Genomic DNA, 56,685 nt, shown 5'->3' with positions numbered 1-56,685 from the left:
CGGGCGTCCCCGAGCACCACGAGCGCCCGTAAACATCTGACCTCGTGTCAGTAAACTCCCCCCGAACGGCGGCCGTACGCCGGTCGGCGCAGCACGGATCGGGCCGCCGACGACGCCCGGAGCCGGAATGCTTCGACGGCGTACAGCCGTCTCCCGGGCGGCCCGAGCCGCCCGCCGGGCGTGGCTAGACTGCGGCCGAGATGTGGACGGAAAGCTGGGACGATCCGCTTCTACCTGGGGGGATCTGTGTTCATTCGACTGCTGGGGCCGGTGGAACTGCGGGCCGCCGACGGTCGCGCCGTCGAGCCGGCCGGCGCCAAGCGGTGCGCCGTCCTGGCCCTGCTGGCGCTCGAACTCGGCCGCATCGTCCCGGTCGAGCGGCTCTTCGAGCTGCTCTGGGGCGAGGCCCCGCCCGCCCAGGCCCGGGCGGCGCTGCAGGGGCACATCGCCGCGCTGCGCAAGCAGATCGCCGACTCCCCCTTCACCCTGCTGACCCGCGCGCCCGGCTACCGCCTCGACGGCCCGGCCGAGCTGGTGGACGCGCTGCTCTTCGAACGGCTCACCGCCCGCGCCGCCGGGGAGTGCGCGCCGGAGGGCGACGAGCCCGCCGCCAAGCTGCTGCGCGAGGCCCTCGACCTCTGGCACGGCGCCGCGGCCCTGGCCAACCTGCCCGGGACCGATCTGCGGCACGCCGTCGCCGACCGGCTCGACCGGCACCGCACCCGCGCCCTGGAGTGCTGGGCCGAGCGCCTCCTGCGGCTCGGCCGGGGCGCCGACGCCGTTCCCGAACTCGAACACGCCACCGAGGCCGACGGCCTCTACGAGCCGCTCGCCGCCCTGCTGGTCCGCTGCCTGCACCAGGCCGGCCGGTTCGCCGACGCGCTCACCGCCTACCACCGCGCCCGGCGCCGGCTCGCCGAGGAGCTGGGCGTCCCGCCGGGCCGGGCGCTGCAGTCGGCCGTGGACGACATGCTCGCCGCCGACCCGACCCCGGCTCCGGCCGACGCCGCACCGCCCGCACCTGCGGCGCCGCCCGCACCTCGCCCCTCGGCTCCCCGCCCGGGCGCGAGCCAACTCCCGCGCCGGGCAGCGGGGTTCGTCGGCCGGGCGGCCGAGCAGCGCTGGCTGGACGCCGAGTGCGGCGGGCAGCGCCGCAGCGGCAGCCTGGCCGTCGTGGTCGGCCCGGCGGGCGCGGGCAAGACCGCGACCGTGGTGCAGTGGGCGCACGCCGCGGCCGACGCCTTCCCCGACGGCCAGCTCTTCGCCGACCTGAACGGCTTCGGTCCGGGCCACCGCACCGACCCGGCCGACGTCCTGGGCCGGTTCCTGCGCGCCCTGGGCGTCGAGGAGCGCGAGCTGCCGGAGGACCGCTTCGCCCGGGCCGCGCTCTACCGGGCGCTGACCCGCGGGCGCCGGCTGCTGGTCGTGCTGGACAACGCCGGTGACGCCGAGGACGTGGCCGACCTGCTGCCCGGCGGACCCGACTGCGCCACCGTGATCACCAGCCGCAGCTCGCTGGAGGACGTGGTGGTCACCGAGGGCGCCGCCCTGCTGCGGCTCGGCGCGCTGCCGGCCGAGGACGCGCTGGGCCTGCTGGAGCACCTGCTCACCCGGGCCCGGGTGCGGGCCGAACCGGAGGCCGCCGCCACGGTCGCCGAGCTCTGCGACCGCCTGCCGCTCGCGCTGCGGATCGCCGCCGCCCGGCTGGCCGCCCAGCCCGGCTGGGCGGTCTCCGACCTCGTGCCCGAACTCGCCGACGAGCGCACCCGGTTGCAGACCCTGGACACCCAGGGCACGATCAGCGTGCGCAGCGCGCTGGGCCTGACGGTCCGCCGGCTCTCGGCCACGGCCGTCCAGCTGCTCGCCCTGCTCGCCGCGCACCCGGGCCCGGAGGCCGACGCACACGCGGCCGCGGCCCTGCTGCGCACCGACACCGCCGAGGCCCGGCGGGCCCTCGGCTCGCTGGCCGCCCACCACCTGCTCACCGAGGACACCCCGGGCCGCTACCGCCGGCACGATCTGATCCGGCTCTACGGCGCCGAACTCCTCGACGAGCGGCCGGAGTCGGACCGCGCCGACGCCACCCGGGCGCTGGTCGACCACTTCCTGGCGGCCGCCGCGCACGGCGCCGGCCTGCTCCAGCCCGGCCTGGACTCCTTCGGCCCGCCGGCGGTGCCCGGCCCCGCCCGGCCGCGGCTGCCCGACGTGCGCTCCGCGCTGGACTGGTTCCGCGCCGAGGAGCCCACCATCCGCGGCCTGGTCACCTCGGCGGCCGACCTCGGCGACCACCAGCGCGCCTGGCGGCTGGCCTACCTGGCCAACTGCCTCTACTACGGCGCCGGCCGCCGGACGGACCGGCTGGCCTGCCTGCGCGCGGGGCTGAGGTCGGCACTGCTGACCGGTGATCCGGCCGCCGTCGCCTCGATGGAGGCCTCGACGGCCCGCGCCCTGAGCGGCATCGGGCGGGCGGAGGAGGCCCACCGGCTGGCCCTCGCGGCCGTCGCCCGCACCGAGGGCACCGGCGGCAGCGTCCATGTGCACGCCGTCACGGTGCTCGCGGTCGCCAGCGCGGCCCGCGGCGAGCACGCCGAGGCGGTCCGGCTGGGCGAGCGGGCGATCGCCCTGGCCGACGCGCACGGCCTCGCCGAGCACGCGCCGTTCGCGCTCAGCAACACCGCCGCCCTGCACGGCTTCGCGGGGGACGCCGGGCAGGCCCTGCGCCGCGCCCGGGAGGCCCGGGCGCTGCTCGCCGAGCACCCGCAGGCGACGTACCACCTGTCCGCCATGGTGAACGAGGCGCACGCGCTCCAGCAACTCCGCCGCCCGGCCGAGGCCGAACGGGCCTGGCGGGAGACCACGGAGCGCTGTCGCGCCGCGGGCGCCGTCCATCTGCAGGCCGTGGCGGAGCGCCACTACGCCGACTTCCTGCTCGACGCCGACCGGCCGGTGGAGGCCACCCCGCACCTGCGCTCCGCGCTCTGCCTGTACGAGCGACTCGGCGACGCCGGCCTCGTCCGGCAGTTGGAGCGCCGACTGGCCGCGCTGAGCGGCGCCGTCACCGTGGCGCCGTCCGTCCGGAGGGCGTTAGCGACCGCGTCCGGCCCGTGCCGGCGCCGGGCGGGCGAGCGCGGGAGCCCCTGCGGCGCGAGCCCTCACCGAGCGGAGGCCGGAGGCCACCGGCGTCTGACGACGGTGCGACGGGCGTGCCTGCCCGGGGCGTACCGGTCGGCCACGGGCCGCGCGGGTTCCGGCGGGCAGCCGGGACCGCGCCCGCGCTCCGGCGGCGAGGCGTAGCACCGCTCCGGTCGATCGCGCGCGGCGGGATCGACCGGGCAGGGCCTAACCGGCCGGGTGCCCGCCCGGGGCGTCCGCCCCCTGGCCCCCGTCCAGTTCGGCGATCAGTTCCTGGACGCCGTCCTCGCCGAACCGGTGCATCAGCAGCGCCGCCCACTCCACCGCCTCGGCCCGCTCCAGCGGTGTCCAGCGCGCGGCGGACGGGTGCTCGTCCACCACCAGGGCCTCGGCGACCAGACGCAGTCCGCCCGGCACCGCCGGCAGCCGCGAACCGTCCAGCCCGCGCAGGGCCAGCCGCCGGGCCGCCTGCGCGAACTCCCGGCCGCCGCCCGGCGGCGCCGGCAGCCCCTCGCCGCCCCCGGCCTCGCCCGTCGGCGCCTCCACCTGGGGCTCCGCGGCCAGCCAGGAGGCGATCAGCTCCCGGATCTCCGGCTCGTCCGCCATCTCCACCATGCCCGCAAGCATGCCAGCGGCACGCTCGGTCATCATCACCGTCATGTGCACGAGAACGGCTGCCACCCCGTGCGGCGTTCACCCGCGCCCACGGCTACGCCCCCACCGAGCCGTCGATCGCCTCGCGCAGGAAGTCGGCGTGCCCGTTGTGCCGGGCGTACTCGTGGATCAGGTGCAGCATCACCAGCCGCAGCGACACGTCCGCGCCCCACTTCGGCATGTGACCCGTGACGTCCAGCGACGGCGCCTCCCGCTCGATCCGTCGGGCGTGCTCGACCTCCGCCGCCCAGGCCGCGAACGCCTCGCCGCGGTCGGCGTCGCCCGCGTCGTACGCGACCTGGAAGTCCCCCTCCGGGGACCAGACGAGCGGGACGTCCTCCTTGCCGATCACCCGGCGGAACCACGTCCGCTCCACCTCGGCCATGTGCCGCACCAGCCCGAGCAGGCTCAGCGTGGACGGCGGGCTCGACCGCAGCTTCAACTGCTCCTCGGTCAGCCCCTCGCACTTCAACGCCAGGGTCGCCCGGTGGAAGTCCAGGAAGGCGCGCAGCATCTCGCGCTCGCCCCCGGTCAACGGCGGTGCGATGCGTTCGGTGGTCATCTCGGTCTCCCCGGGTGGCTGGGCACTGGCGCCCCCTGCGGGCACCACCCCCATCCAGGCCCATGCCGCCCTCGCTGTCCAGCCGATTTCCCGGAACCGCCCGGGAGTCCCGCACCCGGGAACCGGGCGCCGGCGCGGCCCCGCCGCCCCCACGCCCGTCAACACCACGTCACCCGCCGTACCCCCCAGGCCTCATTCGTCACGGAGTGCGTTCGGACACGCACCGGTTTGGGTACGTACCCCGCGCGCCCGAGGGCCGGGCGGCAACGCGCGAGAAGGCCGAGCAGCCGATGGACCAGAACCGCATTCCCGCGACCGTGCGACGGACGTACGGCGCCGACGACCTGAGTCAGGCCCCCAGCTTCGCGGGCGGATTCATCAACTTCGGTGACTGGAGCGGCATCGACACCGACGCACCCACCCCCGAGGACCGGATCCGCAGCCAGGAGGCGCTGTACCGGCGGGTGCTGCGCACCTTCCCCGCTCCCACCGAGCGGCTGCGGCTGGCCGAGGTGGGCTGCGGGCGGGGCCTCGGTGCGGCGCTCGCGCTGTGCGAGTTCCGCTTCGCCGCGGTGACGGGCGTCGACATCCACCCGGACCAGATCGAGCGCGCCCGCGCGGTCAACGCCAAGGCGCTGGCGACGTTCCCGGACCGGCTCGCGTACGGTCTGGGCGCGGCCGACGACCTCCCCTTCCCGGACGCCGCCCTGGACGGCCTCTACTCGGTCGAGGCGGCCCAGCACTTCCGCGAGCTGACCGGCTTCGCCCGCGAGTCGGCCCGGGTGCTTCGCCCCGGCGGCCGGCTGGCCGTGACCACCTTCTTCAGCTCCGGCCCGGAGGTCGCGGAGCGGCTGAGCATCCTGCTCGGCAGCTTCGCCGAGGGCCTCGACGTCGCCCACCCGCTCGCCGCCTTCACCACCGACCTCACGGCCGCCGGCTTCACCGACGTCGCCACCGGGTCGATCGGCACCGACGTCTGGCCGGGCCTGGACCGCTACCTGAAGGACACCGTCCCGCCCGGCCACTGGAGCCGCAACTTCCTCGCCGCCTGGCAGAGCGGCCTGCTCGACTACCACCTCGTCACCGCCACCCGGGCCTGAGCCCGACCGCTACCCGAGGGCGTACGCCTCGTACCGGACGGCCTCGGCGGTGCGGGCGGCCGAGGCCACGGCCAGGGTGCGGTTCAGCCAGCGGTAGCGTTCGTCCCCGGTCTCGAAGCGGCAGAAGAGGCGGAAGTAGTAGTCCTCCGGGTCCACCTCCTCCCCTGCGGCCAGCCTGCGGAGGACTTCGGGCGGGCCGTGGCGGACGCCGCTGGTGGCGAGGTAGAGGTGCGCGCCGTCGTGGGTGCGCAGGGTGTAGCGGGTGTCGATGCTGGCCATGCCGTCGGGGTGCAGGACCTGCCAGTCCGCGCCGCCCGGCAGGATCACCCCGGACAGCCTGGGCCCCTCGAACGTCCCGCCGACGACGTTGATCACCCGGCGGCGGCCCCAGTGCGAGTCGCCCAGGTCGAGGACCGGGTCCAGCCGCACCTCGAAGGCGGCGAGGCTCTCCAGCTTCACCGCACGCTCCACGAGGCGCGCTCGTTGAGCAGGGCCGGATCGAAGCCGGCGGTGCGCTTGTAGGCGGCGGCGATCTCCGTGCGCTCCGCGAGCGGGACGACCCGCTCGATGTCGTCGAAGCCGTCGGGAGCCCGCTCGTGGGCGAGCCGCATGACGACCTCGGGCCCCTGGCGCCGGTTGGCGAGCTGGAGGGCGGTGGTGGCGGGTCTGCGGATCTCCTCGTAGGCGGCGGTGGAGCCGGTGGTGGCGAGCGAGTGGGCGAGCACCCGGGCGTCGATGATCGCCTGGGAGGCCCCGTTGGAGCCGATCGGGTACATGGCGTGCGCGGCGTCGCCCAGCAGGACGACGCCGTCCCCCCGCCAGGACGGGAGCGGCTCGCGGTCCACCATCGGGTACTCGAAGGCGGCCTCGGCTCCCGCGATGACGGCCGGGACGTCCAGCCAGTCGAACGTCCAGTCGGCGAAGTGCGCCACGACCGTGGCGAGGTCGGCGGGGCGGTTCCAGTTCCCCCGCTCGGGCGGTTCGCCCTCCAGCGGCCGTTCGGCGATCCAGTTGACCAGTCGGCCGTCCCCGATCGGGTAGGCGACGAACTTCTGCGTGCCGTCCCCGGCCATGATCATGGACCGGCCGGTCAGGAACGGCTCGCCGTAGGTCGTGCCCCGCCACAGCACCAGCCCGTTCCACGGCGGTGCGCCCTCGCCGGGGAACAGCGCGGCCCGGACGGCCGAGTGGATCCCGTCGGCGCCGACGAGCAGGTCGCCGTCGTGGTCCAGCCCCGGGATCCGGCTTCCGGCCCGGACGGCCGCCGTGCCGAGGCGCTCGCGGACGGCGTCCAGCAGCAGCAGCTGCAGCCTGCCCCGGTGCACCGAGTACTGCGGCCACCGGTACCCGGCGTCGAGCCCGCGCGGTTCCGACCAGATCGCCTGCCCGTACCGGTTGTAGTAGGCGAGCTCGGCGGTGGGGACGCCGATCGCGGCCAGCCGGTCGGCCAGGCCGAGCTCGGTCAACTCCCGGACGGCGTGCGGGAGGAGGTTGATCCCGACGCCGAGCGGGCGGATCTCCTCGGCGGCCTCGTGGACGACGACCTCGTCGAATCCGGCCGCGTGCAGGCTGAGCGCGGTGGCGAGCCCGCCGATGCCGGCTCCCGCGATGGTGATCTGCACAGAACCCTCCCTCCAGTGATTGTTATGGCCGTAACGATCTCGCACCGGGCCGCCCTGCGCAAGACTCCGCCGCCCGTGCGCGAGACTCTGTCCCGTGGACCGACCAGATCTCAGATACGCCGCCTACGCTCGCGACCGACTCGCGGACATGCCGCCACCGGCCGACCCGGCGGCCTTCGCGCTCGCCCACCAGCTGCTGCACCTGTCGTACCTGGTGGTCGCCGACCTGGAGAGCCACATCCACCGCCCGCGCGGCTGGACGCTCCCGGGCTTCCGGCTGATGTTCAAGCTCTGGCTGCTCGGCCCCACCCAGCCCGCCAGGCTCGCCGAGATCTCGGCGATGTCCCGCTCGGCGGTCACCAACGCCGTCAACACCCTCGAACGGGACGGCCTGGTCGAACGCCGCCCGCTGCCGGACGACCGCCGCGCGATCGCGGTCGCCCTGACCGCCGAGGGGGAGAGCGCCGTCCGGGAGGCCTTCGCCGAGCAGACCCGCCGCGAGCAGGAGTGGTTCGCCCCGCTCGACGCCGAGCAGCGGGCCACCCTGACCGACCTGCTCACCCGCGTCCTCGCCGCGCGCCCCGAGGACGCCGGCTGACGTCCGGCAGCCACCCCGGGGCCACCCACCACCGCCGGCCCGCCCCACGGACGGCGGTGGGCGGCCCGCGCCTTCGAGGACTCGACGCGATCTGGGCGGTGCGCCACACTCGTGCCCTGGCAGCACACGCGTTCCCATCGCACCCACCCGACGCACAGGGCACCACGCACCACCGCAGCACGCGCCGAGTCCGGAACCGCACATCGGAGAACACACGGTGACCACGAGTCAGCAGTTGGAGATCGTCCTCTCGTCCGGCAGATCCGGCACCGGGCCGGCCACCTGGGGCCAGCAGGCCATCTGGGACGCCGTGAGCCGGCTGCCGCCGGCCGACGCACCGCGCTACAACATCACCGCGTCCGCCCCGCTGGACCCGGGCCTGCCGGTACCGGTCGTCCTCGGCGCCCTGGAGGGCCTGCTCCGGCTGCACGACTCGCTGCACACCCGGCTCGTCCTGGACGACCGCGGGCGGCTGCGGCAGATAGTCGACCCGACCGGGCGGCTGACCGTGCACACCCGCCACTGCGACGGCGACCGGACCGACCCGGCGAAGATCGGTGCCGCCCTGCACGACGAGTTGGCGGCGCTGCCGTTCGACTGCGCCGAGCAGTGGCCGATCCGCGTCGGCCTGGTCGAGTCGGACGGGCTGGTCCGGCACATGGCGCTCGTCCTCTCGCACACGGCGCTGGACGGCGCGGGCATGGGCCTGCTGGTGATGGACCTCACCGAGCTGGCCCAGGGCGGGTCCGTCGAGTCGATCAGCACCCTCCGGGGCTCCCAACAGCCGCTCGAAGAGGCGGAGTTCCAGAACTCCCCGCGTGGCCTGCGGCGCGACGTGAACGCCCGCGCCCATGTGGTGCGCAAGCTGCGGCTGGGCCCGCCCCGGCTCTTCCCGCCGGTCCCGGACGACGAGCCGAAGCCGTTCCCGAACGCCGTGCTCAGCTCCCCGGCGCTGCTCCGGGCGGTGGACCAGGTCGCGGCCGGCCACCGGGCGAGCAGTTCCTCGGTCCTCCTCGCGGCGGTGGCGGTGATGACCGCGCGGCTCTCCGGATCGCCGGACGCGGTGCTCCAGGTCATCGTCAACAACCGCTTCCTGCCCGGGCTGGCGTCCGCGGTGAGTGTGGTGGCGGGCGACGGCCTGTTCCACCTGCCGGCCGCCGACGGGGAGTTCGGCGACGCCGTCCGCCGCACCCATGCCGCCTCGATCGCCACCTACCGGCACGCCTACTACGACAAGCGCCTGATGGACGAGGAGATCGCCCGGCTGACCGCCGAGCACGGCCCGCTCGCCGACCGCTCCTGCATCTTCAACGACACCCGCGACCTGCTCCCAGTGGCGATCGCCGAGCCCGGGACCGACACCGGGGCCGCTACCGGGGCCGACGCGGACACCGGGACAGGCCCGGGCGCCACCGGCACCACCCTCACCTGGCCGGTCGAGTTCGCCCCCCGCCCCGGCCTCACCTTCGCCCTGGACGCCCTCCAGACCCCGGACGCGCTCCAGCTCGCGATGACGGCGGACGGCTCGGTGCTCCCCCGCCCCGCGATGGAACGGTTCCTCTACGGTGTCGAGGCCCTGATCCTCGCCGAGGCGCGGACCCTCGCGGCGCCCACGCCCTGAGCGCCCGGTCCTGAGCGCCCAGACCCTGAGCGCCCGGGCATCCGGGGGCCGGCCCGGCCGACCGCTCCACGCGGCCGGCCGGGCCGGGCGTCAGTGCCGCTGGTCGTGGATCGCGTTGGTCTCCTGGATCTTCTTCCAGGACTTCGGCTCCTGCGGCCGCGCCTTGGCGCTCGGCGCCAGTGCCGACGCACCCGCCCCGGCCACCGGCGCCGCCGGCACGCCCGCCGAGGAGAGCGCCGGCTTCGAGGCGGTGAACAGCCAGGTGTTGAAGAGGTCCCCGAGCGGCTTGCCGGAGATCCGCTCGGCGTACGCCTGGAACTGCGGGATGCTGGCGTTGCCGAAGCGCCGCTCGGCCGGCCAGCCCTTCAGGATCCGGAAGAACGCCTCGTCGCCGACGGCGTTGCGCAGCGCCTGGACGGCCACCGCGCCGCGGTCGTAGACGGCCCCGGCGAACTGGTGGTCCGGGCCCGGGTCGCCCGGCTTGATCGTCCAGAAGGCGTTGTCGGCCGGGTAGTAGGAGTAGATGTAGTCGGCGAGCTCCTGCGCGGTGCCCTCGTTCTCGGACTCGGACCAGAGCCACTGCGCGTAGCGGGCGAAGCCCTCGTTGAGCCAGATGTCGCTCCAGCGCTGGACGGAGACGCTGTCGCCGTACCACTGGTGGGCCAGCTCGTGCACCACGGTGGAGGTGTTGGAGCCGCGGGAGAACTGCGCCGGGCTGTAGAAGATCTGGGTCTGCGTCTCCAGGGCGTAGCCGGTGGGCACGTTGGGCACGTAGCCGCCGATCGAGTCGAACGGGTAGGCGCCGAAGTAGCCGCTCAGCCAGTCGACCAGCTCACCGGTGCGCTCGACGCTGGCCCGGGCCGCGCCGTCGTTGGCGCCGAGGTCCTTGCTGTAGGCGGTGACGACGGGCAGCCCGCCCGGGGTGGTGTCGGTCCTGATGTCGAACCTGCCGATCGCCAGCGTGGCCAGATACGTCGCCTGCGGCTTGCTCTGGCGCCAGTTGTAGCGGGTCCAGCCGGCCCGGGAGCTCTGCCCGGTGAGGATGCCGTTGCTGATCGCCTGGGTGCCGTCGGGCACCAGCACGGAGACGTCGAAGGTCGCCTTGTCGGTGGGGTGGTCGTTGCTCGGGTACCACCAGGCGGCGCTCTCCGGCTCGTTGGCGGCGACGCCGCCGTCGGGGGTGCGCAGCCAGGCGGAGTAGCCGCCGCGCTCCACCTCGCCGGGCTTGTCGGCGTAGCGGACGACGACGGTCACCGGGCTGCCCTTGGCGAGCGGCCGGGCGGGGGTGATCTCCAGCTCCGACTCGCCGGTACTGGCGAACGCGGCGGTGCGGCCGTTGACCAGGACCTCCTTGACGCCGAGCACGAAGTCCAGGTTGAACCGGGTGAGGTCCTGGGTCGTGGTGGCGAGGATGGTGGCGGTGCCTTCCAGTTCGTCGGTCGCGGGCTGGTATTTGAGGCGGATGTCGTAGTGCGAGACGTTGTATCCGCCGTTGCCGGCGTACGGGTAGTAGGTGTCGCCGATGCCGGCCGCGCCGGGGCCGCCCTGGGCGGCGGAGGCGGGAACGGTCAGCAGCAGCGCGAGCGCGCCGGCGGCGGCAGAGACGATCAGCCTCTTGCGCACGGTGGTCCTCCGGGGTCACTGGGACAGTGGGTCGGATCGATCCCTGTCCCGGTGAGCCCGGGCCCACTCCTGCGGGATGAAATGTTCATGAGAAGAAATGAGCCGACATGGTGCCGCCGCGCACCCGTCACCCGCCGCCGCACCCCTCACCCGCCGCCGCGCCCGCGCAGGGCCGGGGCCGGGGCCGGCCTCCTCACGCCCCCAGCGCCACCGGCGCCCGCACCAGCGAGCCGTACTCCGTCCACGAGCCGTCGTAGTTCTTGACGTGCGGGTACCCGAGCAGCTCGGTCAGCGCGAACCAGGTGTACGCCGAGCGCTCCCCGATCCGGCAGTACGCGATCACCTCGCGCTCCTGCGCCACGCCCTGGTCGCCGTAGAGCGCGCGTAGCTCCTCGGCGGACCGGAAGGTGCCGTCGTCGTTGGCCGCCTGTGACCAGGGGATGTTCACCGCGCCGGGGATGTGCCCGGGCACCTGCGCCTGCTCCTGCGGCAGGTGCGGCGGGGCCAGCGCCTCGCCCCGGTACTCGGCCGGCGAGCGGACGTCCACCAGGACGGCGTCCGAGCCGGGCTTGGCGAACACCTCGGCCTTGGCCAGCACCTCGTCGCGCAGGGCCCGCACCTCGGGGTGTTCGGGCCCGCTCAGCCGCAAGGCGCTGTGCTGGTAGTCCATCACCTCCTGGCTGAGCTCGCGCTCCTCCAGCTCCCACTTCTTCCGCCCGCCGTCCAGCAGCCGCACCGGCCCGAAGCCGCGCAGCCGCAGCAGCCAGTAGGCGTAGGCGGCGAACCAGTTGTTGTTGCCGCCGTACAGCACCACGGTGGTGTCGTCCTCCACCCCGGCCGCGCGCAGCAGGTGCTGCATGCCCTCGCGGTCGGCGTAGTCGCGGCCCACCCGGCTGTGCAGGTCGGTGGTCCAGTTCCAGCCGACCGCCCCCGGGATGTGCCCCTGCTCGTACGCCGTGGTGTCCTCGTCCACCTCGACGACGCGGATCGTGCCGTCGTCGAGGTGCTGGGCGAGCCATTCGGTGGGGACCAGCGCCTCGGGGTGTGCGTAGCCGTTGCCGGTCATCGCCGCCCTCCTTCACTCGGACTCTTCGAACCTACGTCCGACCGCAGGCCCCGGCCACCCCCGGCCCCTCTCGGCTTCCCCGCCGTCGGCCCGCTACGCGGCTCCCCCGGGCGGCTGCACCAGGTAGTACAGGTTGAGCACGTCCCCCTCGACCTGCTTGGTCTCCACCGCGCCGAACCCTGCCTCGGCCAGCATCCGGCGGGCGGTCTGCTCGCCCCAGACCGTGCCCAGACCGGCGCCGCCCTCACCGAGCGAGACCGTCATGCAGTAGAAGGTCGACAGTGCGTACAGCGCCGGGGCCAGCGGGTGGTCGACGTTCTCCTCCAGCCGGCTGCTGGCGGCGATGTCGCCCATCAGGAAGAGGCCGTCCGGCCGCAGCGCGCCGGCGACGGCGGCCAGCGTCTCGGCGGGCCGGGCCAGGTCGTGGATCACGTCGAAGGCGGTGACCAGGTCGTAGGAGCCGGTGAGCGCGGCGGAGTCGGCGACCTCGAAGCGGGCGTTGGCCAGGCCCAGCTCGGCGGCTTCCGCCCGCGCCGCGGCGATGCCGCCCTCCGAGATGTCGACGCCGGTGCACCGGCTCGCCGGGAAGGCCCGGGCGATCAGGTTGACCACGTGGCCCTGCCCGGTGCCGATGTCGAGCGTGTCGATCCCGGTGCGCAGCCGCTCGGTCAGCCCGGGGGCGAGTGGCAGGATGCCCTCCAGCAGGGCCAGGTCGTAGACCCGCGACGACTCCTCGGCCTGCAACTCCTGGAACCGCGGGTAGGCCGAGTACGGCACCCCGCCGCCCTTGCGGAAGGCCTCGACGACCTGCTGCTCGACCTCGCCCATCAGCCCGAGGTACTGCATCAGCCCGGCCATGTTGTCCGGTCCGGCCGCCCTGGTGAGGGAGGCCGCGTGCTCCGGTGGCAGCGTGTAGGCGGCGTGCTCCGGGTCGTAGTCGACGATCCCGCCGACCACCATGCTGCCCAGCCACTCCCGGACGTAGCGCTCGTTCAGCCCGGCGGCGCGGGCGATCTCCTCGCTGGTCGACGGGGCGAGCCCGGCCATGGTGTCGAAAAGCTCGGTCTGGTGGCCGATGCTGGCCATGAATCCCAGGCAGGCGTCGTTCAGCAGCTGCAGGGTGCGACCCGCGAACTCCTCTTGTTTCACCGGGTCGGGTGCCGATGCGGACATCGTTCCTCCTCCGCGGTCGGAGCGGACGAAAACCCTCCCCCCGTCACGCTACGCCGCCCGCCCCGCCGAGGACGATCGGCGGCCCTGCGGATCCGCGCGGGCAGCCCGGCGAACCGTGCCGGGCCGCTCCACGCTCCACCGGAGTCGGCCGGCTCAGGAGAAGATGACGGACCGCAGCTTGAGCCGGTTGCCGAGCTTCGTGCCCGGGTTCATCACGCGGAAGACGTCGCCGTTGCAGTCGAAGTCGAGGAAGACGGTGGCGGTCGAGGTGGTGAAGTTCTCGGGCGCGAAGGCCGGATCCTTCTCGGTCGCTCCGAGGAGGTTGATGCACTCGCCGCTCGCCGGGTCGGCCAGCCCGGCCGGGATGCCGGGCCCGACCTTGTACAGGAAGTCGCCGGTGGCGGCACCCGCGGAGGTCGGCACGGCGAGGACGAGGGCCAGCGCGCTGGCGGCGGCGAGGACGGTGTTGCGGATACGCATGGGGGTGGGCCCTTTCAGGGCGGTACGCAGAGGTACCTGGGGAATTGATGCGCTATCACCCTAGAGGCCACAAAATCGCAGAAACGGTTCTCCCAATCCACTCTTTCGGGTGGTTTGAGAGGTAAGGCCGCTACTTTCCCCACCGCGCCTCCATCCTCACCCCGGTGGCGCGGTGAAGTAGTACCCGGAGTCGATCAGCACCGGCAGGTACGTCTTCAGCGCGGCCACCGTCTGCGACCGGTCCCCGCCGCCGTCGTGGTTGAGCACGATCGCGCCCGGACGGACGTCCTTCAGGATCCGGTCGGTGATCACGGCGGTGCCCGGCCTGGCCCAGTCGCGCGGATCCACCGACCAGGCCATGTTCCGCATCCCGAGGTCGGCGGCGATCTTGAACGACTCCGTCGACCAGTCACCCCCCGGCGCGCGGAACCAGGTCGGCGGCTTCCCGGTGGCCTTGTTCAGCAGGTCCGAGGTGCGCTCCAGCTCGTCCTTGATCTTGGCGTCGGAGAGGCTCCGCAGGTCGGGGTGGGTCCAGGTGTGGTTGGCGATGTGGTGACCGCGAGCGGCGATCTCCCGGACCAGGTCGGGGTACTGGACGGCGTTCTCGCCGATCAGGAAGAAGGTGGCCCGGATCCGGTACTGCTCCAGCAGGGCCAGCACGGTCGGGGTGTGCCGCGGGTCCGGGCCGTCGTCGATGGTGAGGGCCACCACCTTCCGCTCGGCGTCGAGTTCGTACACCGGTTTGCTCTCGGCGGCCGACAGCTTCCGGGGCGCGGCCACCGGCGAGACGGAGGCCGTGGGAGCGGGGGCGGACGGCGTGGGGGACGGGGCCACGGACGGCGGCGCCGAGGAAGCCGAAGGAGACGAAGGAACCGAGGGGGCGGAGGCGGGAGCGGCGGCGGGTCCGTCCGACGCCGCACCGGCCGCCTCGGCGCCCTGCGTGGCACTCCCGCCGTCGACGTCCTGCGATCCCCGGCAGCCGGCGACCCCGAGCAGCGACATCCCGGCCGCGACCAGCAGCAATCTACGCGAAGTATGACGATCAGACAGCATGATCAATGCTTCCCCCGTGAACCGTCGCGCCTCCCACCGGCAACCCCGACGGCCCCCAGCGTCACTCCGACGGCCCAGATCCACCCCGGCCCGGTGGACCGGGCGACCACCACCCCGACCGGACCGCTACGCTGACCTCCCCAGTGTGATGATCTGTCTTCAGAGGACGTGGCCATGACGACAAGTCAGGACTTCTCCGACCAGCCCCAGGACGACGCCGTCGAGCTGAGCGAGTGGGAGCGCTTCGGCGTCGACACCAGCGCTCCGCACTCCGCGCGCGTGTACGACTACTGGCTGGGCGGGAAGACCAACTTCCCGCCGGACCGCGCCATGGGACAGGCCATCGAGCAGGCCGTCCCCAGCGTGAAGGCGATGGCCAAGGAGAACCGGGCCTTTCAGGGCCGCGCCGTCCGCTACCTGGCCCGGGAGCAGGGCATCCACCAGTTCCTCGACCTCGGTACCGGCATCCCCACCTCGCCCAACACCCACGAGATCGCCGAGGCGGTCAGCCCGGGCACCCGCGTGGTCTACGTCGACAACGACCCGATCGTGCTGGCCCACGCCCGCGCGCTGATGGTCTCCACCCCGGCCAGCCGCACCACCTACATCCACGCCGACCTCGGCAAGCCCACCGAGCTGCTCGGCGACCCGGCGCTCACCTCCACGCTGGACCTCGACCGGCCGGTCGGCCTGCTGATGATCGCCGTCCTGATGCTGGTCGCGGACGAGGACGACCCGTGGGCCAAGGTCGCCGCGCTGCGCGACGCGCTGCCCAGCGGAAGCTGCCTCGCGCTCACCCACCCCACCCAGGACTTCGACCCGGAGAGCGTCGCCAAGGTCGCCGAGGCGGCCCGGGCGGGCGGGATGACCCTCGTCCCGCGCACCCGCGAGGAGGTGGCCCGGTTCTTCGACGGCTGGGAGCTGATCGAGCCCGGCGTCGCCCCCGTGATGGCCTGGCGCCCGGACGGCGAGCCGCCGGCCGACCCGACCGCGGCCTACTACTGGGGCGGCGTCGCCCGGAAGCCGTAGCCCCACCGGTACCCCCGGGGCGGCGCGGTCCCGCCCGCCGCCCCGGGGGTCCCACCGCGAGGTCGCGCTACTTCAGCAGCCGCGAGAGCCGCCGGTCCGCGAGCGGCTTGCCGCCGGTCTGGCAGGTCGGGCAGTACTGCAGCGAGGAGTCGGCGAACGACACCTCGCGCACGGTGTCCCCGCAGACCGGGCACGGCTGCCCGGTCCGGCCGTGCACCCGCAGGCCGAGCTTCTTCTCCGCCTTCAGCTCCCCCGCCGCCAGCCCGCGCGAACGCTCCACCGCCTCGCGCAGGGTGGTGCCCAGTGCCTCGTACAACTGGGCCGTCTCGGCCTCCGTCAGGCTCGACGCCAGCTTGTACGGCGACATCCGCGCCGCGTGCAGCACCTCGTCCGAGTAGGCGTTGCCGACCCCGGCCAGCACGCTCTGGTCCCGCAGCACACCCTTCAGCCGGCGTCGCTCACCGTGCAGCAGGGCGGTGAAGTCCGCCAGGGTGAAGTCCGGGTCCAGCGGGTCCGGGCCGAGCCTGGCGACACCGGGGACGTCGGCCGGGTCCGCCACCACGTACACCGCGAGCCCCTTCTTGGTGCCCGCCTCGGTGAGGTCGAAGCCGTCCCCGGCGGGCCCGTCCAGCCGCACCCGCAGGGCCAGCGGGTTCTTGCCGCCCGGGCGCGGGGGCTCGGCCGGCAGGCTGTCCTTCCAGCGGAGCCAGCCGGCCCGGGCCAGGTGGACGACCAGGTGCAGACCGCCGGCCTCGATGTCGAGGAACTTCCCGTGCCGGGTGACCGGGCCGACCGTCCGCCCCTCCAGCGCCGTCACCGGCGGGTCGTAGGTCTTGAGGGCGCTGATGGCCACCGGCTGCACCCGGGCGATCACCCGCCCGGTCAGCCGCTCGGACAGGAAGGCGCTGAGGGCCTCGACCTCGGGCAGTTCCGGCATGCGCCCAGTCTCGCGCAGACCCCCGACAGCCGCCCGCCGGTCCGGCCGCCCCCGCCTTCCGGCCGTTCGGTTCGACGGCCGTCGTTGCCCCGCGGCGGCCGGTGGGCGCAGGCTGGAGGTGCCCGCGCACCACCGGAGAGCCCACCCGAGGAGGTCCGGCCCCGTCATGAGCACGCTCGAGGAGCAGATCGACATCGATGCCCCGGTGCTGGCGGCCTGGGAGCAGTTGCACCGGGTCCACGACTACCCGCGGTTCGTGGGCGGGGTGCGCAGCGCCTACCCGCACGGCAGCAACCTCGCCCACCTCGGGGTGGAGGTCGACGGCACCGAGCGGGACGTCGAGACCGAGATCACCGACCGGGGCCGGGGCCGGGTGATGGCCTGGCGGACGCTGGACGGCCTGCAGCTGCACGGCGCGTTCGCGCTGCTGCCGCTCGACGGGGGCCACACCCGGCTGCAGATCCGCGTCGAGTACGACCCGGAGGCGGTGCAGCAGGTGTTCGGCGGGCCGCGCGGCTTTGCCCAGGCCGGGGCGATCGAGCGGGTGGTCCGCGCCGACCTGGAGCTCTTCCGGGAGATCGTGGAGGCCCGGACGGCCGCCGCGTAGGGCCGGGGCCACCCGGGCCCGGCCCGTAAGAAGCGGATAAGCCCAGCTCAGAGCCGGTCGTGAGGATCTTCACAGGAGCCCTTCGCCCCGGTCGTCCAGCATTCAACCTGTGGCAGACTCGGATGCCATGAGTACCGGCCCGGCCCCCAGGACGCTTCGCGCGGCGATCTTCGCCGCGCTGGTCGTGCTGCTCGCCGGGCTCGGCCAGGTGCTGGTCACCGGGCGCCCGCTGCCGTTCGGCACGCTGGCCGTGGCCGGCGGCGCCGTCTTCGCGGTGGCCTTCGCCCTCGCGGGATCCGAGCGCGGCTACCCGGCGATCGCGGCGGTGTTCCTGCCGCTGGAGCTGGGCCTGAGCGCGCTGTTCGACCTCGCCCAGAGCACCTGCCCCACGCTCCCGCCCGGCTCCGCCCGGGGCTTCGAGCCGCTGCTGTGCGGCGGCGGCTCGCTCGGCGGGGTCCTGCTGGGCCACGGGGTCTCCCACTCCGCAGCCCTGGTGGCGCTCCTGGTGCTGCACTCCGTGATCGCCCTGGCCGCCGCCTTCTGGCTGCGTCGCGCCGACGCCGCGCTGAACGGCCTCGCCCGCTCCGCGCGGGTGCTCGGCGACTTCGCGCAGCGCTTCCTGACCGCCGCCGGCCGCTGGCTGCTGCTGCTCGCCGCGCCCGTCCCGGCCCGCCCGGTGGTGCGGATGCCCTTCCCCCGCGCCAGCCGGGTCCGCGTCCCCGTCGAGGACGTCCTGCTCAGCCCCGCCGTCCGCCGCGGGCCTCCGGTGCCCGCCCCGGCCTGCTGAGAACCCCCTCCCCCGCTTTCTCCGCCGGTCGTTCCCGCCGCGCGCCCCTGCGCGCCCGCCCGTCCCACCGACCGAGAGCACAGGACGACACCCACCATGAGCAAGAAGCCCCAGCGCCCGTCCGGCACGTCCGCCAAGACCACGCCTGGCAAGACCACCGGGAACGCCGCCCGGCGCGCCGCCACCGACCGGATGCGCGAGGAGCGCGAGCGGACGCAGCGGTCGGCGCGGATCCGCCGCCGGACCGTCGTCGGCGCCGCCTCCGCCGCCGTGCTCGCCCTGGCGGCGGGCGTGGCCTTCGCCGTCGGCGGCTCCTCCGGCTCCGGTGACACCGCCGCCGCCGGACCGCTGGTCACCCCCGCCAACGCCGGCGGCGCCGACGGCACCGTGATCACCTACGGCAAGGCCGACGCCCCGCACACCCTGGAGATCTACGAGGACTTCCGCTGCCCGTACTGCGAGCAGTTGGAGACCACCAACGGCACGACCATCCAGCAGCTCGCCGACGACGGCACGTACAAGATCGAGTACCACCTGGCGACCTTCCTGGACCAGGGCCTGGGCGGCAAGGGCTCGCGCACCGCGCTGGCCGCCGCCGGCGCGGCGCTCAACGAGGGCGTGGACAAGTTCAAGCAGTTCCACGACGTGCTGTACGCCAACCAGCCCGACGAGCGCAACGACGGCTTCGCCGACGTGAACCGGCTGCTCGACCTGGCCGGCCAGGTCCCCGGGCTGAAGACCGACGCCTTCGTCAAGGCCGTCCAGGACGGCACCTACACCCCGTGGGCCAACCAGGTGAACAAGGCCTTCGACAAGAGCGGCGTCACCGGCACCCCGACGGTGAAGCTGGACGGCACCAAGCTCGACGTCTTCACGAACGGCGCGCCCGTCACGCCCGAGCGGTTCACCGCGATGGTCAAGCAGGTGACCGGATGACGGCCCCCGGCGCCGTCGCCGCGCCCGCTCGCGGCCACGGCGCGAGCGGGCCGTTCGCCCTCCTGCTGCTGATCGGCGGGGCGATCGGGATCTTCGCCTCGGCCGTCCTCACGCTGGACAAGATCCGGCTGCTGGAGGACCCGTCGTACGTCCCCAACTGCAACATCAACCCGATCATCAGCTGCGGCTCGATCATGCGCAGCGACCAGGCCGAGGCCTTCGGCTTCCCCAACTCGCTGCTGGGCCTGGTCGGCTTCGCCGTGGTGATCGCGATCGGTGCGGGCCTGCTCGCCGGGGCGACGTACCGGCGCTGGTTCTGGCTCGGCCTCCAGGCCGGGACGGTCTTCGGGATCGGCTTCGTGACCTGGTTGGCGTACCAGGCGCTGTACCGGATCGGGGCGCTCTGCCCGTACTGCATGGTGGTCTGGGCGGCCATGATCCCGCTGTTCTGGTACACCACCCTGCACAATCTGCGCACCGGCGTGATCCCGACCCCGCGCGCCCTGCGCCCGGTGGTGCGCGAGGCCGCCCGCTACCACTGGGTGGTGCCGGCGCTCTGGTACGCGGTGATCGCGCTGCTGATCCTCAACCGGTTCTGGTACTACTGGAGCACCCTGGTCTGAGCCTCCCGTCGGCTCCGGGCCCGCCGTGACCCGGAGCCGGCGACCACCCCACCGCCCTCACCCTGCGCGGACCCCGCCCCTTCCCCGACGGCGCCGTACTGCTGCGCCACGACCGGACCGGGGAGGGGCGGGCGGGCACCCCCGGCGCGGGTCAGGCGCCGACGGGTTCGAACTCGTAGGCCGCCACCTCGGCCAGCAGGGCCGCACGGCGGTCCTCGTCCAGGAAGGAGGCGCGGAAGGAGTTGGCGGCGAGCAGGCGCAGCGTCTCCGGGGCGAGGGCGAGCGCCGCCTCGACGGCGCGGAAGTTGTCGTCGACGTAGCCGCCGAAGTACGCGGGGTCGTCGGAGTTGACGGTGACCAGCAGGCCGGCCGCGAGCATGGCGCGCAGCGGGTGGTCGGCCAGGGTGTCGATGCAGCGCAGACGCACGTTGGAGAGCGGGCAGAGGGTCAGCGGAACCTGCTCGCGGACCAGGCGGTCGACGAGCGCCGGGTCCTCCAGGCAGCGCAGGCCGTGGTCGATCCGCTCGACGCCCAGCACGTCCAGGGCCTCGGTGATGTACGCCGCCGGACCCTCCTCCCCCGCGTGGGCGACCCGGTGCAGCCCGGCCTCGGCGGCGCGCCGGTAGACCTCGCGGAACTTGGCCGGCGGGTGGCCGACCTCCGCCGAGTCGAGCCCGATCCCGGTGATCCGGCCGAAGTACGGCCGGGCGGCCTCGAAGGTCTCCAGCGCGGACTCGGCGGACTCGTCCCGCAGGAAGCACATGATCAGGCGGGTGCTGATCCCGTACCGCTCCTCGCTGCGCTCCAGCGCCCGCCCGAGGCCCTCCACCACCACGCCCAGCGGCACCCCGCGCGCCGTGTGCGCCTGCGGGTCGAAGAAGATCTCGGCGTGCCGCACCCCCTGCTCGGCGGCCCGGGCCAGGTACGCGTCCGCGAGGTCCGCGAAGTCGTCCTCGGTGCGCAGCACCGCCATCAGCGCGTAGTAGAGGTCCAGGAACGACTGCAGGTCACTGAAGGAGTACGCCCGGCGCAGCTCCTCGGTGTCGGCGTACGGGAGCGTGACACCGTTGCGCCCGGCGAGCGCGAAGGCCAGCTCGGGCTCCAGGGTGCCTTCGATGTGCAGGTGCAGTTCGGCCTTGGGGAGCGGCATGGGTGATCGATCCGAGCTCTGGGAGGGGAATGAAAGGGCGTCCGGATAGTCATCGTACGATCCGACCCACCCCCGCCTCGCCGGAGGGCTCGCCGCGCCCCACCCGCGGCGGCGGGGCCGCACGCCTGGCGAAAGCCCCCGGGGGCGACGACACTGCCGGTACGGGACTTCCTGTCGATACTCCGGCGACCCCCGCGAATGGTGTACCGGTCACGGTGACGGGGCACTCGGGTACCGGGGGCCCTGCGCCGAGGAGGTAGTGGACATGCGGCACGGCGACGACGCTCCGCACATCAGGCCCGCGGGCATCTCCGCACACGCCCTGGGCAACGACACGCTGCTGCACGAGCTGGAACAGCTGCACCGGACCAGGCACGAGACGTTCCTGTACGGGTCGGAGGAGGCCCTGAAGCGGCACACGCTGCGGACCGGGCAGCTGGAGGCCGAGTACCTGCACCGGTTCCCGAACCGGCTGGTCACGGCCGGCCGGACCAGGGCCGGTGCCCGCGCGCGGGAGGCCGCGGCGCGGGTGGAGTCGCTGCCGGAGTGAGGCCCGGGCGGCCGCCGCCCGGCGGGACACGCCGGGCGGCGGTGGTGCGCACCGGGCCGGGTGTCGGCGAGGGTGGAGCAACGACTCCGGAGCAACCCCCCACGGACACCTGGGAGCCCACCGCATGGCCATCGCAAGCGTCAACCCCGCGACCGGCGAGACCCTGGAGACCTTCGAAGCGCTGGACGCCGCCGGCATCGAGCAGCGGCTGGCCCGCGCCGACGCGACGTTCCGGACCTACCGCACCACGTCCTTCGCGTACCGCGCCGAGCTGCTGCGCCGCGCGGCCGACCTGCTGGACGAGGACCGGGAGGCCGTCGCCCGCACGATGACCGAGGAGATGGGCAAGCCGCTGGCGGCCGCCCGCGCCGAGGCCGCCAAGTGTGCGAAGGCGATGCGCTGGTACGCCGAGAACGCCGAGGCGCTGCTCGCCGACGAGCACCCCGCCCCGGCCGACGTCGCCGACTCCGGCGCCGCCCGCGCCTACGTCCGCTACCGCCCGATCGGGGTGGTGCTGGCCGTGATGCCGTGGAACTTCCCGTTCTGGCAGGTGGTCCGGTTCGCGGCGCCCGCCCTGATGGCGGGCAACGTCGGCCTGCTGAAGCACGCGTCCAACGTGCCCCGCACGGCGGTGGCGCTGGAGGAGCTGTTCCGCCGGGCCGGGTTCCCGGAGGGCTGCTTCCAGACCCTGCTGATCGGCTCGGGCGCGGTGGAGGGCATCGTCCGCGACCGCCGGGTCGCCGCGGTGACGCTGACCGGCAGCGAGCCCGCCGGGCGGGCGGTGGCCGCCGCGGCCGCGGACGAGGTGAAGAAGGCCGTGCTGGAGCTCGGCGGCAGCGACCCGTTCGTCGTCCTCCCGAGCGCCGATCTGGACGCCGCCGTGGCCACCGCCGTACGGGCCAGGGTGCAGAACAACGGACAGTCCTGCATCGCCGCCAAGCGCTTCATCGTGCACACCGACGTGTACCGGCGGTTCACCGAGGCGTTCACCGCCGCGATGCGGGCGCTGACGGTCGGCGACCCGATGGACGAGGCGACCGAGGTCGGCCCGCTGGCCAGCAGCCAGGGGCGGGACGACATCGAGGAGCTGGTCGAGGACGCCCGGGCGCACGGGGCCGGGGTGGAGTGCGGCGGCCGGCGCCCCGAGGGCCGGGACGGCGGCTGGTTCTACGAGCCGACCGTGCTGACCGGCATCACCCCGGCGATGCGGATCCACCTGGAGGAGACCTTCGGCCCGGTCGCCACCGTCTACGAGGTCGCCGACCTGGACGAGGCGGTCGCGCTGGCCAACGACACGCCGTTCGGGCTCAGCTCCAACGTCTGGACCACCGACCCGGCCGAGCAGGAGCGCTTCGTCCGGGACATCCAGGCGGGCGGGGTGTTCTTCAACGGCATGACGGCCTCGCACCCGGCGCTGCCGTTCGGCGGCGTCAAGCGCTCGGGCTTCGGGCGGGAGCTGGGGGACCACGGGATCCGCGAGTTCTGCAACATCACCACCGTCTGGGTGGCCTGAGAGCCCGAGGCTCCGGACCCCGGCCCGGCCGGCCGGGGTCCCGCGACCGCCGCCCCGGCCGGCTCAGGAGGCCATCCGGTGCTTGCCCTGACCGGGGGTCATCCAGCGCGCGACCATGCCGCAGAGCGCGATCAGGGTGATGCCCCACACGATGCTGAAGACGATCAGCCACGGCAGCGAGGTCACCTGGGCCCCTACGGCGCCGAGGCCGAGCGAGAACGCGAGCAGCAGGATCACGGCCGTCGGGCCGAGGCTGAGCAGACCGTGCCAGGCGCGGTGCGCCAGACTCGGGTGCTTCGGCGCGTCGGGGCCGGTGTCGAGCGCCTTGTAGGTCAGTAGGTCCATCTGGGATCGCCTCCGGACGTCGGTGACTGCCGGTGATCAGCTCACGAGGCCTTGCTGGGAGCTGCGGACTTCCTGCTGGTGGTCTTCTTGGCGGTGCCGGCGGCCTTGGCGGTCGTGGCCTTGCCCGCCATGCTCTTGGCGGCCGTGCTCTTGGCGGCCGTGGTCTTCTTGGCGGCGGACGCGCGTTTGCGGGGCGCCGGCTGCTCCGCGGCTTCCGGCTCGGCTTCCGGCTCGGCGTCTGCCGCGGCCCGGCGGCCGCGGTGCCCGCCCTTGGCCTCCTTGAGGCTGCTGCGCAGCGCCGCCATCAGGTCGATGACGTTGTCCGGCGCTTCGCCGGGCTCCTCCTCGTGGGGCACCTCGACGCCCTGGATCCGGGCCTCGATGACCTGCTGCAGCGCCTGCTGGTAGTCGTCGTGGAGCTGGGAGAGGTCGAAGTCCTCGGAGAGCGTGTCCATCAGCGAGCGCGCCATCTTCAGCTCCTGCGGCCGCACGGTCACCTGCTCCTCGGGCGCGATCCCGGCCGCCGACCGGACCTCGTCGGGCCAGATGCAGGTCTGCAGCACCAGCGTCCCGTCGTGCACCCGCAGCACCGCCGGGGACTCCCTGGTCCGCAGCGCGATCTTGGTGACCGCGATCTGGCCGGACTCGGTGAGCGCGTCGCGCAGCAGCGCGTACGGCTTGGCGGCGGCCTTGTCGGCGACGCCGACGTAGTACGCCTTGGAGAACATCAGCGGGTCGATCTCGGCGGCGTCCACGAACGCCAGCACGTCGATGACCTTCTTGCTGGGCAGCGGCAGGTCGGCGAGGTCCTCGTCGGTGAGGGTGACGGTGCGTCCGTCGGGCGACTCGTAGCCCTTGGCGATCTCCGCGTACGGGACCTCCTTCTCCTCCTGCTCGCAGTACCGCTTCATCCGCACCCGGCCGCCGTCCTTCGCGTGCACCTGGTGCAGCGGGACGTCGTGCTCCTGGGTGGCGGAGTACAGGTGGACGGGGATGCTGACCAGCCCGAAGCTGATCGTCCCCTTCCAGGTGGTCTGCATGGGGTCGCCCCTTCCCGGACGGCTCCCCCTACCGGAGATCTCCCACTCTGCCCGGATTCACCCCGATCGGCCACACGGTCCGGTCCGGTCCGGTCCGAGCCGCCGCTCCCGGCCGCCGCAGCGGGCCGCGGCGGCGGACAATGGGCGACGGAGCGAGGAGGTGGCGCCATGCCGGGGACGGAGGTGCCCCCGCCGCCGGAGCGGACCACGTACGCCGTGTCCTACGCCGTGGCCGGGGAGCCCGGGGTGCGGCGGGCCGAGGTGACGGTGGTGCCCGGGTACTCGCAGGAGAGCGACATCCCGCGGATCCTGGCCGCCCGTCTGACCGGGCGGCCGGAGGCCGGGCGGGTCGTCGTGCTGGAGCTGCGCCCGGCCTGAGGGCCCCGCAGGCCCGGGAGCGCAGGGGCCCGACCCGCCGAACGGAGGCACCGGCGCGTGTCACCCGGGGATCGGAGCGGATCGCGCGGCTCCGCTCCCTAGCATCGGGACTCCGCGGTCTCGCCCGAGCAAGCGTGACAGAGCGTCACCTCCGGCCCCCAGGAGCGTCCATGCCCACGTCCCCGGGCGGCCCAGCCCGCATCCCCGCCCCGGCCCGGCCCGCGCAACCGCCCCGGCCCGGCTCCCTGCGCAGACTCGGCGAGTGGTGCGCGCGCCACTCCGTCCTGGTGATCGTGCTCTGGCTGGTCGCGCTGGCCGGCGTCCAGGTGATCGACCGCGCGGTCGGCGGGACGTTCTCGGACGACTTCTCGCTCTCGAACACCCAGGCGCAGGAGGGCCGCAACGTCCTCCAGGCGCACGAGCCCTCGGTCGGTGGCACCAGCGCCCAGGTGGTGCTGCACGACGCCCAGCCGCTGACCGGCTTCCAGAGCCAGGTCGACCAGGTGGTCGGCTCGCTGCGCGAACTGCCGCACGTGCAGTCCGCGCAGAGCCCGCTGCCGCCGGCCGGCCAGCCCGCCCCGCCCGGCGGCCCGCTCGCGGCGGACGGCCTCACCGGCTACATCACCGTCCGCTTCGACGTGAACCCCACGACCCTCGGCGCCGACTACCTCGACGGCGTGGACGCGGCCGTCGCCCCGCTGCGGGCGGCCGGGGTGGAGGTCGAGTACGGCGGGCCGCTCGGCGAACTGGCGCGTCCGGCGGCCGACGACCGGGTCAGCGAGCTGATCGGCTTCGGGGTCGCGATCGTCGTCCTGCTGATCGGCTTCGGCAGCGTGATCGCGGCCGGCCTGCCGCTGGTCACCGCCCTGATCGGCGCCGTCGTCGGTCTCGGGCTGCTCGGCCTGCTGGCCGCGGCCACCACCTTCGCCACCGTGGCCCCGACCCTGGCGACCATGATCGGCATCGGCGTCGGCATCGACTACGCGCTCTTCCTGCTCACCCGGCACCGGCAGAGCCTGATGGACGGCAGGGACCCGGTGGCCGCCGCCGGGCACGCCGTGGCGACCAGCGGCCGGGCGGTCCTGGTCTCCGGCTGCACCGTGGTCATCGCCCTGGCCGGGCTGGTCGTCTCGCGGGTCAACTTCATCGCCAAGCTCGGCGCCGCCGCCGGGGTGACCGTGATCTCCGCCGTCCTCGCCGCGCTGACCCTGCTCCCCGCCCTGATGGGCCTGATCGGCCGCCGGATGGACCGCTGGACGGTGCACCGGCCGGTCGCCGAGACCGGGGCCGCGCCCGGGGAGGAGATCACCGGGACGTGGCACCGCTACGCCCAGCGGGTGGAGCGCCGCCCGTGGTGGTTCCTGACGGCCGGGGTGGTCGTCGTCGGCATCCTCGCCGTCCCGCTCTTCTCCATCCAGCTCGGCCACATCGACGACGGGGCCGACCCGACCAGCTTCACCGACCGGCGCGCCTTCGACCTGATGTCCGAGGCCTTCGGTCCGGGCTCCAACGGCCCGATCACCGTGGTGGTCGACCAGAGTGCCGTCCCGGCCGACGCCCGGCCCGCGCTGCAGAGCTCCGTGCAGCAGGCGCTGGCCGGCACGGCCGACACCGCCGGCGTCACCCCGCTGCAGACCAGCTCCGACGGTGACGTGCTGTTCAACACCGTCACGCCCGCCCAGCGGCCGCAGGACGAGCAGACCACCCAGCTGGTCGGCCGGCTCTCCGACACCGTCCTGCCGCAGGCCGTGGCGGGGACCGGCGCCACGGCCTACGTGACCGGCACGACGGCCGCCCAGGTCGAGTTCGGCGACATCGTCGCCGCCCGCCTGCTGCCGATCATCGCCGTGGTGGTCGGCCTGGCCTTCCTGATCATCCTGCTCGTCTTCCGGGGCCTGCTGATCGCGGTGAAGGCAGCCGTGCTCAACCTGATCTCCATCGCCGCCTCGTACGGCGTCCTGGTGGCGGTCTTCCAGTGGGGCTGGGGCGGGCCCGCGCTCGGGGTCTCCGGCAAAGTGCCGATCGAGAGCTACGTCCCGATGATGATGTTCGCCATCGTCTTCGGCCTCAGCATGGACTACGAGATCTTCCTGCTCTCCCGGGTGCACGAGGCCTGGCTGCGCACCGGGGACAGCCGGGGCAGCGTGGCCCACGCCCTGGAGATCACCGCCCGGGTGATCAGCTGCGCGGCGCTCATCATGGTCAGCGTGTTCGCCGCCTTCATCGTGAGCGACAACATCGTGATCAAGATGATGGGCCTCGGGCTGGCCGTCAGCGTGCTGATCGACGCCACCGTGGTGCGGCTGCTCCTGGTACCGGCCGTGATGACGCTGCTCGGGCCGGCCGCCTGGTGGACGCCCCGCGTCCTGGACCGGGTGCTGCCGCACATCGACACCGAGGGCGAGGGCGAGCAGGCCTGAGGGCGGCCGACCCGAAGAGGAACAGGCCCGGGCCCGCGCGGCCCTCAGGCCTGGAGCGAGGCCAGCGTGACGATGGTGATGTCGGACGGGGCGCCGACCCGTACCGGCGGCCCCCAGGCCCCCGCCCCCCGGGTCACGTAGAGCTGGGTGTCGCCGTAGCGCTCCAGGCCGGCGACGGTGGGGTTGGCCAGTTCGGCCAGGTAGTTGCCGGGCCAGAGCTGGCCGCCGTGGGTGTGGCCGGAGAGCTGGAGGTCGACGCCGTGCCGGACGGCGTCGTGGATGGTGACCGGCTGGTGCGAGAGCAGCACGGAGGTGCGGGCCCGGTCGCGGTCGCCGAGCGCCTTGTCGAAGTCCGGGCCGTCGCCCTCGGAGCGCCCGGCGATGTCGTTGACCCCGGCGAGGTCGAACCCCGCGAGCTCCACCCGGGCGTTCTGCAGCGGGTGGACGCCCAGCTCGCGGACGAAGTCCACCCAGGGCGCCGCACCGGAGAAGTACTCGTGGTTGCCGGTGACGAAGTACGCGCCGTCGCGCGCCCGCAGCTGCGCCAACGGCTCGGCGGCACGGCCGAGCTCGGGCACCGTACCGTCGACCAGGTCGCCGACGATCGCGATCAGGTCGGGCTGTGCGCCGTTGATCGTGTCGACGATCCGCCGGGTGTGCCCGCGGCCGAGGATCGGCCCGAGGTGGATGTCGCTGACCACGGCGATCCGGTAGCCGTGCGCCCGCGCGGGCAGCTTCGCCAGCGGCACGGTGACCTGCTTCAGCCGCGGCCCGCGCAGCACCCCGTACGCGCCGGTGCCGACCACCGCGGCCGCCGCACCCGAGGCGCCGATCGCGAGCGTCCGGGCGACGAAGAGCCGTCGCCCGGGCGACGGCACGGCGGACGGCTCGTCGTCGACCGCCGGCACGGCGGACGGCTCGTCGTCGGCCGCCGGGGGCTCACCCGCCGGCTCCGACGGGGCGGCGGCCCGCAGGCGCGGCAGCCGGAGCAGCAGCGGCCGGACGGCCTCGCCGACCGCCAGCGCCATCAGCAGGTACAGCATCACCGCCAGCCAGAGGTAGCCCGGCCAGGCCAGCCAGCGCTCGACACCGAGCGGGAGCGTCTCCCCGCCGACCAGCGCGCCCACCGAGAGCAGCGGCAGGACGACGGCGAGCACGGTGCCCGTCCGGCGCCACCACCCGCCGGGAGCGGAGACGTCGCGCACCAGGCGCCGCCAGAGGTACCAGTGCGCGAGGGCCAGGACGGCGAGGACGGCGAGCAGACCGAGCACCACGAGGACGATCATCACGCGGCCAGTATGAACGGCCCCCCGGCCCGCCCCGACGACGGCCCCCGAAGTCGCCCCAGCGACTGGTGCTGTGTCAGATTTGAGCTTTCCGCCTACCCACTTCACCCGCCCTGACCTGGCACTTCGTGTCCGCTGAGCGGACATTTGCCGAGGCCTTGTTCCGATACTCGTAGGTAGAAGTTAAGTTGCACCGCAATGCGCGGGTCCGTCCCCCACCCTCCGGCGTACGAGCCGAGGGGCAGCCGCGCTGGAAAGGCAAAGGGCACCCTCGATGAGTGCGGAAACCACCACCTCGGCCGGCTCGCCGCCGGCCGATGCCGCTCCGCAGCAGCAGAAGCAGCTCCACCCCGGTCACGGCGGCGACGGCCACCTGAAGGCCGGGCTCAAGAACCGCCACCTGTCGATGATCGCGATCGGCGGCGTGATCGGCGCCGGCCTGTTCGTCGGCTCCGGCGCGGGCATCGCGTCCACCGGCCCCGGCATCCTGCTCTCCTACGCCCTGGCCGGCGTGCTGGTCGTCCTGGTGATGCGGATGCTCGGCGAGATGGCGGCGGCCGACCCGCAGAGCGGATCGTTCTCGGCCTACGCCGACCGGGCGCTCGGCCGCTGGGCCGGCTTCTCCATCGGCTGGCTGTACTGGTTCTTCTGGGTCGTGGTGCTGGCCGTCGAGGCCACCGCCGGCGCGAAGATCCTCAACAACTGGGTGCCCGGGGTGCCGCAGTGGGGGTGGGCGCTGATCGTGATGGCGGTGCTGACCGCCACCAACCTCTTCTCGGTCGCCTCCTACGGCGAGTTCGAGTTCTGGTTCGCCGGCATCAAGGTGGTGGCGATCGCCGCCTTCCTGGTGATCGGCATCCTGGCCGCGTTCGGGCTGCTGCCCGGCACCCACGCGGTCGGCACGGAGAACCTGACCGGCCACGGCGGCTTCCTGCCGCACGGGGTGGGAGCGGTGTTCACCGGCATGCTCACCGTGGTCTTCGCCTTCATGGGCAGTGAGATCGTCACCCTGGCCGCCGGCGAGTCGGAGGACCCGGAGAAGGCGGTCAGCAAGGCCACCAACAGCGTGATCTGGCGCATCGGGATCTTCTACCTGGGCTCGATCCTGCTGGTCGTGACCCTGCTGCCGTGGGACTCCGCGGCCGTCAAGGGCAGCCCCTACGTGGCCGTGCTGGAGCACGTCGGCATCCCGGGCGCCGGCCAGGTGATGGACGTGATCGTGCTGACCGCCGTGCTCTCCTGCCTCAACTCGGGGATGTACACCGCCTCCCGGATGGCCTTCTCGCTCGGTCAGCGCGGCGACGCCCCCAAGGCCTTCGCCTCCGTGACCAACCGCGGTGTGCCGCGCGTCGCGATCCTCTCCTCGGTGGTCTTCGGCTTCGTGGCGGTGTTCTTCAACTACACCTCCCCCGACACCGTCTTCTCCTTCCTGCTCAACTCCTCGGGCGCGGTGGCGCTCTTCGTCTGGGTCGTGATCTGCTTCTCCCAGCTGAAGATGCGCAAGATCATCGAGCGCGAGTCGCCCGAGCGCCTGACCGTCCGGATGTGGCTGTACCCCTACCTCACCTGGGCCGCGATCGGCATGATCGGCTTCGTGATGGCGTACATGTTCACGGACGCCGACGGGCGCAAGCAGATGTACCTGTCGCTGGTCGCCGCAGCGATCGTGCTGACGGCATCGGCCGTGGTGGGCCGCCGGCGACGGGCCGCGGCGGTGGCACCGGCCGCCTGATCCGGACACACCGCCCACACCGGGCCCGGGAGCCGTTGCGGAGGCTCCCGGGCCCGGCGTCGTGTCCGGCCACGGTCGCGCACCGCACGGCGGCGACCCGGCCCGCCACCGGTACCGGATCATGACGGGACGGAGATGACCCGCCGACGGGCGAGCCCCTAACCTTCCCCCTATGCGAGATCTTGCTGCGGGGTTGGGGTACCTGGCCAAGGGCCAGAAGTGGGTGGGCCGGCACGGCCGCTGGTGGGCGTTCGGGATGCTGCCCGCACTGATCACCCTGGTCGGGTACGTGGTGGCGCTGGTGTTCCTCGGCGGCTGGTCGGAGGACCTCGCGCGGTGGGCCACGCCGTTCGCCGACGACTGGGGCTCGCCCTGGCAGGGCCTGCTGCGCACCGCACTCGCCGCGATCGTCTTCGGCGGCGGGCTGCTGATCTCCGTGATCACCTTCACCGCGGCCACCCTGCTGGTCGGCCAGCCGTTCTACGAGTCCCTCTGCGAGAAGGTCGACGAGACCGAGGGCGGCGCGCCCACCCCGCCGGAGGTCCCGCTCTGGCGCGAGCTGGCGGTCTCGGCGCGGGACAGCCTCTACGTGCTGGTCCGGGTGGCCGGGTTCGGCGTCCTGCTGTTCGCCTGCGGGTTCATCCCGGTGGTCGGGCAGACGCTGGTGCCGGTGGCCGGCTTCCTGGTGTCCGGCTTCTTCCTCACGGTCGAGCTGACGGCGGTCGCCCTCCAGCGGCGCGGGGTGCCGCAGCGCGAGCGGATCCGCCTGCTGCGCGCCCGGCTCGGGCTGGCCTTCGGCTTCGGCGTGCCGCTGATCCTGGCCTTCCTCGTCCCGCTGGTGACCGTCCTCGCGATGCCCGGCGCGGTGGCCGGCGCCACCCTGCTGGCCCGCGACCTGGTGCCGGTGGAGGAGGCCGAGGACGAGCAGGACGCACCCGGCGACTCGGGTGCGGCGCCCGGCGGGGAGGACGTCCCCGAGGTCCCCGGGTACGGCGGGCAGGACGGGTACGGCGGGCAGCGTCCCGTACCGGGGAACCCGTACGCGGCGGGGCCCTACCCGGCGGCCCCGGAGGCGGCCCGGCCGCACCACGGCGGGGCGGGCGCCGGGCAGCACCCGTACTCCTCCCACTGAGGCCGGACCGCCACGACGGTGACGCACCGGTCACTCCCCGTCACCCTCGGGCGGCCGTGCTGTGAGGCCGCCCACACGGCTCCGCGCCACTACTGCCCTCGATAGTCGTCGATGGGCGGGCGCCGGCCCACCGGCCTGCGGGACACCGCCGTCGGGCCCTGCCGACGCTGTGGGCTCCGCCCGCCCGCACCCCGAAGAACGCAGGCCACCGGGCCGATTCGCCCCCTCCTCCGACGGGCGGGCGGGCGATCGGCCGTCGGTCGACCGGATCGGACGGCTCCCCTCGAAGCGCCCGGCTGCGGCCGGGCGCTTCGCCGTTTCCGCCGCCCGACCCACTACCGGCCGTAGTAGTCCGCGCCTTTGCCGCCCGTGCCGGGCTCTGCGAAGAATGGCCAGTCGCCAGGCAGCGCGGACCGGTCCGTCCGTCGCGCGTCCCGCCCGCCCCGCCGTCACGGCCGGGGTGTCATGGCCGTCCCGGACGGCATCGCGGGCCCTGTCCGCCCGTGCCCTCGTGCCGGAGGCCCCCGTGCTTCCGGCACGGCTCCCGACGGAAAAGGATCGTCCGCTCCATGCAGCTCAGCCATGCCCGCCGCAACTCGCTGATCACCGGCATCACCACCCTCGTGGTGGCGGGTGCGGCCACCGCCGCCCTCGCCGTCCCGCAGAGCGGCGGCAACGTCGCCGAGGCGGCCGCCCCGGTGGCCGGTGTCTCCGTGGACGGGCAGCCGGTGGCCGCCCAGGCCGACGCGGCCGCGGCCGACGCCGCTGCTGCCGCCGCCCAGGCTCAGGCCGAGGCGCAGGCCCAGGCGGACGCCGCCGCTCAGGCGCAGGCCGCCGCCCAGGCACAGGCCGAGGCCGAGGCGAAGGCCCAGGCGGACGCCAAGGCCAAGGCCGACGCGGAGGCCGCCGCGTCCCGTTCCCAGGAGCGCCCCGCGCTCGCCGCGAAGCCCGCCTACTCCGGCAGCCCCCGCGAGATCGCCGCCCAGATCGTGCCGGCCGGCCAGCTGCAGTGCTTCAGCAACATCGTGTCCCGCGAGAGCAGCTGGAACCACCTCGCCGTCAACGCCTCCTCCGGCGCGTACGGCCTGGTCCAGGCCCTCCCCGGCTCGAAGATGGCCTCCGCCGGCTCGGACTGGCGCACCAACCCCGCCACCCAGATCAAGTGGGGCCTGGACTACATGAACTCCCGCTACGGCAGCCCCTGCGGCGCCTGGTCCTTCTGGCAGACCCACCACTGGTACTGAGCCGACCCCGGCACCAGGATGCGAGGACCTCGCGCGGCGGAGCCCGCGCGAGGTCCTCGCGCATTGCGCCTCACGAGGTCTCCGTCCGCACCGCCGGGGCCGGTGCGGTGACGACGTGTACACGTCCGGCATGACGGGTGAAGATATGGCGCACGCTCGTACGATTTGACGCGGATTGATCAGAATTACAGGCCGTCAGGGCTTTGCCACCTTCCGCGTGCGCTCCTACGCTCCGGCCTCATGCCCTCACCCCTGATCAGCGTCGTGCTCCCCGCCTACGACCAGCAGAAACAGCTGGCGGAATGCCTGGACTCGCTCCTCGCGCAGTCCTTCCGCGACTTCGAGGTCATCCTGGTCGCGGACCGCTCCCCCGACTCCCCGGCCGACCTCGCCGACGCCTACGCGGCACGGCATCCGCGCGTCTCGGTGCTGCACCTCAACGCCGCCGTCGGCGTGGGCGTCGGCCGCGACGCGGGCGCCGCCCGGGCGGCCGGCGAGTACCTGCTCTTCCTGGACGCCGACCACCTGCTGCCCCGGGACGGCCTGCAGGCGCTCGCCGACCGGCTGGAGCAGACCGGCCCGGTGGACGTGCTCCTGTTCGGGCACACCCGGCGGCACGGCGGGCGCGACTGGCCGGGCGGCGCGGAGGCGCTGCTGGCCGACGCCGGGCCCGACGTGACCGGGGCGGCCGGCCGCCCCGAGCTGCTCGGCGCACCCGCACTGATCTGGGACCGGCTGCTGCGGCGGGACTTCTGGCAGGGCCGCGGGCTCGCCTTCCCGGACGGCCGCTACGAGGAGATCCCGGTCGTCCACCGGGCCATGCTCACCGCCGAGCGGATCGCGGTACTGCCGCGCGCCTGCGTCCAGCTGCGACGACGGGAGACCGTCCACCCGGTCGGCTCGCCCGGCAGCAGCCAGTTCGACGTCTTCGACCAGTACGAGCGGAGCTTCGCCCTGCTCGACGAGGTGGCGGCCTGGCGGCCGGAGCTGGAGGCCGTCCGCGACGCCCTGTTCACCCGGATGATCCGGCACTACCTGTTCGTGTTCGACCTGGCCGGGTGCGTGGCGCGGGCCGAGCGGCCGCAGTTCTTCCACCGCGCCGCCGAGCACCACCGCCGCTTCCAGCCGGCCGGGCACCGGCGGCCCGGCGGCCGCGAAGGCGTGAAGTTCTCCCTGCTGGCCGGTGGCGCCTACCCGGCCTTCGAGATGGCCAAGCTCTCGCACATCGCCAAGGGCACGCTCACCGGCTCGGCCCGGCGGCGGGCCTCGGCCTGACCGCGCCGCCGGCCTGACGGCGGGCCGCCGCCTCACACCGGCCGCCGTCCGAGACCGGCCGGTCAGTGATCATGGCAGTCGAGCGTGCCAGATGACACCTCGTCGGCCGCACGCCGGGGTGGCCCGTACCGCGCGCGGCGTCCGGCTGGGATGATCGGCCGCGGTACGCCAGCCCGCCCCCGGGAGGACCCACGTGAGCCGACCGTCCGCCGCCCCCGGCGCCGACCTCGCCCGGGAACTCGCCGCCACGCTGCGCGGCGACGTCCGCTTCGACGCCGCCGAACGCACCGTCTACAGCCACGACGCGTCCAACTACCGCCACCTGCCGCTCGGCGTGGTCAAACCGGCCGACCTGGACGACGTGCGCACCGCCGTCGCGCTCTGCCGCCAGTACGAGGTCCCGGTGGTGCCGCGCGGGGCCGGTACCAGCATCGGCGGCCAGGCGATCGGCCCGGGCGCGGTCGTCCTGGACTTCCGGCGCCACCTGGGCGCGGTCCTCGGCGTGGACCCGGAGCGACGCACCGCCCGGGTCGAGCCGGGCGCCGTGCTGGACCACCTCCAGCGGGCCGCCCGCCCGCACGGGCTGCGGTTCGGGCCGGACCCGTCCACGCACAGCCGGTGCACCCTCGGTGGCATGATCGGCAACGACTCCTGCGGCGCCCACTCGGTGGTCTGGGGGCGCACCAGCGACAACGTGGAGTCCCTCGACCTGCTGCTCGCCGACGGCACCGAGCTCACCGTCGGCGGCCCGCTCGGGCCGGCCGAACGCGCGGCGCTGCGTGCGCTGCCCGGGCGGGTCGGCCGACTCCACCGCGAACTGCAGGAGTTCACCGAGCGCAACCTCGCGGTGATCCGCCAGGGCATGCCGGACCTTCCCCGCCGCACCTCCGGGTACCCGCTGGACGCCCTCCTGCCCGAGCGCGGCCACCACCTCGCCCGGGCGCTCACCGGCACCGAGGGCACCTGCGCGCTGCTGCTCGGCGCCACCGTCCGGCTGGTCGAGGAACCGCCCGCCCGCGCCCTGGTGGTGGCGGGCTACCCGGACGAGACGGCCGCCGCCGACGCCGTTCCCGCGCTGCTGCCGCTGCGCCCGCTGACCGTCGAGGGCATGGCCGCGGACCTGATCGCCGCGCTGGTCGCCGCCGGACCGCGCCCACCCGCCCTGGACCGGCTGCCCGAGGGAGCGTGCTGGCTCTTCCTGGAGGCCGGCGGCGCGACGCCCGCCGAGGCGCTCGACGCGGCCCGGCAACTCGCCGACGCCGTCCGCCGGGAGCGCTCCGCCACCGCCACCGTCGTGACCGACCCGGGCGAGCAGCGCCAGCTCTGGGGCGTGCGCGAAGCCGGCGCCGGGATCGTCACCCGGCTGCCCGGAGGCGGCGAGGCCTGGCCCGGCTGGGAGGACTCGGCCGTCCCGCCGGAGCGGCTCGGCGACTACCTGCGCGACCTGCGGGCGCTGCTGCGCCGGCACCACCTGCGCGGCGTCCCGTACGGGCACTTCGGCGAGGGCTGCGTCCATCTGCGGATCGACTTCCCGCTCACCGCGCCGCACGGGCCGGCGGTGTTCCGGGACTTCCTGGAGCAGGCCGCCGACCTCGCGGTCTCGTACGGCGGCTCGCTCTCCGGGGAGCACGGCGACGGCCAGGCCCGCGCCGAACTGCTGCCCCGGATGTACCCGCCCGAGATCATCGCGCTGTTCGGCGAGTTCAAGCGGATCTGGGACGGCGAGAACCTGCTCAACCCGGGCGCCCTGGTGGACCCGCGCCCGCTCGACGCCGACCTGCGCCTGAGCGGACCGGTGCGCCTGCTCCCGCTCGCCCTCCCGTACGAGCAGGACGACGGCAGCCTGGCCAAGGCCGTGCACCGCTGCGTCGGGGTGGCCAAGTGCGTGGACCCGGACACCGGGGTGATGTGCCCGAGCTACATGGCCACCGGCGAGGAGCGCCACTCCACCCGGGGCCGGGCCCGGCTGCTCGCCGAGATGCTGCGCGGCGAGCTGATCCCGGACGGCTGGCGCTCGCCGGAGGTCCGGGAGTCGCTGGACCTCTGCCTCGGCTGCAAGGGCTGCGCCGGCGACTGCCCGGTCCACGTCGACATGGCCACCTACAAGGCCGAGTTCCTGTACCAGCACCACCGGCGCCGCCTCCGGCCCCTCCCGCACTACTCGCTGGGGTGGCTGCCGCTCTGGCTGCGGGCCGTCGCGCTCGCCCCCGGCGCGGCCAACCTGATCGCCCGCTCGCCCGCCGCCGGTCCGCTGAAGCGGCTCGGCGGGGTCGACCGGCGGCGGCCGATCCCGGTCTTCCCGCCCGAGACCTTCACCCGCTGGTACCGCCGGCACCGCGCCGCGCGGCCGGCCCCGGCGGACGCCCGGCCCGTCCTGCTCTGGCCGGACACCTTCTCCGACCACCTCCAGCCGAACGTGCTGCGCGCCGCCGTCGAGGTGCTGACGCACCTGGGCTTCGACGTCCGGCTGCCCGCCGGCCCGGTCTGCTGCGGGCTCACCTGGTACTCCACCGGTCAGCTCGGCACCGCCCGGCGGGTGATGCGGCGCAGCCTGCGGGCGCTCGCCGCCACCGGCCTGCCCGCCGACACCCCGGTGGTCGGCATGGACCCGAGCTGCACCGCCACCCTGCGCGAGGACCTGCCCCGGCTGCTCGGCGACGACGGCCGACCGCTCGCCGAACGGACGCGCACCTTCGCGGAGTTCATCGACCAGTACGCGCCCGACGCCCCGCTCCCCCGGCTCCCGTTCGACGCCGTCACCCAGACCCACTGCCACCAGCACGCCGTCCTCGGCACCGCCGCCGACCGCCGGGTGGAGGCCCGGACGGGCCTGCGCAACCGCGTGCTCGACTCCGGCTGCTGCGGCCTGGCCGGCAACTTCGGCTTCGAGCAGGGCCACTTCGAGGTGTCCGAGGCGATCGCCGAACGCGTCCTGCTGCCCGAGGTGCGCGCGGCGGACCAGGACACCGTGATCCTGGCCGACGGCTTCAGCTGCCGCACCCAGATCGCCCACCTCGCCGAGGGCCGCCGGGCCCTGCACCTGGCCGAACTGATGCAGCGGGCCCTGCGCGAGGGGCCCTGACGGCCCGGTGGCCGCCCCGTGCGGCCTTCCGGCCCGTCGAAGGTCTTCTCCTGCTGGAATCATGGGAGTTGAATGACCGTCACGACGACGGACGGGTCCTTCTCCGATCTGCAGGGGGTTACGGGCGATGCTGGTGGAGGCTTTCACGGCGCTGGCGGCGGCCGGCGGGGCGGGGATCGTCCAGGCCGCCGGGACGGATGTCTGGACGGCCGTGCGGGAACGGGTGGCCCGCCTGCTGGGCCGAGGCCGGCCGGAGGTCGAGCAGGCCGCGCTGGAACGCCTCGACCGGACCGGGCAGGCGCTGGAGGCGGCCGCTCCCGAGGAGCGGGAGGGCGTCGCCGGCCGGCAGGCGGCGTCCTGGCAGACCAGGCTGGAGGACTTCCTGGACGGACTGGACCCGATCGAGCAGGCGGCGGCCGGCGCACAGCTCCGGGCCCTGATCGAACTGGCCGCGGCCGGCACCGCGCCCGACCGCGTCCAGGTACGGGCGGCGGACAGCGGGGTGACCGCCGGCGGGGACGTCACCAACCACGGCGGCGCCATCGGCCGCGACTTCGGCGGCCCGGTCACCATCGGCGTTCCCGACCGCCCTACCCCGCCGGGAGCGGCTCCGCGCTGACCGCTCCCGGGGCAGTCCCCGGCCCCGCCGCCCCGCACGGCGGCGTGTCCAGCGGGCGCGATCTCGTCAACTCGGGCGGCGTGGTGGCGGAGCGCATCCGCGACGTCCACCTGCACGCCACGCACGCCGTCGCCGTACCCACCGACGGCCGACCGGTCCGGATCGGTACCGTCCCGATGCTCGCCGACTGCTTCCGCCACCGGGCGGCCGTCGACGGCGCACTCGCCCTCCCCGGCGGTGCCGGCCGCTCCGGTTCAGCCGGCACCCTCCCGTCGGCGGTGCTCAGCGGCCCGGCCGGCACCGGAAAGACCCAGGCCGCCGCCCACCACGTCCAGCTGGCGCTTCGCACGGCGGCGGTGGACGTGGTGCTGTGGGCGGACGCGGGCAGCGGCGCGTCGATCCGGCACGCCTACGCCTCGGCCGCGCGGCGGCTCGGCCTCGGCGCCGGCCCGGAGGCGGCGGAGCTCCTGCTCGCCTGGCTGAACACCACCGACCGGCGCTGGCTGATCGTCCTCGACGGTCTGGCGGACCCCGCCGACCTGCTCGGCCTCTGGCCCGCCCCGAGCGCCACCGGCCGGCTCCTGGTCACCACCCGCCGTGCCGACCAGGGCCTGCGGACCAGTCGGCGCCGGCTGGTCCGGGTCGCCCCCTTCACGCCCGAGGAGGCGGCCGGCTACCTGGCCGACCGGCTGGCCGTGCACGACCTGGCCCTGCCCGCCCGGGAGCTGTCCGACCTCGCGGCCCGCGTCGGCCCGCTCCCGGCCGACCTGGCGGAGGCGGCCACCCGGCTCCTCGCCGGTCCCGGCACCGGGACCGGGATCCGACCGCGCAGAGGAGCCGCGCTCCCCGGCGCGGGTGGATCCCGGCCCACCGACTGCGAGCTGTGCCGGATCCCGTTCGAAAGCGCCGCGGTCACCCTCGTCCACGCTCCCGAGGACGCGCTCTGGGCCCGCTGGGCCGAAGCCGTCCTGCGCCGGGCGGGCCTGACCGTCCTCCCGGAGCAGGGCGACCGGACGGTCACCCTGCTCTCCCCCGCCCTGCTGCGCGATCGCGCGGCCCGGCCCGGGGCGGAGCACCCGCCCGGATCCCGGCCCGAGGCCCCGCCGGCCGACGGCCCGGCCGTCACCGTCCGCATCGAGCCGGTCCCCGTCGACGGCCCGGTGGTGGACCTCGTCGGGCTCGACCCCGGCCAGGCCGCCGCGGCCCTGCTCGCCGCGCTGGGCGGCACCCCGCAGGATCCCGACCTGACCGGCCTGCGCTACCCCGGCTCCGTCCCGACGCACTTCAAGGTGCCGCCCCGCCACCCGTCCTTCACCGGCCGCCAGGGGGTGCTGGAGCACCTGCACCACCGGCTCGGCGCGGGCGTGGCCGCCGTCCTGCCGAGCTCCCAGACCCTCTACGGGCTGGGCGGCATCGGAAAGACCCAGCTCGCCCTGGAGTACGCGCACCGGTACCGGGCCGAGTACGACCTGATCTGGTGGATCGACGCCGAGCAGACCGAGTCGGTGGCCCTCGCGCTGGCCGGCCTGGCCCGGCGGCTCGGGCTGCCGGTCGGCGACTCGGTCGCGGAGGCCGCCGAGGCGGCCCGCGAGGCGTTGGGCCGCGGCACTCCGACCACGCGCTGGCTGCTGGTCTTCGACAACGCCGACGAGCCGGCCGACATCCGCTGCTACTTCCCGGACGGACCCGGCCGGATCCTGGTCACCTCACGCAACCTCGGCTGGACCAGGGCCGCCGACGCCCTGGAGGTCGATGTCTTCACCCGCCGGGAGAGCACCGAGCACCTGTGTCGCCGGGTGCGCGGGCTCACCGCCGGCAACGCCGACGCGGTGGCCGAGGCGCTCGGCGACCTGCCGCTGGCCGTCGAGGTCGCCGCCGCCTGGTTGGACGCGACCGCGATGCCCGTGCCCGCGTACCTCGCCCGGCTCCGGCACGCGCTCTCCGCCGAGGGCGCCTTCGACTACCCGCGCTCGGTGGCCGCCACCTGGGGCGTCTCGATCAGCCGTCTGCGCGTGCAGTCCCCGGCCGCCGCGAGGCTGTTGCAACTCTGCGCCTACTTCGCGCCCGAGCCGATCTCCACCGGCCTGCTCTACGGCGACCGGATGGTCGAGGCCCTCGGCGAGGTCGACCCGGCGGTGACCGACGCCTTCGCCGTCGCCGCCGCCGTCCGGGCCCTCGGCCGCTACTCCCTCGCCCGGGTGGACGCCGAGGCCGGTGGGCTCCAACTGCACCGGCTGGTCCAGGCGGTGGTGCGGGACGAGCTCGGCGCGCCACTGGACCGGGCCGTCGCCAAGCACACCGTGCACCGGATCCTCACCGGCGCCCGGCCGCTCGTCGGCGAGACCGACGATCCGGCCAACTGGCCCGCCTTCGAGGAGATCTGGCCGCACCTGGAGCCGTCCGAGGCTCCGCTCTGCGACGAGCCGGAGACCAGGGTGCTGCTGATCGACCGGGTCCGCTACCTCTGGAAACGCGGCGAGCTGGACCAGGCCCTGGCCCTCGGGCGCTCGCTCGACGCCCTCTGGGTCGAGCAGCTCGGCTCCGACGACGAACAGACCCTGCTGCTGCGCTTCCAGACCGCCAACGTGCTGCGCGCCCAGGGCAAGCACGCCGCCGCACGCGCCCTGGACGAGTTCACGCTGGCACGCCAGCGGGCACTGCTCGGCGAACACCACCCGCACACCCTGTTGACCGCCGGCTCGCTCGGCGCCGACCTCCGGAACCTCGGCCGGTTCCGGGAGGCGCTCGACCTGGACCGTCGGACCCTCGACCAGGTCCGCGCGCTGTTCGGCGACGACCACCCGCGCACCCTCGCCATGGCGAACAACCTGGCGATCGACCACCGGCTGGCCGGCGACAGCGCGGCCGCCCACGACCTGGACCGGGAGAACCTGGAACGGCGCACCGCCGTCCTCGGCCCGCGTCACCCCTACACCCTCTCCACCAAGACCTGCCTCGCCCGGGACCTGCGCGAACTCGGCGACCACGAGGGCGCGATCGAGCTCCTTCGGGAGGTGATGGCCGACCTCGACGGTGTCCTCGGCCCCGATCTGCCCGAGCACCTGCGCAACGCGACCCTGCTGGGCGCCGCGCTGCGCCGCACCGGCCGGCTCGCCGAGGCCCGCCGGATCACCGCGGAGACCTTCGAACGCTACCGGGACCGGTACGGCCTCGGCACACCCGACGCACTGGTCTGCGTGCTCAGCCGGGCCGCCGACCACAGCGCCGCCGGCGACCAGACGGCCGCCCACGAGCTGACCGTCCGCGTCCACGGCGCGTACCGGCGGATGTTCGACGACGAGCACCCGTTCACGCTGGCCTGCGCCAACAACCTCGGCGTCTACCTACGGCGCGCCGCAGACTCCCGTTCGGCGGCCCGGCACGGCCGCGCGACGGCGGACGCCCTGCACCGGGCGGTCGGACCGGCGCACCCCTTCACCCTGGCCGCGACCGCCAACCTCGCCAACGCGCTGGCGGACGAGGGCCGTTGGGCCGAGGCTGAGCAGCTGCACCGCCGCGCCCTGACCGGTCTGACCACCCGCTACGGTCCGGACCACCCGGACGCCCTCGCCGCTGTGGCCGACCTGGCGCTCACCCTGCTGCGGAGCGGGGCCGACCCGGCGGGCCCCGAGCGGCACCGTCGGGCCGTCGCCGACCTCGCCCGGCGCCTCGGCGAGGAGCACCCGGACACCCTCGCGGCACGCGCGCTGCGCCCCGTCGACCGTGAACTGGAGACCCAGCCGACCTGAGCGGGCTCGCCCCGCGACGCCCACCGGGACCGGGCGCTACCGGAAGGTGCGCGGGGTGAGGTAGTCCGGGACGACCACCCGGGCGCGCGGCGAGGCCTGGCGCACCTGGGCCAGGAAGGCGCCGAGGTCGGCGTCCTGCCGGACCGGGTTGACCAGTTCCGTCTCGAACCTGTCCCAGTGCACGGGGACCACCGTGCCCGGGTGGCCGAGCGCGTCCAGCAGGCGGGGCACGTAGCGGTGGGTGGCGGTGCTGCCGGGCACCGCGACCATCGCGATGTCCGGGCGCAGGCCTGCCAGTTCGCGCTCGGCGAAGTCGCTCGCCCCCATCAGGAAGGCCGACGGGCCCTGGGCGAAGGAGAGTTGGAAGGCCAGTGTGTCCCCCTCCGGCAACTCGCCGATGGTGGTGGGCGGCTGGGGCGGCATCGCGTGCAGGGTGCCCGGCGCGAAGTACTGGTGCCCGCGGTTGCGGCTGTGCCGGCTCGAAACCGCCCGCACCACCAGTCCGTCGCCGAAGTCCAGGACCTCGCCGCCCCGGACCACGACCAGTTGCCCGGCCGGCACCCCCAGCGCGCGCAGCAGGTGGTAGGTGGTCTCGGTGCCGACGACGGTCGCGCCGGTGGTGACGGCGATGTGCGGCACGTCGTTGACGTGGTCCCAGTGACTGTGGCTGACCAGGATCAGCTCCGGCCGCCCGACGTGCGCGTCGACCAGCCGGGTGTTCACCGTGAGCGCGGTCCGCTCGCTGAACGTGCCGTCGTACAGGCCGGTGGGGAAGCGCGTCAGGTAGGGGTCGAACAGGACGGTGCGCCGACCGTGGTCGATCCGCCACCCGGCGGTGCCGAACCAGCGGTACACGGTGTCGGTCGCGCCCGGCGCCGTGGTCACCGCCGGGGCGGGCTGCTCGGCGGCGGCCGGCCCGGCGGCGGCCACGGTGGCCAGGCCCGCACCGGCGGCGGCCGCGGCCGTGCCCATGAACGTACGGCGGTCGAGTCCGGGGTGCTGCATGCGGCGGGGATCCTCTCGGCGGGCGCCGCGCGGGTGCGCGGCGCGAACCGGGCGGCGCGCGATTGCGCCGCCCGGTTGATCACCACGCCTCGGGCCCGGGTTTCGGACCACACGATCCCCGCCCGGGAGTCCGGCCGCGCCAGCGCGTCGGATCCCGACCGGCGCCTACCCGGCCAGCGGCTCCTGCACCTCCGTCGAGCGCGGCGGCTCCTCCGCGCAGACCGCCGAGACGAACTCCGCCAGCCGGGCCTGCGGCAGCCCGCGCGCGATGTCCGCCTCGCTGATCATCCCGACGATCTGGTGCTCCGGGTGGCTGATCACCGGCAGCCGGCGGACCCGGTACTGCTCCATCATCCGCAGCACCTGTTCGGCGTCCTCGTCCGCCTCGACCGTCATCGGGCGCCCCTGGGCGAGCTCGCCCGCCGTCACCTGCGCGGGGTCACGGCCCTCGGCGACGCACTTCAGCACGATGTCGCGGTCGGTCACGATGCCGAGCAGCTTCTGTCTCTCACCGCAGATGGGCAGCGCCCCGACGTCGCGTTCCCTCATGATCCGGGCGGCGGCGGCGAGGGTCTCGTGCTCACCGACGCACTCCGCACCCGGGTGCATGATGTCGCTGGCTCTGGTCATGATCGGCCTCCTGACGTGCCTGCCACTCCCGTTACTCCATCGTGGTCCGGGCCCGGGGGCACCGCCACCGGGCCCGGCCCGTCGCGCTCGGCCCCGTTCGTCACCCGGTCCGCCTCCTCGCCCGGTGCCCGGTCGGCGCCGTCCGGACCGCCCAGTGGCGGGTGCTCCAGCAGCTCCTCCAGCGGCGGCAGTTCGAGCTGCTCCACCTCCGGCAGTCGCGGCGGCTCGGCCTGCGACGGCTCCACCGGCGCCTCCTCGCCGCCCTTGCCCACCGTCTTGCGGTTGACCTCCACCGCGCTGTCCAGGAACCGCAGCAGCTCCACCGGGAACGGCAGGACCAGGGTCGAGTTCTTCTCCGCCGCCACCTCGACGACGGTCTGCAGCAGCCTCAGTTGGAGCGCCGCCGGAGTCGCGCTCATCACCGCCGCCGCCTCCGACAGCCGCGCCGAGGCCTGGTACTCGCCGTCGGCCGTGATGATCCTCGCGCGGCGCTCCCGCTCGGCCTCCGCCTGCCGGGACATCGAGCGCTTCATCGACTCCGGCAGGGCGACGTCCTTGATCTCGACCCGGTCGATCTCGATGCCCCAGCCCAGCGCCGGGCTGTCGATCATCAGCTCCAGGCCCTGGTTGATCGGCTCGCGGTTGGCCAGCAGGTCGTCCAGCTCGCTCTTGCCGATGATCGACCGCAGCGAGGTCTGGGCGACCTGGGAGATCGCGAAGTTGTAGTCCTGGACGTTGACGGTCGCCTTCACCGGGTCCTCCACCCGGTAGTACACGACCGCGTCCACCCGGACGGTCACGTTGTCGCGGGTGATGCCCTCCTGGGCGGGGATCGGCATCGTCACGATCTGGACGTTCACCCTGCGCAGCCGGTCCGCCACCGGCATCAGCCGCACCAGCCCCGGCGCCCGGACCTCATCGCGCACCCGGCCGAAGCGGAACACCACGCCCCGCTGGAACTGCTGCACCACCCGGACGCTCAGCCCGGCCCACACCGCCACCAGCCCGATGGCCGCCAGCACCGCATCGAATATCAGCATCGCGGTCTCCTCGCGCGCGCACCACCGCCCCGGCGGTCGCCGCCCCGGCCCGGCCGGGGGCCGCCGGAGCAGCCGATTCCACGCTACGCCTGCGGGAGCGCCGCCGGAACGGCCGCCGACCGCCTGCCGCTGACCACCGGCCCTAGGATCGTCCTCATGTCCCAGCCTGCCGACGACGGCCCGGCCACCGACCCCGCGGACCCGCACCACCCGGCCGGGGCCGCCGCCCTCGCGGACGGGCTCGACGCCTTGGACCGCGTCGTCACCGGCTGCCGCGCCTGCCCCCGCCTGGTCGCCTGGCGCGAGGAGACCGCCCGCACCAAGCGCCGCGCCTACCTGGACTGGGACTACTGGGGCCGCCCGATCCCCGGCTTCGGCCCACCGGACGCGCCGCTCGTCCTGGTCGGCCTCGCCCCCGCCGCACACGGCGGCAACCGCACCGGCCGGATCTTCACCGGCGACCCTTCCGGCGACCTGCTCTACGCCGCGCTGTACGAGCTCGGGCTGGCCAATCGCGCCGAGTCCGTCCGGCACGGGGACGGCCTGCGCCTGCACGGCGTCCGGATCACCGATCCGGTGCGCTGCGCGCCGCCCGACAACAAGCCGACCACCGCCGAACGGGACACCTGCCGCCCGTGGATCACCCGCGAGCTGGAGCTGCTGCGGCCGACCGTGCGGACCGTCGTCGCGCTCGGCGGGTTCGCCTGGCAGGCGCTGCTCCCGGCGGTCGCGGCCGCCGGCTGGCAGGTGCCCCGGCCCCGGCCGGCCTTCGGTCACGGCGCCCACGCCACCCTGCCGGCCGCCGACGGCGGCCCGCCGCTGGAGCTGTACGGGTGCTACCACGTCAGCCCGCGCAACACGAACACCGGCCGGCTGAGCACCGTCATGCTGCGCGGGCTGCTCCGCACGGCCGCCCGCTCGGCCGGCCTGGACCCGCTCCCGGAGCCACCGGCCCCGCCGGCCGAGCACCCGCCGAGCATCCGCTGAACACCGGCTGAGCACCGGGCAGGGGCCGGCCGGGGCCGGGTCGAGCCCCCGCCGGCGACGCGGCTGCCGTGCCCGCGCTCGGCCGTACCGGGCGCCGCCGAGGTGGGTGACCCTCGCCGAGCTCGACGCTCAGCCGGCCAGCACCTCGGTCAGCAGCCCGCCGACCAGCCGGACGCCGTCCTCGGTGAGGATCGACTCGGCGTGGAACTGCAGCGAGGCGAAGTGCGGACCGCGCAGCGCGTGCACCTCGCCGCTCTCCGCGTCCCGGCTCACCTCCACCAGGCCCACCCCCTCGCACTCCACCTTGGCCTCGACGCTGCGGGCGGCGAAGGTGTTGTAGAAGCCCACCCGCTCCCGGGCGCCGAAGAGGTCGATCTCCCGCTGCACGCCCTGGTTGGGCGCCTCCCGGCGCACCAACGGCAGGCCGAGCCGCAGGCCGAGCACCTGGTGGCTGAGGCAGACCGCGAAGAACGGCCGCCGCTCCTGGAGCAGCACGTCGATCGTCGACCGCAGCCGCGCGATCTTGGGGTGCCCCGTCTCGCGCGGGTCACCCGGACCGGGGCCCATGATGACGAGGTCGTACCCGTCCGGCGGGTGCGGTTCGTCGAAGCGGCGGACCGTCACCGACAGCCCGAGCGAGCGGAGTTGGTGGTCGATCATGGCGGTGAAGGTGTCCTCCGCGTCCACCACCAGCACTCGGCGCCCGGTCAGGAGCGGCTCCGGCCGGGCCCGCGCCGCGTCCGGTGCCAGCCAGAAGCCGGCGATCGTGGCATTGCGCCGCTCCAGGGCGGCCAGGACGTCCGGGTGCCCGGCGAGCCGGACCGGGCCGTCCTCGGGCGGGGGCCCGGGAACGGCGGCCCGGGCCGCCGGTGCGGAGCCACGGCCCGCCGGACCGTCCGCCTGCAGGGCCGCGAGCAGCCCTGCCGCTTTCGCCCTGGTCTCGGCCACCTCCTGCTCGGGGACGGAGTGGCGGACCAAGGTGGCGCCCACGCCGATCCGCACCCGGCCCGCGTCGTCGATGTCGGCGGTCCGGATCAGGATCGACGAGTCCAGGGCGGCGCCGCCGTGCTCGTCGCGCCCGATCAGGGCGACCACGCCGCTGTAGTAGCCGCGGCCCTGCGGCTCGTACCGGCGGATCACCCGGCAGGCGCTCTCCAGCGGGCTGCCGGTGACGGTCGGCGCGAACATCGTCTCGCGCAGGATCTCGCGCGGGTCGCGTGTGCTGCGCCCCTCGATGAAGTACTCGGTGTGGGCGAGCCGGGCCATCTCCTTGAGGTACGGGCCCACCACCCGGCCACCCGTGTCGCAGATCCGGGCCATCATCTTGAGTTCCTCGTCCACCACCATGTACAGCTCGTCGGCCTCCTTGCGGTCGGCGAGGAAGTCCATCACCTCCGGCAGCGTGGGGCCCGCGGGCGGGTACCGGTAGGTGCCGCTGATCGGGTTCATCACGGCGTTGCCGCCGGAGAGGCTGAGGTGCCGCTCGGGGGTGGCACCGACGAAGGTGCGGGCCCCGGTGTGGACGATGAAGGTCCAGTAGGCGCCGGACTCCCCTTGGAGCAGCCGCCGGAAGAACGACAGCGCGCTGTGCGTCGTGTAGCCGGTGATGTCGGCGAGGAACGAGCGCTTGATGACGAAGTTCGCCCCCTCGCCCTGGCCGATCTCGTCCGCGATGACCCTGCGCACCGTGTCGGCGTAGGCCTCGTCGGCCACGTCGAAGTGACCGCCGGCCAGCGTGATCGGCACGTCCGGGAGCCGCCGCAGCACCTCGGCCAGCGGCAGGACGCCCTGATCGGTGACGGTCATCGCGATCAGCGGCTCGCCGTCGTCGGCACAGGCGAAGCCGCGCTCGGTGATCTGCCGGTAGGGGACGACCGCCAGCACCTCGTGCCGCGCGCCGCCGCCGGGCGCGGGCCCTTCGGGAACGGGGAGGTCGGCCAGCGTCCCCGGCGTCGACACCGTGCCGACCAGCACGTCCAGCGCGTCCGGCCCGGTCGACTCCGGGCGGTGGATGAGGGCGAAGGCGGGCGGCCGCAGCGCCAGGACGCGGTCGAGCAGATCCACGGTGAACGGCGGCGGTGCCCCGGCCCCGGTCATGCGCCCGCCTCCCGGACGCCGCCGGCCGCGACGGCGGGCGGCCGGAGCCGGGCGAGGACGTCGTCGGCGGTGACGACCACGGCGCAGCGCTGCGCCGCGTAGTCGAGGGCCAGCCGGTGGTACTCCTCGGAGAAGTCGGCGGTCGCGTCGGCGACCAGGAACGGCTGGATGTCGTTGGTGAACGCCTCGACCGCGCTCATCAGCACGCCGACGTGGGCGTAGACGCCGCAGATGACGAGCTGGTCGCGGCCGCGCTCGCGCATCCGCTCCAGCAGGTCGGAGCGGAAGAAGGCGCTGTAGCGCCACTTGGTGAACACCCAGTCGTCCGGCGCCGGTTCGAGCGGCTCGACGACCTGCCGGTCGACCGGGTCGACCCGCATGCCCGGGCCCCAGAAGTCCTTGAGCAGGCCGCGCTGCTCCTCGGTCATGCCGCCGGGCTGTGCGGTGTAGGCCACCGGGATGCCCAGCGCGGCGCTGCGTTCGCGCAACCGGGCGGCGTTGCCCACGAGTTGGTCGCGGACGGCCTCGGGGAACGGGCGCAGGAAGTAGCGTTGCATGTCGTGCACGAGCAGCACCGCCCGGGCCGGGTCCACGGTCCACCGGGCGGTGTTGCCGGGCAGGTCGGCCGCGGTCGGCATCGGGTACGGCGCGATGGGGGGTATGCCCGCCATGGCCTTCCTCTCCTGAATCGGATCGTTGGTGTGGCTGGGAGCTCCGGTGGGGCCGGACGCGCCGATGTGGTCGGGCAAGCGGTCCGACCGGGAGTTCCGGCGCGGCCGGGGTGTACTGGCGTGACCGGGGCGTACCGGTGTGGCCGGGCGGCCCGGCGACGCGGCTGCCGGGGGCGGTCGCGTCGCGCTGCCGGGCCGCGGCAGGAGATCAGGCCTGGCCGCCGGCCGCGCCCACCGGGGTCGATCGGCCGGTCAGCCACCAGGCCGACACCACGGACAGCGCCTGGCCCGGGTTGAGCCGCGGGTCGCAGAAGCTCGTGTACTTGGCCCCGACCTCGTCGATCCGGGACTCGCTCTGGACGCATTCGGTCACGTCGTCGGGGGTGGTCTCCAGGTGGAGCCCGCCCGGCGTGCCACCGGCGTTGCGGACCGCGTGCTGGAACTCCCTGACCTCACGCGAAATCGCCTGTACGAAACGGGTCTTGAGTCCGTCCGGAGTGCTGACGGTGTTGCCGTGCATCGGGTCGGTGAGCCAGATCACCGGGTGCCCCGCGCTGCGGACGGCCGCGACGAGGGCGGGCAGCCGCTCGGTCACCGCCTCGACGCCCATCCGGGCGATCAGGGTGAGCCGGCCCGGCTCACGCCGGGGGTCGAGCCGTTCGCACAGGGCCAGCAGCTCGTCGACCGCCATCTTCGGGCCGACCTTGCAGGCCACCGGGTTGCTCACCTCGGCGAGCAGCGCGACATGCGCTCCGTCGACCTGCCTGGTCCGCTCACCGATCCAGGGCCAGTGCGTGGACGCGAGCAGCAGCCGCCCCTCGTCGTCGCGGCGCAGCATGGGGACTTCGTAGTCGAGCAGCAGCGCCTCGTGGCTCGTCCAGACGGGCGTACCGATGGAGAGCGGACCGCCGCGGCTGCGCCACCCCAGGTGTCCCATGACGTCATGGGCGGTCTGATATCCCGTCAGCAGTCTCAACGGGTCGGGGCGCCGCAGCTCGGGGTCGGGCTCCGGGCTGTTGACCATGTGTCCGCGATAGACCGGCAGTTCGACGTTCCCGACCCGCTCGGTGGGGTTGGAGCGGGGCTTGGCGAACTGTCCGGCCATCCGGCCGACCCGCACCACCGGCTTGCAGGTGTCCAGTTGGAGCGCGCCCGCGAGCAGGTCGAGCACGCCGACCTTGCGCGCCACGTAGCCGGGGGTGCATTCGGCCGGGTCCTCCGCGCAGTCGCCCGCCTGCACCACGTGGGCCTCGCCCGCGGCGACCCGGGCCAGCAGCGCGCGCAGCGTGCGGACGTCCTCCGCCTCGACGAGTGCGGGGCGGGTGGCCAGTTCCTTCCTCACCTGTCGGACCAGCGCAGCGTCTTCCCAAGGCGGCTGCTGCAACGCGCTTTCCAGTCGGATATCGAGCAGAGTACTTTCCACCGATTTCTCCAAATCGCGAATGGGCGATGGGCGCAGTCGCCCCACGGCCGAGCAGGCGAGCATTTCGCGCAACTGTCAACAGAGCCGGAAATCGAATCCACACGGACCGGGGCAGCAGTCGCCGCAGCGTCGGCGCGGCCTTGGATCTCCTCGTTCGTCCTGCGTGAACACCGATGAAACACGAGGGCCGCGGGCGGAGAAGCCGGGCTGAACCGCCGCACCGGATCGATCGGCGCCGAACCGTCGGCGACCTCCCGCAACCCCCTGAATCATGTAGCAGAACGGAGATGCCGCCAACGTTCGTCGCCGCACTTCGTCAGGTGACCGGCAGTTCGTCAGGTGACCGGTACTCCGTCAGGTGACGAATAGTCCATCAGGTTGTTGCGGGCACGTAGCACCGCCGTCCGCGCACGGCGCCGTCAAGGCCACCGGCGGGCCCCCTTGGAGAATCTGAGTCGTCGTCATATCCCTTTGGCCACAGGGAGACCGGCGAACCTCGTGACCTCCTCGGCGGTGGCCTGCCAGACTTCGGCCATGGATAACGATCTCCTTTCCGGCAAAGTCGTCCTCATCACCGGCGCGAGCAGCGGCATCGGCGCGGCAGCGGCCCGGGTCTTCGCCCGGGAGGGCGCCGCCGTGGTCCTCACCGCCCGCCGGGAGGAGCGGCTGGCCGCCCTGACCGCCGAGCTGCGGGACAAGGGTGCCCGCGCCGAGTACGTGGTGGGCGACGTCGCCGTCGCACCGGACGCCGCCGCGGCGGTGGACTTCGCGGTGGCCGAGTACGGGCGGCTCGACGCGGCCTTCAACAACGCGGGGATCGGCGGCGACCGCACCCCGCTGCACCTGATGGCGGACGACGTCTACGACACCGTCATGGACACCAATGTGCGCGGCGTCTTCAACTGCCTGCGGTACGAGATAGCGGCGATGCTGGAGAACGGCGGGGGCAGCATCGTCAACAACAGCAGTGTGGCCGGCCTGGTGGCGATCCCCGCCGCCGCTCCCTACATCGCCTCCAAGCACGCGGTCATCGGCTTCACCAGGGCCGCCGCCGACGAGTACGCCAAGCAGGGCATCCGCGTGAACGCGGTCGCCCCCGGAACCACCCGCAGCGAGATCACGGCCGACTGGTTCGGCCGCAACCCCGGCCTGGAGGAGTTGGCCAACTCGCTGACGCCGCAAGGGCGCACGGCGGCTCCGGAGGAGATCGCGGAGGCGGCGGCCTGGCTGCTGAGCGACCGCTGCCCGTTCCTGACCGGCACGGTCCTGCCGGTGGACGGCGGCTTCGTCAATCAGTGACTCGACCGGCGATCAGCCGGTGAGCCGCCCACGCCGGGCCGCCGCCGCCCACGTCACCGCCGCCCGCCGTTGAACTCGACCCGGAAGGCCTGCTCCCCGCCCTGCGTGCCCGTGACCCGGACGGCGTGCAGCGCGGGGTGGCCGGACGGCACGTACTCGGCCTCGATCCAGCACGGCCGGTCGAACTCGACGTAGCGCCGGTAGCTGGTGGCGACACCGGTGGGCAGGAAGGGCGACCGGCCCCGCAGGGCCTGCGCGGCCTGGGTCGCGGCCTCCAGCAGCGCCAACCCCGGTACGTGGTCCACGGGGTGGTCGAAGAGCAGGTGGTTGGCCGGGTCGTTGCGCAGCAGCCAGCGGTGCGGCCGGTCGCCCGGCGCGAGGGCCACGTCGGCGGCACGGAGCCGGCCCACGAGGCCGGTGGCTATCGGCTCCGGTAACGACCAGGCGCCCCAGCCGACCCCGGGCCCGTCACCTCGGACCCGCCGGTAGGCCGCGGGCGAGATCCAGCCGAACTCGGAGTCCGCCCGGGCCACCGGGGCGCCCTCGCACCGGACCAGGATGCCCATCCGCAGGGCGCTGACGGCCCGTCGGCTGCGTTCGCCGGCCGACACCGTGACCCGCACGTCCAGCGTCGCGCTCCGGCCGCGCGGCACGCGGAAGTCCGGATCGACCGTGAAGTCCAGGGTGCTCAGCACGGTTTGATGGGTCAGCGGCACGTCGTACTCGGCATGTGCGACGACCAGGCCGCTCTGCCGGATGGTCTGGGCGAGTATGCGCGGGTCGTACGGCAGGTCCACCTGCACGGCCGGCCATCGGACGTCCAGCCCGAACTCGTCGACCCCCAGCCGCTCCCAGCCGGCGACCAGGACGGAGGTTTCGCGTCGAAGATGTGCGTAGGCGCCGAGGAGAGTCGGCGAAGGAGTGGATGGACGTGGTGCGAGAGTGACGTCTTGCAAGGCCCCCCCTTGGTCTGACGGGTCTGCACAGCTCAGCGGACTGTGCTATTCAAGTACCGGCTCTCCGGTCGGTTTCGAGCCATGATGGGCAAGTCTAGTTCAAGCAATGGTAAAGAGAATGCAGTGGAGGCATAAAGTGTCAAGGCAGGAGCGCGCGATCCACACCCGCCGAGTGATCCTTGAGGCCGCGGCCGAGATGTTCAACGAGCTCGGATACGACGCGACCACCATCGGCGGCCTCATCGAACGCATCCAACTCACCCGCGGCGGGCTGTATTTCCACTTCACCACCAAGGAGCAGCTGGCCCGCGGCGTGCTGGCCGAGGCGGTGACCATGGAGGGGCTGACCCCGCAGACCTTCAAGCTGCAGGAATGGGTGGACCTCGCGCTGCTCCTCGCCCACCGGCTGCCCCGGGAGCCGATGCTGAGCGCCGCGATCCGGCTGTCCGTCGACGTCAAGTCCCGCGGCCTGTTCGGCACCCGGTGGCCCGACTGGATCGAGGTGGGGCAGGGGCTGCTGACCGAGGCGAAGGAGCGCGGCGAGCTGCTCACGCACGTCGACCCGGCGGAGACCGCGCGGCTGTTCGTCGGGGCGTGGACCGGGGTCCAACTGATCACCGAGACCCTGCCGGAGCGCACCCTGTCGCAGGAGATCTCGAACCTGTTCGCACTCGTCCTCCCCAATATCGCCAGTGCCGGCGTGCTGGCCAGACTGGACTCCTCCCCCTACCGCGCGAAGCGACTGCTGGAGGAGGCCGGCCGGCCCGAGGTGCCGGCACAACTCGGCTGAGGGCCTCGGGAGAAGACCGACCCCCCGAGCGTCCCGGCGCCCGCGCCCCGGCGACCGTGCCGGCCGGCCGGCACGGTCATCGCGTCGCGACGTACGGCATCTCCGCGGCGCAACAGGGCAGCCACCGCCCGCGCCGGCCTGTATAAAATAGAACAGGACAGCAGTCCTCTTTTGGGAGTTCGAGCCGGACGACACCGATGCGGGGCGGTGGCTCGTCCGGTCGGCTGGGGTGGCGGACCACAGGGGGATCAACCATGCGACACCTGCACCAACCTGTTCGCGCAACCGACGAGTCGGCCCCCGCGGCGGCCCTGGACCCCGAGCTCAGCGGCGAGCTGTTCGGCTCGCTGCGACGCAGCGGCCAGCGGCTCAAGGCGGAGCAGTACGTCCGCGGCCTGCTGGCGCTGGAGGGGCGCAAGACCCTGCGCGGCATCGCGGCACAGTTCGAGGGCGCCGCGGCGCAGCAGAGCGTGCACCACTTCATCAGCGCGTCCCCCTGGGAGTGGATGCCGGTGCGGCACGCCCTCGCCCGCCAGGTGCAGCGGACGCTGGCGCCGCAGGCCTGGGTGATCAGACCGATCCTGATACCCAAGGCCGGCTCCCACTCGGTCGGCATCGACCAGCAACTGCTGCCCCTGGGGCGGATCGTCAACGGCCAGCACGCGGTGGGGGCCTGGCTGGCCTCCGGGCACTGCGCCGTCCCCGTCGACTGGCAGCTGCGGCTGTCCGCCCGTTGGCTGGCCGATCCGCTGCGGCAGCGGGCGAGCGTTCCCGCCGACGCCGCGGTCGCCACCATCGAGGACTGCGTCCGGGCCGCGGTGGCCAACGTCCAGCAGATCGCCGGCGTGTTGCGCGGGCCGGTCGTCGTGGACGTCGCCGAGGTGGACGCCGTGTCGGTCGCCCGCTTCCTCGCCTCGATCGGGGTCGCCTTCGTGGTGCGGGTCGGGCCGCAGGCGCAGCTGTGGCTCGACCGGACCGAACTGCCCAGCTACAGCGGCCGGGAGCGCACCGCCGGCGAGCTCGCCGAGTCCCTCCCGCGGCTGCGCCGGCAGGTCAACCCGGGCGACGGCCCGACGACGGCGGTGGCGATCCCGGTGGTGACCTCGCCGTCGCGCGGTGACCGGATGCTGCTGCTGGGCGAGTGGCGCCCGGCCGGGCGCCCGCGCCGGCGACTGTGGCTCACCAACGCGGACGCCCCCTCCGTCCTCACCGCGCTGCGGCTCACCCGGCTGCCGGGGGTGGTCGTGCGGGACTTCACCGCGATCTCCGAGAGCGTGGGGGTGCGGGACTTCGGCGGGCGGTCGTTCCCGGGCTGGCACCGCCACATCACGCTGGCCTCGGTCGCCCATCTGATCGCCGCCCTGGGGTCGTGGGGGCCGGCGGCGCGTGACCGCCGGACCGATGGCTGACCCGACCGCCGCGACTTCACAGGACTACTGTCCGGTAACGTGACACTCTCACTCTCCGTTCCATGCCGTCGGCCCCGTTCGCTCCTTACTGTCTGGGGGCAGCGCGCAAGGACCTCCGTGACCGCCGCCGACCTCGGAACAGGAGTGTGTGCAGTGGAGTTCACCCTCACCGGACGTCCCCGGCAGCACCCCGCCGGCGGTCCACCGCACACCCCGCGACCACAACGGGACGGGCGTCCGCTCAGCAGCCCGTCCCCCGCTCGCCCTGATCGACCGAGGCTCGGCCCGCCGACCGCTCCGCCGACGCCGACGAGGAGGCCGGTGCCCGCACCCTCCGGCGACTGACCCGGCGCATGCGGTGCGAGCCCCCGGCGACGGCCGGCCCGGCCGGACTCCGCTCCCGCTCCGGGCCCGACCGGCGACCACGCATGCCGCGACGAAGGTGGCGGAGCCGGCCCGGCCCCGTTCCCGCGCGCCCCGGCCCGATCACCGCGCGAGCCCGGGCCCCGCCACCCCGTCCGGCGCGTCCCCCCGAACACCTCGACTACGGAGACGACTTGACCACTCAGACGTTGGCACAGCGGCGGCGCGTCACGGCTCCGGTCACCGGCAACGACCGGTCGAAGCCCTCCGCCCGTTCCGCCGGCCCCGCCGTGTTCCCATCGCCCGCCCCGACCACCGCCACCCCGCTGCGCCCCGCCCCCACGGGCAACCACGGCGGCGACGGGCCGCCGCCCCCACCCGCGCCCGGAGATGCCGCGGTGGCGGCCGACGAGCCCGCCGTGGCCGGCGGCTCGTCCGGCCCGGGCGCGGTGCAGCACGCCCGCACACCGTTCCCGCCCGGCTCGCACGACGCCCTGCTGACCGAACTCTGCTCAATCCTGTTCACCTCCCTGTCGCGCAGCGACCAGTGCAGGAAGGGCATGCAGTACCTGCGCGGCCTGCTGGAGACGGAGGGGCGCAAGTCGATCCGGAACATCGCGGCACTGCTCGGCAAACCGGCGTCGGAGCAGAACCTGCACCACTTCATCTGCAGCTCCACCTGGGACTGGGTGCCCATCCGCCGGGCCCTGGCCCACCACCTGCTCGGTGCGGCGGCCCCGCAGGCGTGGGTGGTGCAGCCGATGATCATCCCCAAGACCGGACGGCACTCGGTCGGCGTGGAGCGGCACTTCTTCCCCACCCTGGGGCAGGTGCTGAACGCCCAGCACGCCATCGGCGTCTGGGCTGCCTCGGAGGAGCTGAGCACCCCGGTCAACTGGCGTCTGCACCTGCCCGAGGTCTGGCTCAAGGACGATCTGCGGCGCAGTCAGGTCTCCATTCCGGACGAGGTCGGTGTGGAGACCCTGGGCGAGTGCATGATCGAGGCCTGCCTGGAGACCACGACGGGCTGGGGGCTGCCGGTCCGGCCCGTGGTGCTCGACATCGGCGAGCCGCAGGCCATGACGATCTTCGGGAAGCTCAGCGCCCACGGCGTGCCACTGCTCGCCCGGGTGGGCGGCGACCTCCGGCTGGCCGTACTGGACTCCGTCCTGCCCGGCGCCGGGAGCAGGCCCCTGCCCGCCCACCGGATCATGAGCCTGGCCAAGGACATGCGGCGGCCCGTCCCGGGCAGGGAGCACGGCCCGCACGCGTCGTCACGGGCCGGTCTGGCCGCCACCATCCGCGTCGGCCTGCCGTCGCCGACCGTCCCGGCCGCGGCGGGCGGCGGGCAGGCCGGAGCGGGCGGGGAACTGCTGCTGCTCGGCATCGGCGAGGAGGGCGGGCACTGGCCCGCGGAGCTGTGGCTGACCAACCTGACCGCCGTCTCCCCGGCGACCCTGGTCCGGCTCAGCCGGCTCACCGAGAAGGTCGACCGGGACTTCACGGAGATCGCGGACCGGGTGGGCATCCGCGACTTCACGGGGCGGTCCTTCAACGGCTGGCACCGTCACGTCACCCTGGCCTCGGCCGCCCACGCGGTCGTCGCGCTCGCCAACCGTCGCGAGCGGCCCGTCTGACCGGACGTCCGGTACGGCGGCGCGAGGCCGCGTCGCCGTACCGGACGTCAGCAGCACGACAGGGCGTCACAGGGCTGCGACGCCCTCCGGCCGCCGTCCTCGGCCCCGGCCGCGGCCGGTGGCCGGCCCCCCGGGGGCCCCGTGCAGCTGCCCTCCGGGGCGATCCCCGCCCGCACCTCGGCCGCCGCGAGCTGCGGCAGCATCAGCCGCCAGAACGGCGTGACCGCCTGGCGCGAGTGCCAGTGCGGATCCCGCCGCCCCAGCACCTCCAGACCCGCGATGACGGCCGTGATGGCGGCCACCGCGTCGTCGAGCACGATGTCGGCGGCCAGACTGCCCTGGGCCCTGGCGACGGTCAGCATCAGCTGGACCCAGTCCTGCCACTGCTGCCACAGATTCGCGCCGCCCGGCCAGGTCGCGTCACTGCCGAGGCAGAATCCCGCCCGCAGCACCGCGTCGCAGGACAGCCGCTGGGCCAGCGTGTGCGAGGTGTCGACGAGGAGCTGGAGCGGTGCGGGGTGCCGCAGCGGAATGTTGCCGGTGATGTGCAGCAGGGTTTCCGCGGCGGCGGATTCGACCGCCTCCCCGAGTGCTCGCTTGTTCCCGAAGTGGAAGTGCAGCGCGCCGTGGCTGAGACCGGCCCGGACGCAGATCTGCGTAATGGAGGATTCCGCGAAGCCGGATCGGGCGAAGGTCTCTGCGGCAGAACGGATCAGTTCCTGCCGTGTGCGGACGGCACGATTCTGCTTGGCCATGGGAGCGCTCCGGAAATGTGGTGAGCGACGGGTGAAACGCACGGAGACATGCCGCAGGGCGACAATGGAGGCGCCGATTCCGCAAGCCGTCACCCGGCCCGGCGGGATCATGCCCGGCGGAACATGTGCCGGGGTGGATCGTGCCCGGTCCGGATCGGCCTGGATCGCCACCCCGGGAAAGCTGTCGGAGAAACCTGCCGGGGCCGCCGCCCCCGGCCTGATCGACTTTGCGCGCATTCACATGCACCGGGTCGGATTCTATCACGTCCGCAACTCTCCATGTACGGAACGTAATGACCCGGAGCGCGATCGGGCTCGAATTGCTCGCCCCTCAGTTCGACCACGTCGGCGGTCCCCCGGAATACCCGTGCCGGTGGAATATTCCGCCCCGAACCGGCCCCGACGCCGCATGCGAAGTCGCCCGGGGGGGCGGGCCCCCCCGGGGGGGCGCCGGGCCGGCCCCCCCCCCCCGCGGCGGGGGGGGGGGGCGCGGGGGCGCCGCCGG

47 protein-coding genes are annotated in these 56,685 nt (G+C 74.2%); 25 read left to right on the top strand and 22 right to left on the bottom strand.

Annotated features, from left to right (window positions below; all coding sequences use genetic code 11):
• Positions 1-246 precede the first annotated feature (246 nt).
• Positions 247-3,294, top strand: a complete 3,048-nt coding sequence (locus ACFVYI_RS32670) for a BTAD domain-containing putative transcriptional regulator (protein ID WP_387892284.1) — start codon at positions 247-249, stop codon at positions 3,292-3,294.
• Between the two features lie 45 nt (positions 3,295-3,339).
• Here ACFVYI_RS32670 and ACFVYI_RS32665 read toward each other — a convergent pair whose 3' ends face one another.
• Positions 3,340-3,747, bottom strand: coding sequence for a hypothetical protein (locus ACFVYI_RS32665; RefSeq protein ID WP_387892282.1), 408 nt, complete (start codon positions 3,745-3,747; stop codon positions 3,340-3,342).
• 94 nt (positions 3,748-3,841) lie between these two features.
• The gene (locus tag ACFVYI_RS32660) at positions 3,842-4,348 is read right to left on the bottom strand and encodes a DinB family protein (protein ID WP_387892280.1); all 507 of its coding nucleotides are present in this window, start codon (positions 4,346-4,348) and stop codon (positions 3,842-3,844) included.
• Positions 4,349-4,638: 290 nt separating this feature from the next.
• Between ACFVYI_RS32660 and ACFVYI_RS32655 the strand changes: the two genes are divergently transcribed.
• Positions 4,639-5,448, top strand: coding sequence for a class I SAM-dependent methyltransferase (locus tag ACFVYI_RS32655; RefSeq protein ID WP_387892278.1), 810 nt, complete (start codon positions 4,639-4,641; stop codon positions 5,446-5,448).
• Between the two features lie 9 nt (positions 5,449-5,457).
• Here ACFVYI_RS32655 and ACFVYI_RS32650 read toward each other — a convergent pair whose 3' ends face one another.
• Together ACFVYI_RS32650 and ACFVYI_RS32645 are read right to left on the bottom strand one after the other, a co-directional pair.
• A complete protein-coding gene (locus ACFVYI_RS32650) occupies positions 5,458-5,907 on the bottom strand; it encodes a DUF3237 domain-containing protein (protein ID WP_387892276.1) in 450 nt (149 codons plus the stop codon).
• Positions 5,904-7,070, bottom strand: coding sequence for a flavin-dependent oxidoreductase (locus ACFVYI_RS32645; protein WP_387892274.1), 1,167 nt, complete (start codon positions 7,068-7,070; stop codon positions 5,904-5,906). Before ACFVYI_RS32645 ends, ACFVYI_RS32650 begins: the two co-directional genes overlap by 4 nt.
• Positions 7,071-7,218: 148 nt before the next feature.
• On the opposite strand from ACFVYI_RS32645, the gene ACFVYI_RS32640 reads away from it, so the two are divergent.
• Both ACFVYI_RS32640 and ACFVYI_RS32635 read left to right on the top strand, forming a co-directional pair.
• Complete coding sequence (locus tag ACFVYI_RS32640) at positions 7,219-7,668, top strand: MarR family winged helix-turn-helix transcriptional regulator (RefSeq protein ID WP_387892272.1); 450 nt, start codon at positions 7,219-7,221, stop codon at positions 7,666-7,668.
• A gap of 217 nt (positions 7,669-7,885) precedes the next feature.
• Positions 7,886-9,289, top strand: a complete 1,404-nt coding sequence (locus ACFVYI_RS32635; RefSeq protein ID WP_387892271.1) for a condensation domain-containing protein — start codon at positions 7,886-7,888, stop codon at positions 9,287-9,289.
• A gap of 90 nt (positions 9,290-9,379) precedes the next feature.
• Here the strand turns inward: ACFVYI_RS32635 and ACFVYI_RS32630 are convergent, their stop codons facing one another.
• From ACFVYI_RS32630 to ACFVYI_RS32610, 5 genes are all read right to left on the bottom strand, one after another.
• Positions 9,380-10,912: a M1 family metallopeptidase gene (locus ACFVYI_RS32630; protein WP_387892269.1), complete on the bottom strand. Its 1,533-nt coding sequence runs from the start codon at positions 10,910-10,912 to the stop codon at positions 9,380-9,382.
• A gap of 193 nt (positions 10,913-11,105) precedes the next feature.
• Positions 11,106-11,978, bottom strand: a complete 873-nt coding sequence (locus ACFVYI_RS32625) for a sulfurtransferase (RefSeq protein WP_387892267.1) — start codon at positions 11,976-11,978, stop codon at positions 11,106-11,108.
• 93 nt (positions 11,979-12,071) lie between these two features.
• Positions 12,072-13,151 carry a class I SAM-dependent methyltransferase gene (locus ACFVYI_RS32620; RefSeq protein WP_387892265.1) on the bottom strand — a complete coding sequence of 360 codons (1,080 nt, stop codon included), beginning with the start codon at positions 13,149-13,151 and terminating at the stop codon, positions 12,072-12,074.
• A gap of 153 nt (positions 13,152-13,304) precedes the next feature.
• A complete protein-coding gene (locus ACFVYI_RS32615) occupies positions 13,305-13,631 on the bottom strand; it encodes a hypothetical protein (RefSeq protein WP_387892263.1) in 327 nt (108 codons plus the stop codon).
• 156 nt (positions 13,632-13,787) lie between these two features.
• Positions 13,788-14,654 carry a polysaccharide deacetylase family protein gene (locus ACFVYI_RS32610; RefSeq protein WP_387892261.1) on the bottom strand — a complete coding sequence of 289 codons (867 nt, stop codon included), beginning with the start codon at positions 14,652-14,654 and terminating at the stop codon, positions 13,788-13,790.
• A 204-nt stretch (positions 14,655-14,858) separates the two neighbouring features.
• On the opposite strand from ACFVYI_RS32610, the gene ACFVYI_RS32605 reads away from it, so the two are divergent.
• Positions 14,859-15,713 carry an SAM-dependent methyltransferase gene (locus tag ACFVYI_RS32605; RefSeq protein ID WP_387892260.1) on the top strand — a complete coding sequence of 285 codons (855 nt, stop codon included), beginning with the start codon at positions 14,859-14,861 and terminating at the stop codon, positions 15,711-15,713.
• A gap of 67 nt (positions 15,714-15,780) precedes the next feature.
• Here ACFVYI_RS32605 and ACFVYI_RS32600 read toward each other — a convergent pair whose 3' ends face one another.
• Positions 15,781-16,650: an Fpg/Nei family DNA glycosylase gene (locus tag ACFVYI_RS32600; protein ID WP_387892258.1), complete on the bottom strand. Its 870-nt coding sequence runs from the start codon at positions 16,648-16,650 to the stop codon at positions 15,781-15,783.
• Between the two features lie 166 nt (positions 16,651-16,816).
• On the opposite strand from ACFVYI_RS32600, the gene ACFVYI_RS32595 reads away from it, so the two are divergent.
• The 4 genes from ACFVYI_RS32595 (at position 16,817) to ACFVYI_RS32580 (ending at position 19,603) form a co-directional block, all read left to right on the top strand.
• Positions 16,817-17,257, top strand: coding sequence for an SRPBCC family protein (locus tag ACFVYI_RS32595; protein ID WP_387892257.1), 441 nt, complete (start codon positions 16,817-16,819; stop codon positions 17,255-17,257).
• 127 nt (positions 17,258-17,384) lie between these two features.
• Positions 17,385-18,044, top strand: a complete 660-nt coding sequence (locus ACFVYI_RS32590; RefSeq protein WP_387892255.1) for a hypothetical protein — start codon at positions 17,385-17,387, stop codon at positions 18,042-18,044.
• A gap of 96 nt (positions 18,045-18,140) precedes the next feature.
• Positions 18,141-18,980: a DsbA family protein gene (locus ACFVYI_RS32585; RefSeq protein WP_387892253.1), complete on the top strand. Its 840-nt coding sequence runs from the start codon at positions 18,141-18,143 to the stop codon at positions 18,978-18,980.
• On the top strand, positions 18,977-19,603 hold the full coding sequence (locus tag ACFVYI_RS32580) for a vitamin K epoxide reductase family protein (protein WP_387892252.1): 627 nt from the start codon (positions 18,977-18,979) through the stop codon (positions 19,601-19,603). The genes ACFVYI_RS32585 and ACFVYI_RS32580 overlap by 4 nt, the downstream gene beginning before the upstream one ends.
• Before the next feature lie 151 nt (positions 19,604-19,754).
• Here ACFVYI_RS32580 and ACFVYI_RS32575 read toward each other — a convergent pair whose 3' ends face one another.
• Positions 19,755-20,753, bottom strand: a complete 999-nt coding sequence (locus ACFVYI_RS32575; RefSeq protein WP_387892250.1) for an adenosine deaminase — start codon at positions 20,751-20,753, stop codon at positions 19,755-19,757.
• Positions 20,754-21,018: 265 nt separating this feature from the next.
• Between ACFVYI_RS32575 and ACFVYI_RS32570 the strand changes: the two genes are divergently transcribed.
• Both ACFVYI_RS32570 and ACFVYI_RS32565 read left to right on the top strand, forming a co-directional pair.
• Positions 21,019-21,303 (top strand): DUF6158 family protein, encoded by a 285-nt coding sequence (locus ACFVYI_RS32570; protein WP_387892248.1) that lies wholly within the window; start codon positions 21,019-21,021, stop codon positions 21,301-21,303.
• Positions 21,304-21,427: 124 nt separating this feature from the next.
• A complete protein-coding gene (locus tag ACFVYI_RS32565; protein WP_387892246.1) occupies positions 21,428-22,816 on the top strand; it encodes an NADP-dependent succinic semialdehyde dehydrogenase in 1,389 nt (462 codons plus the stop codon).
• Between the two features lie 63 nt (positions 22,817-22,879).
• Here the strand turns inward: ACFVYI_RS32565 and ACFVYI_RS32560 are convergent, their stop codons facing one another.
• Together ACFVYI_RS32560 and ACFVYI_RS32555 are read right to left on the bottom strand one after the other, a co-directional pair.
• The gene (locus ACFVYI_RS32560; RefSeq protein WP_387892244.1) at positions 22,880-23,161 is read right to left on the bottom strand and encodes a hypothetical protein; all 282 of its coding nucleotides are present in this window, start codon (positions 23,159-23,161) and stop codon (positions 22,880-22,882) included.
• A gap of 41 nt (positions 23,162-23,202) precedes the next feature.
• Positions 23,203-24,201: a Ku protein gene (locus ACFVYI_RS32555; protein WP_387892242.1), complete on the bottom strand. Its 999-nt coding sequence runs from the start codon at positions 24,199-24,201 to the stop codon at positions 23,203-23,205.
• A gap of 168 nt (positions 24,202-24,369) precedes the next feature.
• Between ACFVYI_RS32555 and ACFVYI_RS32550 the strand changes: the two genes are divergently transcribed.
• Together ACFVYI_RS32550 and ACFVYI_RS32545 are read left to right on the top strand one after the other, a co-directional pair.
• On the top strand, positions 24,370-24,579 hold the full coding sequence (locus ACFVYI_RS32550) for a hypothetical protein (RefSeq protein ID WP_387892240.1): 210 nt from the start codon (positions 24,370-24,372) through the stop codon (positions 24,577-24,579).
• A gap of 170 nt (positions 24,580-24,749) precedes the next feature.
• Positions 24,750-26,999, top strand: coding sequence for an MMPL family transporter (locus tag ACFVYI_RS32545; protein ID WP_387892238.1), 2,250 nt, complete (start codon positions 24,750-24,752; stop codon positions 26,997-26,999).
• A gap of 44 nt (positions 27,000-27,043) precedes the next feature.
• Here the strand turns inward: ACFVYI_RS32545 and ACFVYI_RS32540 are convergent, their stop codons facing one another.
• Entirely contained in the window at positions 27,044-28,285 is a 1,242-nt protein-coding gene (locus tag ACFVYI_RS32540) for a metallophosphoesterase (protein WP_387892296.1), read from the bottom strand.
• A 274-nt stretch (positions 28,286-28,559) separates the two neighbouring features.
• On the opposite strand from ACFVYI_RS32540, the gene ACFVYI_RS32535 reads away from it, so the two are divergent.
• The 7 genes from ACFVYI_RS32535 (at position 28,560) to fxsT (ending at position 41,118) form a co-directional block, all read left to right on the top strand.
• Complete coding sequence (locus ACFVYI_RS32535) at positions 28,560-30,017, top strand: amino acid permease (protein ID WP_387892237.1); 1,458 nt, start codon at positions 28,560-28,562, stop codon at positions 30,015-30,017.
• Between the two features lie 172 nt (positions 30,018-30,189).
• On the top strand, positions 30,190-31,149 hold the full coding sequence (locus ACFVYI_RS32530) for an EI24 domain-containing protein (protein ID WP_387892236.1): 960 nt from the start codon (positions 30,190-30,192) through the stop codon (positions 31,147-31,149).
• A gap of 569 nt (positions 31,150-31,718) precedes the next feature.
• Complete coding sequence (locus ACFVYI_RS32525; protein WP_387892233.1) at positions 31,719-32,393, top strand: transglycosylase SLT domain-containing protein; 675 nt, start codon at positions 31,719-31,721, stop codon at positions 32,391-32,393.
• Positions 32,394-32,633: 240 nt separating this feature from the next.
• Positions 32,634-33,668, top strand: coding sequence for a glycosyltransferase family 2 protein (locus ACFVYI_RS32520; RefSeq protein WP_387892231.1), 1,035 nt, complete (start codon positions 32,634-32,636; stop codon positions 33,666-33,668).
• A 193-nt stretch (positions 33,669-33,861) separates the two neighbouring features.
• Entirely contained in the window at positions 33,862-36,750 is a 2,889-nt protein-coding gene (locus ACFVYI_RS32515; protein WP_387892230.1) for an FAD-binding and (Fe-S)-binding domain-containing protein, read from the top strand.
• Between the two features lie 127 nt (positions 36,751-36,877).
• The gene (locus ACFVYI_RS32510) at positions 36,878-37,369 is read left to right on the top strand and encodes a hypothetical protein (RefSeq protein WP_387892228.1); all 492 of its coding nucleotides are present in this window, start codon (positions 36,878-36,880) and stop codon (positions 37,367-37,369) included.
• A gap of 44 nt (positions 37,370-37,413) precedes the next feature.
• Positions 37,414-41,118, top strand: a complete 3,705-nt coding sequence (gene fxsT, locus ACFVYI_RS32505) for an FxSxx-COOH system tetratricopeptide repeat protein (RefSeq protein WP_387892226.1) — start codon at positions 37,414-37,416, stop codon at positions 41,116-41,118.
• 36 nt (positions 41,119-41,154) lie between these two features.
• Here fxsT and ACFVYI_RS32500 read toward each other — a convergent pair whose 3' ends face one another.
• The 3 genes from ACFVYI_RS32500 to ACFVYI_RS32490 all read right to left on the bottom strand — a co-directional run bounded on the left by ACFVYI_RS32500 (position 41,155) and on the right by ACFVYI_RS32490 (position 43,793).
• Entirely contained in the window at positions 41,155-42,123 is a 969-nt protein-coding gene (locus tag ACFVYI_RS32500) for an MBL fold metallo-hydrolase (protein ID WP_387892224.1), read from the bottom strand.
• 165 nt (positions 42,124-42,288) lie between these two features.
• Positions 42,289-42,753: a CBS domain-containing protein gene (locus tag ACFVYI_RS32495; protein ID WP_387892223.1), complete on the bottom strand. Its 465-nt coding sequence runs from the start codon at positions 42,751-42,753 to the stop codon at positions 42,289-42,291.
• A complete protein-coding gene (locus ACFVYI_RS32490) occupies positions 42,750-43,793 on the bottom strand; it encodes an SPFH domain-containing protein (RefSeq protein ID WP_387892221.1) in 1,044 nt (347 codons plus the stop codon). The genes ACFVYI_RS32495 and ACFVYI_RS32490 overlap by 4 nt, the downstream gene beginning before the upstream one ends.
• A gap of 156 nt (positions 43,794-43,949) precedes the next feature.
• On the opposite strand from ACFVYI_RS32490, the gene ACFVYI_RS32485 reads away from it, so the two are divergent.
• Complete coding sequence (locus ACFVYI_RS32485) at positions 43,950-44,780, top strand: uracil-DNA glycosylase (protein ID WP_387892219.1); 831 nt, start codon at positions 43,950-43,952, stop codon at positions 44,778-44,780.
• Between the two features lie 129 nt (positions 44,781-44,909).
• Here the strand turns inward: ACFVYI_RS32485 and ACFVYI_RS32480 are convergent, their stop codons facing one another.
• The 3 genes from ACFVYI_RS32480 to ACFVYI_RS32470 form a co-directional block, all read right to left on the bottom strand.
• Complete coding sequence (locus ACFVYI_RS32480) at positions 44,910-46,877, bottom strand: anthranilate synthase family protein (RefSeq protein ID WP_387892217.1); 1,968 nt, start codon at positions 46,875-46,877, stop codon at positions 44,910-44,912.
• Complete coding sequence (locus ACFVYI_RS32475) at positions 46,874-47,548, bottom strand: isochorismatase family protein (protein WP_387892216.1); 675 nt, start codon at positions 47,546-47,548, stop codon at positions 46,874-46,876. The genes ACFVYI_RS32480 and ACFVYI_RS32475 overlap by 4 nt, the downstream gene beginning before the upstream one ends.
• A gap of 208 nt (positions 47,549-47,756) precedes the next feature.
• Entirely contained in the window at positions 47,757-48,971 is a 1,215-nt protein-coding gene (locus ACFVYI_RS32470; RefSeq protein ID WP_387892214.1) for a 3-deoxy-7-phosphoheptulonate synthase, read from the bottom strand.
• 534 nt (positions 48,972-49,505) lie between these two features.
• On the opposite strand from ACFVYI_RS32470, the gene ACFVYI_RS32465 reads away from it, so the two are divergent.
• Positions 49,506-50,270: a glucose 1-dehydrogenase gene (locus tag ACFVYI_RS32465; protein WP_387892213.1), complete on the top strand. Its 765-nt coding sequence runs from the start codon at positions 49,506-49,508 to the stop codon at positions 50,268-50,270.
• Positions 50,271-50,323: 53 nt separating this feature from the next.
• On the opposite strand, the gene ACFVYI_RS32460 is transcribed toward ACFVYI_RS32465, so the two are convergent.
• Entirely contained in the window at positions 50,324-51,226 is a 903-nt protein-coding gene (locus ACFVYI_RS32460; protein WP_387892212.1) for a ScbA/BarX family gamma-butyrolactone biosynthesis protein, read from the bottom strand.
• A 136-nt stretch (positions 51,227-51,362) separates the two neighbouring features.
• Between ACFVYI_RS32460 and ACFVYI_RS32455 the strand changes: the two genes are divergently transcribed.
• The 3 genes from ACFVYI_RS32455 (at position 51,363) to ACFVYI_RS32445 (ending at position 55,425) form a co-directional block, all read left to right on the top strand.
• Entirely contained in the window at positions 51,363-52,016 is a 654-nt protein-coding gene (locus ACFVYI_RS32455) for a ScbR family autoregulator-binding transcription factor (protein WP_387892211.1), read from the top strand.
• 254 nt (positions 52,017-52,270) lie between these two features.
• Complete coding sequence (locus ACFVYI_RS32450) at positions 52,271-53,425, top strand: IS701 family transposase (protein WP_387892210.1); 1,155 nt, start codon at positions 52,271-52,273, stop codon at positions 53,423-53,425.
• A gap of 557 nt (positions 53,426-53,982) precedes the next feature.
• Complete coding sequence (locus tag ACFVYI_RS32445; protein WP_387892208.1) at positions 53,983-55,425, top strand: IS701 family transposase; 1,443 nt, start codon at positions 53,983-53,985, stop codon at positions 55,423-55,425.
• Positions 55,426-55,472: 47 nt separating this feature from the next.
• On the opposite strand, the gene ACFVYI_RS32440 is transcribed toward ACFVYI_RS32445, so the two are convergent.
• On the bottom strand, positions 55,473-56,180 hold the full coding sequence (locus tag ACFVYI_RS32440; protein ID WP_387892206.1) for a ScbR family autoregulator-binding transcription factor: 708 nt from the start codon (positions 56,178-56,180) through the stop codon (positions 55,473-55,475).
• Positions 56,181-56,685: the final 505 nt, after the last annotated feature.

The organism is Kitasatospora sp. NPDC058218, from assembly GCF_042882445.1.
Lineage (GTDB): Bacteria > Actinomycetota > Actinomycetes > Streptomycetales > Streptomycetaceae > Kitasatospora.
The sequence above is the reverse complement of the archived record's forward strand: the minus strand, read 5'-3'. Positions and strand labels throughout refer to the sequence as shown.

Bases quoted from the DNA above. Each gene is read 5' to 3' on its own strand.
- ACFVYI_RS32585 (WP_387892253.1), top strand. From the start codon at position 18,141: ATGAGCAAGAAGCCCCAGCGCCCGTCCGGCACGTCCGCCAAGACCACG.
- ACFVYI_RS32655 (WP_387892278.1), top strand. From the start codon at position 4,639: ATGGACCAGAACCGCATTCCCGCGACCGTGCGACGGACGTACGGCGCC.
- ACFVYI_RS32600 (WP_387892258.1), bottom strand. From the start codon at position 16,650: ATGCCGGAACTGCCCGAGGTCGAGGCCCTCAGCGCCTTCCTGTCCGAG.
- ACFVYI_RS32660 (WP_387892280.1), bottom strand. From the start codon at position 4,348: ATGACCACCGAACGCATCGCACCGCCGTTGACCGGGGGCGAGCGCGAG.
- ACFVYI_RS32440 (WP_387892206.1), bottom strand. From the start codon at position 56,180: ATGGCCAAGCAGAATCGTGCCGTCCGCACACGGCAGGAACTGATCCGT.
- ACFVYI_RS32495 (WP_387892223.1), bottom strand. From the start codon at position 42,753: ATGACCAGAGCCAGCGACATCATGCACCCGGGTGCGGAGTGCGTCGGT.
- ACFVYI_RS32480 (WP_387892217.1), bottom strand. From the start codon at position 46,877: ATGACCGGGGCCGGGGCACCGCCGCCGTTCACCGTGGATCTGCTCGAC.
- ACFVYI_RS32665 (WP_387892282.1), bottom strand. From the start codon at position 3,747: ATGGTGGAGATGGCGGACGAGCCGGAGATCCGGGAGCTGATCGCCTCC.
- ACFVYI_RS32465 (WP_387892213.1), top strand. From the start codon at position 49,506: ATGGATAACGATCTCCTTTCCGGCAAAGTCGTCCTCATCACCGGCGCG.
- ACFVYI_RS32560 (WP_387892244.1), bottom strand. From the start codon at position 23,161: ATGGACCTACTGACCTACAAGGCGCTCGACACCGGCCCCGACGCGCCG.
- ACFVYI_RS32510 (WP_387892228.1), top strand. From the start codon at position 36,878: ATGCTGGTGGAGGCTTTCACGGCGCTGGCGGCGGCCGGCGGGGCGGGG.
- ACFVYI_RS32490 (WP_387892221.1), bottom strand. From the start codon at position 43,793: ATGCTGATATTCGATGCGGTGCTGGCGGCCATCGGGCTGGTGGCGGTG.
- ACFVYI_RS32520 (WP_387892231.1), top strand. From the start codon at position 32,634: ATGCCCTCACCCCTGATCAGCGTCGTGCTCCCCGCCTACGACCAGCAG.
- ACFVYI_RS32530 (WP_387892236.1), top strand. From the start codon at position 30,190: ATGCGAGATCTTGCTGCGGGGTTGGGGTACCTGGCCAAGGGCCAGAAG.
- ACFVYI_RS32555 (WP_387892242.1), bottom strand. From the start codon at position 24,201: ATGCAGACCACCTGGAAGGGGACGATCAGCTTCGGGCTGGTCAGCATC.
- ACFVYI_RS32595 (WP_387892257.1), top strand. From the start codon at position 16,817: ATGAGCACGCTCGAGGAGCAGATCGACATCGATGCCCCGGTGCTGGCG.
- ACFVYI_RS32575 (WP_387892250.1), bottom strand. From the start codon at position 20,753: ATGCCGCTCCCCAAGGCCGAACTGCACCTGCACATCGAAGGCACCCTG.
- ACFVYI_RS32570 (WP_387892248.1), top strand. From the start codon at position 21,019: ATGCGGCACGGCGACGACGCTCCGCACATCAGGCCCGCGGGCATCTCC.
- ACFVYI_RS32450 (WP_387892210.1), top strand. From the start codon at position 52,271: ATGCGACACCTGCACCAACCTGTTCGCGCAACCGACGAGTCGGCCCCC.
- ACFVYI_RS32590 (WP_387892255.1), top strand. From the start codon at position 17,385: ATGAGTACCGGCCCGGCCCCCAGGACGCTTCGCGCGGCGATCTTCGCC.
- ACFVYI_RS32485 (WP_387892219.1), top strand. From the start codon at position 43,950: ATGTCCCAGCCTGCCGACGACGGCCCGGCCACCGACCCCGCGGACCCG.
- ACFVYI_RS32625 (WP_387892267.1), bottom strand. From the start codon at position 11,978: ATGACCGGCAACGGCTACGCACACCCCGAGGCGCTGGTCCCCACCGAA.
- ACFVYI_RS32640 (WP_387892272.1), top strand. From the start codon at position 7,219: ATGCCGCCACCGGCCGACCCGGCGGCCTTCGCGCTCGCCCACCAGCTG.
- ACFVYI_RS32580 (WP_387892252.1), top strand. From the start codon at position 18,977: ATGACGGCCCCCGGCGCCGTCGCCGCGCCCGCTCGCGGCCACGGCGCG.
- ACFVYI_RS32500 (WP_387892224.1), bottom strand. From the start codon at position 42,123: ATGCAGCACCCCGGACTCGACCGCCGTACGTTCATGGGCACGGCCGCG.
- ACFVYI_RS32475 (WP_387892216.1), bottom strand. From the start codon at position 47,548: ATGGCGGGCATACCCCCCATCGCGCCGTACCCGATGCCGACCGCGGCC.
- ACFVYI_RS32545 (WP_387892238.1), top strand. From the start codon at position 24,750: ATGCCCACGTCCCCGGGCGGCCCAGCCCGCATCCCCGCCCCGGCCCGG.
- ACFVYI_RS32615 (WP_387892263.1), bottom strand. From the start codon at position 13,631: ATGCGTATCCGCAACACCGTCCTCGCCGCCGCCAGCGCGCTGGCCCTC.
- ACFVYI_RS32565 (WP_387892246.1), top strand. From the start codon at position 21,428: ATGGCCATCGCAAGCGTCAACCCCGCGACCGGCGAGACCCTGGAGACC.
- ACFVYI_RS32540 (WP_387892296.1), bottom strand. From the start codon at position 28,285: ATGATCGTCCTCGTGGTGCTCGGTCTGCTCGCCGTCCTCGCCGTCCTG.
- ACFVYI_RS32525 (WP_387892233.1), top strand. From the start codon at position 31,719: ATGCAGCTCAGCCATGCCCGCCGCAACTCGCTGATCACCGGCATCACC.
- ACFVYI_RS32535 (WP_387892237.1), top strand. From the start codon at position 28,560: ATGAGTGCGGAAACCACCACCTCGGCCGGCTCGCCGCCGGCCGATGCC.
- ACFVYI_RS32620 (WP_387892265.1), bottom strand. From the start codon at position 13,151: ATGTCCGCATCGGCACCCGACCCGGTGAAACAAGAGGAGTTCGCGGGT.
- ACFVYI_RS32605 (WP_387892260.1), top strand. From the start codon at position 14,859: ATGACGACAAGTCAGGACTTCTCCGACCAGCCCCAGGACGACGCCGTC.
- ACFVYI_RS32550 (WP_387892240.1), top strand. From the start codon at position 24,370: ATGCCGGGGACGGAGGTGCCCCCGCCGCCGGAGCGGACCACGTACGCC.